The organism is Streptomyces sp. NPDC047981 (assembly GCF_040653315.1).
Classification (GTDB): domain Bacteria; phylum Actinomycetota; class Actinomycetes; order Streptomycetales; family Streptomycetaceae; genus Streptomyces.
Genome location: NZ_JBEZNQ010000061.1, coordinates 1 through 47,579, shown reverse-complemented (window position 1 = coordinate 47,579; position 47,579 = coordinate 1). Strand labels below are relative to the sequence as shown.

The window sequence follows — 47,579 nt, the reverse complement described above, 5'->3', positions numbered from 1 at the left end:
GGACGAACTCGAGCTCAAGACGCCCCTCGTGATCCCGGCCCGCCGCGGCTGATCTGCCGCTCGCCCGGCTCGCCGCCCGCTGGATCGAGGGCGCGGAGGTCGCGTGGGCCGACCGCTGGCTCGGCCACGAGCCGGGCCGGACACCCCTGCCCGGTGCGCCGTTCGGCGGCCGCCGGTACTGGTTCGACGACCGCGTCGGCCCGCGTGAGGAACGCGGGCCGCGGAAGAAGGAGGCGAAGGTGTCCCCGGAGACCTCGAACCCCCGGGACCGAGGTCCCGACCGGACCCGCGGGCGGGGCACGAAGATCACCCTGCCCCCACTCGGCACCCGCCCCACGCCACCCACGACGGCCGGTCATGTGCCGTCCACGACGGCTCGCCCCGCGCCGCCCACGACGGCAGCTCCCGCGCCGCCCGCACCCGCCCGCCCCGCGCCGCCCACGACGGCCGGTCAGGTGCCGGCACCGGCCGAGACACCGTTGCCCGACCCGACGCCGCCACCGCCCGCGCCGACCGTGCCCGTACGGGCCGAGCGGCCGTCGTCGGCGCCCACACCGCCGGCGTCCATGCCGATGTCGCCCGCCCCGACGTCGCCCGCGCCGTCGGCGCCCGCCTCGACGCCGACCGCGGCCTCCGCGCGGGTGGGCCTCGACACCGCGGCGGTCGCTCGGCAGATAGCCGATCAGGTCGCCGACATCCTCGGGTTGGAGCCGGGGGAGCTGTCGCCGCGACAGCCGTTCGGTGACCTGGGGCTGGACTCCATCTTCCGTATGGATCTCGCCCGGCGGCTGGCCGCCGTCTTCGCCGTGGAGCTGCAGGCGGCCGAACTGTACGAGCACGACAGTGTCGAACTCCTCGCCGCCCACCTCGCGGCCGGCACGGCAGCCCCCCGACCCGCCGACGACGGCGGGATCGATGAGCCGCTCGCCGCGCTCGTCGAGCTCGTCACCGGCCGGCCGCTCGACCGGCAGCGCTCCTTCACCGACAACGGGCTCACGTCCTTCGACATGCTGCGCACCGTCGGCGCGCTGGAGCGCCGGTTCGGCTCGCTGCGCAAGACCCTGCTGTTCGACCACCCGACGCTGCCCGGCCTCGCCACCCACCTCGCCGAGTCCTATGGTGCCGAGCGTGCCGCCCGCCTGCTCGGCGAAGCCCTGGCGCTCGGCGGCCCGACCGGGGACACGCGCCCGGTGGTCCTGGCCGAGCCCGTGGTGGAGGCACCGCGCCGGTCCTCGCCGGACCGGCCGTACAGGTCAGGGACGGACGGCCCGTTGATCGTGCGCAAGCGCGGGCTCGGGGAGCTCCCCGAGGTCGCCGAGCTGCTCGCCGGGATCGACCGGCGGCACGCGAAGGAGGGCGGCCTGGCCGGGCGGGACATCGCCCCGCTGGCCTTCGTCGGCACGACCCGCCGCGCCTACTTCAACTTCTCCCGTCGCGACGAGCACCTGTTCGCCTGGAGCTACGCGGGTGCGGAGGAGGACTTCGCCCCGCTGGCCGCGGAGTGGCTCGCGTACGCCGCCGAGCACGGCCTCCGGCCCAGTTTCCTCTCCCTGATCCCGCTCGCCCAGGCCGGCGGCACCGCGCTCACCGCCACCCCCTTCGGCGCGGTCCAACGGCTGGAGGACCTCGCCTCGTTCACGCTGTCCGGCGGCCGGATGAGCAGGCTGCGCAACCTGGTCGCCCGCTTCGAGCGCTCGGGCCGCGTCTCCACCGCGGAGTACGAGGTGGGCTCCGACCCCGCCACCGACCGCGAGATCACCGCGATGATCGACCGGTGGGGTGACCAGAAGCAGATGGTCAACCCGTATGTGGCCGTCGTCCGAAAGGAGTTGGAGCGCGGCCGGCTGGCGGACCGGCACCGGATGTTCCTCACCCGGGTGAACGGTGAGCCGGTCAGCGCGGTGATCGTCACCGAGATCCCGTCGGAGCCCGGCTACCTCCTCGACCTGGAGTTCTACCCGGCCGACGCCCCCAGGGGCGGGCTCGAGTACGCGATCGTCGAGATCCTGCGCCGGCTGCGCGAGGAGGGCTCGGAGCTGTTCAGCTTCGGGGCCAGCTTCGGGGTCAAGCTGGCGGACTCGCCGAACGCCGCGCCCGAGGTCGAGCAGGGGCTCGCGGAGCTGCGCTCGATCGGGGTGTTCGGCGAGGGCAACTTCCGGTTCAAGAACAAGTTCCGGCCCGTGAACCAGCCGATCTACCTGTGCCAGCCGACCGACCGGCCGCCCACGCCGGTGGCCGAGGTGATCCTCATGATCGCCGACCCGGACATCGAGGCCGACGTACCGGGGATGACCGGCAACAGCACCGGCACCGCAACACCCCCGCCCCGCACCACCGTTCCCACGCCCACCGTTCCCACGCCCACCGTTCTCACGCCCACCGTTCTCACGCCCACCGTGCCGTCGCACCCCGTTGCCGTCGCCCCCGTCGCCCCTGTCGCTGCGGGCGAGCCCGCGCGGGCCACGTGGGCCGCGCGGCTCGCCGAGACCGGGTACAACCCGCTGGCCCTGCGGTCGTCGGACGTCGCGTTCGACCTCGTCACCGACTCCTGGGCGGAGCTGGACGATCCGCGGGTCCTGGCCCGGGAGCGAAGGCTCCGGGAGCTGATCGAACGGGACCAGGCCCCCGTCGACTTCACCCCGCCGGGCTGGCTGCCCTTCCCGTACGCGCTGCCCACCGCATCCGGCCGGGCGGCCGAGGCGCTGCTGTGCCGCGGCTGGCCGGGACCGCGCGGCACGGTCGTCCACAACGGCCTGTTCCCCAGTTGGCTGCTGAACCTGACCGACGCGGGATTCACCCCGCTGCCCACCCCCCGCGCACCGCACGGCGCGGCCTTCGCGGGCGACCTCGACCTGGAGGGTCTGCGGGCGCGGCTCGCCGAGGCCGGCGAGGACGTCTCGTTCGTCGCCGTCGAACTGAGCGGCAACGCCGACGGCGGCCACCCGGTGTCGGTGGCCAACCTCCGTGGCGTACGAGCCGCGGCCGACGCCCACGGAGTACCCCTGGTTCTCGACGCCACCCGCGTCGTCGAGAACGCCGCGTTCGTGGTGGCCCACGAGGACGCCTGGCGGGGCGCGGACCTCTGGAAGGCGGTGGAGGCACTGCTCGCCACCGCGTCCGCGACGACGCTCAGTCTCTCCAAGGACTTCGGCGTCGCCTCCGGCGGCCTTCTGGCCACCGCCCTGCCCACGCTCGCCGACCGGGTGCGCGAGCACGTGGCCGCGCGCGGTGCCGAGGTCGGCCTGTCCGCTCGCAGGCTGCTGGCCCGTGCGCTGTCCGAGCAGGACGAGGTGACGTCCCTGGTCGAGGAACGCATGGCGTCCGTCCGGGTGTTGTGGAGCGGACTGGAGCGCGCGGGATGGCCGGTCGCCGCGCCCGCGGGCGGACATTGCGTCCTGCTCGACGTGGACCGGATGCCGCGCTTCGCGGGCACGGTACGGCCGGTCGAATCCGCCCTCGCCTGGATCTACCGGGAGACCGGTGTGCGCGCCGCGCCCCACCTGGCCGACCCCCGGCGCGTCCGGCTCGCGGTCCCCCTCGGCTTCGGCACCGCACGGGCCGCCGAGGCCGCGTCCCGGCTGGCCGCGCTGTGGCAGGACGAGGCACCGGCGCCCGACCTCCTGCCGGTCGGCGGTCCGAGGGAGGCCGGCACGCACGACCGGTTCCATCCGGCCGCGGCCCTCCCCGAGGACATCGAAGGGGCCATGCGCGAGGGCCACCGTGCCCGGGACGACAACGCCGCCGTCCTGGCCGAGTGCGCCCCCGCCGTCGAACGCCGGCTGATCGATCTGCCCGGGGGACAGGTCGAGGTCTTCATCGGAGGGACGGGCCCCGTCCTGCTCCTGATGACCCCCTTCAACGTGGGCGCCGGCGTCTTCGCCCGGCAGTACGCCCGGCTCGCCGAACGCTACCGGATGATCACCGTGCACCACCCCGGCGTCGGGGCCACCACCGTCTCCGCAGACCTCACCCTGGACGGCATCGCCGCCCTGTACCGGACCGTCCTCGACCGGCTCGGTGTCACCGGCCCTGTCCACGTCCTGGGCTCCTCCTTCGGCGGGCTCGTGGCGCAGAGCTTCGCGCTGCGGCACCCCGCCGACACCGCCTCGCTCACGCTCGTCGGCAGTTCGTACAAGGTCGGCAACCGCAACGGAGAGGTCAACCGGCTCTCGATCGTGGCCGCCGAGGACTTCGACCGGATGGAGGCCCACCGGGGGATCGCCCCGGACGACCGGGCCGCCCTGCAGGAACTGTTGCTGCGCTGCGAGAGCATGAGCCCGCAGACCGGGCTCAGTTATCTGGACGTGTTCGCCGCCCAGCCCACGCTCTTCGCCCGGCTGCCGGAGATCTCCGTCCCCACGCTCGTGCTGTGGGGACGGCACGACACCGTCATCCCGGTGAAGGCCGTCCATCTGCTGCACGGCGCCATCCCGGACTCCCACTTCACCGAACTCGCCGACGCCGGTCACTTCCCCTGTCTCACGCACCCGGACGACGTTCACCGGCTGCTGCTGCCCTTCCTCGCCGGCCACGAGCCCGGCCATCGGCCCGAGGACCAGCCGGCGGGCCACCAGCCCGGCCACGAGCCCGGCCATCGGCCCGAGGAGGACCGCGCATGACCACGATGCGACGCTCCGAACTCATCCGGCCCGGCATGTGCGGGCACAACTCCCTCTTCGCCGGCCAGATCGGCGACTGGACGTGGGACGCCGTCACCGCCGCCTGCGGTACCGACGTCCTGCGGGCCAGGGACGCCTCCGGCGCCCCCACCTACCTGTCCTTCTACTACTACCGGGTGCGCGGCAGCCGCCGGTTCCACCTGCGCAGCCCCTCCTTCGGCGACGAACTCCACATTGCCACCCGGCTGTTCGGGTTCGGCAGCGAGTCGGTGCTCACCCTGCACCGGATCACCCGCTCCGCGGAGAAGGCGGCACGACCCCTCGACCCCGAGGACTTCTACGCCTTCGACGACCCGGACTGCCTCTACGTCGAGAACTTCAACCGCTGGGTCGCCCGTGGCGCCGGCGGGACCAACGCCGGCCTGGTCCGCTCCTCACCGCCGGACTTCGCCCACGGCCATCTGCCGGTGCTGCCGGAGAAGTTCTCGCCCCGGCACGCCTACGGGCGGGCCCGCCGGGAGCTGACCTTCCTCGACCACGAGGACGACCGGCTCGAGACGGACCTGAGCGTCGACTACGAGGTGGATCCGTCCAGGGACCTCAACGGCGCCGGGCTGCTCTACTTCGCCGCCTACTTCTCGATCGTCGACCGGGCACTGCTCCATCTGTGGCGGCACCTGGGCCGCGACGACCGGTCCTTCCTGGCCCGCCTGGTGGTCGACCAACAGCTGTGCTACCTCGGCAACGCCGATGCCGGGCAACCGCTGACCGCGGCCCTGCGGCACTGGCGGCGACCCGACGGCAACGAAGCCGTCGACGTGGTGCTGAGCGACCGTGGCACCGGCCGTCTGCTGGCCGTGTGTTCACTCCGACTGGAGGGAGAGCGAGAGCAATGACCACGCCAACCGGTGCCCGGGAACGGATGACCGCGGTGGTCCAGGAGGTCGTCGGGCGGATCCTGCCGGACGTGCCCCGGGAGGAGATCATCGGCGGCAGGCACCTGCGGGACCTGGGGGCCGACTCGGTCGACCGGGTCGAGATCATCCTCGGGATCCTGGAACGGCTCGGACTGGACGAGAGCATGTCCAGTTTCAGCGAACTCCCCGACATCGACGCCCTGGTCGACTTCCTCGTCCTGACCGAGGAACGCTGACATGGGCTACGGCATCGAGGCGCTCGACGTGTACACGGGACTGGCGCAGATTCCCGTCCCCGAACTCTTCGCCGGCCGCGGCCTCGAGGAGGAGCGGCTGGCCAACCTCGCGATGACCCACCGCTCGATCGGCCTGCCCTTCGAGGACCCCGTGACCAACGCGGTCAACGCGGCGAAGTCCCTCGTGGACGCGCTCGACCCGGCCGAACGGGACGCCATCGAGGTCCTGGTCACCTCCACGGAGTCGGGCCTGGACCTGAGCAAGTCGGTCGCGTCCTACGTCCACGAGTACCTGGGCCTGAGCCGCACCTGCCGGCTCTTCGAGGCCAAACAGGCCTGCTACGCGGCGACCGGGGCGCTCCAGCTGGCCACCGGCTATCTCGCCTCGGGAGCCTCACCCGGTGCCAAGGCCCTGGTCGTCGCCACCGACGTGGCCCTCGTCGACGCCCGCGCGGGCTACGCGGAACCGGCAACCGGACACGGAGCGGCCGCCGTCCTGTTGAGCGACCGGCCCACCGTGCTGGAACTGGACCTCGGGGCGTTCGGGCTGCACAGCTACGAGACCCTGGACTCCGCCCGGCCCACTCCCGAGTTCGACATCGCCGACGTCGACCGCTCGCTCTTCGCCTACCTGGACTGCCTCACGCACAGCTTCGCCGACTACCGCACGCGAGTGGAGGGAGCCGACTTCCCGACCACCTTCGACCGGCTGGCGATGCACACGCCCTTCAGCGGGCTCGTCCGCGCGGCGCACCGCAAACTGATGCGCGAGGCGGGCGCCTCCGCACGGCAGGCCGAGGAGGATTTCGAGCGGCGGGTCGCCGCCTCGCTGGCGTACCCCGCGCAGGTCGGCAATCTCTGCTCCGGCTCCCTGTACCTGGCCCTGGCCAGCCTCCTGGCCACGGACCGCATCGACAGCGACCTGCGGATCGGCCTGTACTCGTACGGCTCCGGCTGCTCCGCCGAGTTCTTCAGCGGTGTCGCGGGCCCGGCCTCCGCCGACGCGGTCCGCGCGAAGGACATCGGGGGCCGGCTGGCCCGCCGCCGCCGGCTGACCTTCGAGGAGTACGCCGGGCTGCTGCCCGAGAACCTGCGCACCCTGGTGCCGGTCGAGAACCGGACCGTCGACACCGCCGCCTACGAGCAGTACCTGCCGGGGGACCGGCCGCTGCTCGTGCACACCAGAACCAAGGACTACCACCGGACGTACGAGTGGCGCTGAGCCGCCGGAACGGAGACACAACCATGGATGATGCGGTCCTGACGGCGATCCGCGGCAGCGTACTGGTGGTCCTGCCCGAGGTCGATCCCGAGCGGGTGACCGAGGACGTGTCCCTGACCGACCTCGGCGCGAACAGCATCGACCGGGTCGACGTCGTCACCATGACGATGGACGCGCTGGGCATCAGCCTGTCCGTCACCGACTTCGCGGACGTGTCCGACATCGGCTCGCTCGCCCGCCTTCTGCGCCGCCACACCCCGTGACGACGGTGATCACCGGGGCGGGTGTGCTCTGCGCGACAGCCCGGGACGTGGACACGTTCGCCGCCGCCCTGCGCGCCGGGACCTCCGGTATCGGCCGGCGCAGGGTCGAGGGCGACCACCCCGAACTGCGGCCCCTGCTCTCCTGCGATCTGGCCGGTTTCGACCTGCGGACCGCGATCGCCGACCGCACCGAACCCCTGCGTCGGGCCGCCGTCCGGCTCGCCGGCCGCTCGCCCATGACCGTGCAGGCGTCCGTGACGGTGGCCCTGGAGGGCTGGGAGCGGGCCGGTCTGCACCGCGCGGACGTTCCCGGCGAGCGGATCGGGCTGGTCGTGGCGGGGCACAACCTCGGCGGCCGGTACGCGGAGGAGGTGCGGCCCCGCTACACCAGCAGCCCCGTGCACCTGCCCGCCCGCTACCCCCTGCAGTTCATGGACACCGACCACGTCGGAACCGTGAGCGAGCTGCTCGGGGTGACCGGCGAGGGGTACACCGTCGGCGGGGCGTCGGCCAGCGGGAACGTCGCCCTCATCAACGCCACCCGGCTGGTCGGCTCCGGCGCGGTCGACGTCTGCCTGGTCCTCGGCGCGCTCACCGACCTCTCGGACATGGAACGGCAGGCGTTCTACAACCTCGGCGCGATGGCGGGCGGGCGGGACACCCCACCCGAGCAGTCGAGCCGCCCCTTCGACACGCGCCACGAGGGCTTCGTCCCCGGCCAGGGCGCCGCCTGCGTCGTCCTGGAGTCGGCGGCCTCCGCCGAGCGGCGCGGAGCGGCTCCCTGGGCCCGGGTGGACGGGTACGCCATGAAGCTGTCCGGCAACGGCCTCGCCGACCCGCGGACGACCGACGAGACCGAGGTGATGGCGCGCGCCCTGCGGCACGCGGGCCTGACCGCGGACCGGATCGACTACGTCAACGCGCACGGCACCGGCTCTCCCCTCGGGGACGAGGTGGAACTCACCGCGCTGCGGACCGTCTTCGGCTCCGGCTCGGGCCGTCCCTGGGTCAACTCCACCAAGGGCCTCGTGGGGCACTGTCTGTGCGCGGCGGGCGTCGTCGAGGCCGTGGCCACGCTGGTGCAGATGCGCCACGGCTTCGTGCACGCCAACGCCAACCTCGTCACCCCGATCGGCACGGGCGGCCGGCTCGTCGGCGCCCGCGCGCGCCCCGCCGTCATCGACCAGGCGATGTCCAACGGCTTCGGCTTCGGCGGGTTCAACACCAGCGTGATCCTCGGCCGGCAAGGGAAGTAGGGAGAACACATGCACGTGACGGTCGCGAACCGCTGGCTCGCCGGGGACGCGGGGGTGAGCACCGACTCCGCCGCCGTCCGCCTGTTCTGCTTCGCGCACGCGGGCGGCGGCTCGACCGCCTACCGTCCCTGGCGGCACTCCCTCGCCCCCGGGATCGACGTGCGCTCGATCGTCCTCCCCGGCCGGGAGGCGCGCGTACGCGAGCTGCCCTACCGGCGGGTGGAGCAGCTGCTCGAACCGCTGTGCGAGGCCCTGGAGCCGCATCTGGACCGCCCCTACGCCTTCTTCGGGCACAGCCTCGGCTCGATCCTCGCCTACGAGGTGGCCCGCCGTTTCTCCGCGGGGCCGAGGGGCGGACCCGGGCTTTTGATCGTGTCCGGCAGGCGCGGCCCCCGACTGCCCACCTCGCGCCGGGGGTTCTCCACGCTGCCCGACGCGGAGTTCCTCGCGGGCCTGAGCGTCCTCGGCGGCACGCCGCCCGAGGTGCTCGGCGAGGAGCAGCTGCTGCGGCTGCTGCTGCCGACGCTCCGGGCGGACTTCGAACTCAACGAGTCGTACCGGACCCTGCCCGGGCCCCGGCTGCGCTGCCCCGTCGCCGCGTACATGGGCACGGACGACACCGAGGTGGACCGGCCGGAGCTGCTCGCGTGGGGCGAGGAGACCTCGGGCGAGTTCGGCCTGCGGGTCTTCCCCGGTGGCCACTTCTATCTGAAGGACGAGGAGAACGACGTCCTCGGCGCGGTCCGCCAGGACCTCGCCCGGGCCCTGGGCTGCTCAATCTTGGGCGGTGCGGCGCCGCCCACCGTGTGAGTCTGCTGCGCGCAAGGGATCACGCCCAGAGAGGAACAGACGTGCGTTTGAAGACGCTCACCGCCGTGATGGTCGCCGGTACGGCGGCCCTTTCCACCACCTTCGCCATGGCAAGCTCCCCCGGGGAGGCCACCGCGAGCCGCGGGACGGTGACCGTGGCCCAGCGGCCGGCGCTGCCCCCGAGCCTCCCGCGCCTGAACGTGCAGCTTCCGGACATCCCGCCGGGGGAGACCTTCAGCGAGGAGGAGATGCTCGGCTGGTTCGAGTGCACCGGCAAGAACAAGTCCCCGGCCATCAAGTGGAGCGGCGCGCCCGCCGGCACCAAGAGCTACCTCATCTCGCTCTTCGACGTCGACTCCAAGACCTCGAGCGGATTCTGGCACTGGTCCACCTGGAACATCCCGGCGAGCACCACCTCGCTGCCCGCGGGCGCCGGTACGCCGGGTGACCCGGGCCTGCCCGCACCGGCGGTGCTCGGCCGGACGGACTTCGGCACCACCGGGTACGGCGGCGCCTGCCCGCCGGCCGGGGACCGCCCCCACCGCTATGTCTTCACCGTGGTGGCACTCGACACCGAGGACATCAAGGTCCCCAAGGACCTGCCCATGGCCGCGGTCAACGTCGTCATGCAGTCGCACGCGCTGGCCGCCGGGTACCGCACGGTCGTCTTCGGCCGCTGACCCCACCTCCTGTCGAAAGGCCGTACATGACCACCATCGCCAAGGGCACGCTGGACGTCTCCGACTGGGTCGAGGCGGTGACCGCCGAGGCCGAGGGGCAGTGCAAGCAGGCGAACGCCCATTGCCAGGCCGCCTTCGTCGGCGACCTGGAGGGCGGCGGGCGGGCGGACTGGCTCCTTGCCTACATCGGCGAGGCGGGGACTCGTTTCGTCGGCACCCAGCGCTTCGAGGGCAAGCTCGCCGGCCGGGCCGGCTCGTTCGTCCTGCAGATGCACGGCACCTACACGGAGACCAGTGTGGAGGTCGTCTGGGAGGTCGTACCGGGCTCAGGCTCGGGGGACCTGACCGGTCTGGCGGGCAAGGGCGGCTATCGGAACGCCGACTACACCCTGGAGTTCTCCCTTTCCTGACCGGGGAGACGGGCCGGGGGGCGACGCGCACGCGTCGCCCCCCGGCCCTTTCTCAGCCCCGCCGCGTACGGCAGACCGCGGACGTCAGCAGCAGGCCGCCCGTCAGCAGATAGCGTCCACGGATCGGTGGCACGCTCCGTCCCGGCGGGGGAGCGACCAGCATGCGCACGCCGAAGGCGCCCCGTTCCGGCTCGAAGCCCACCTCCGCGTGCTCGAACGAGATCTCCATGCCGGTCAGCGGATACCACGCCTTGTACAGGGCCTCCTTGGCGCTGAACAGCAGCCGGTCCCAGCACACCCCGGGCATCCGAGCCCCGAGCTCCCGCACCTGATCCGCCTCGTGCGGCAGCGCGACCATCGCCAGCACTCCGGCGCTGATCGCCTCGTTGGGTTCGGCGTCGATCCCCAGCGACAGCACGTCGCCACGCCGCACCACCGCGCACGCGCGGTAGCCGCTGCAGTGGGTGATGCTCCCGGCCACGCCGGGGGGCCAGCCGGGCGCCCCGCGGCCCTGCGGCAGCAGGGGCGCCGGAGCCACTCCGAGACGCCCCAACGCCCGCCGCGCGCAGACCCTCGCCGTCGTGAACTCACGGCGCCGCGACCCGACCGCGCCACGGATGAGGGCCTCCTCCTCGGGATAGAGCCCGCCTTCCTCGGTGTCGCCGAACATCTCGGCCCACTCCGCCTCGGGGGGAAGGATGCACCCGATCACGCCGGGCTCACCGGACGGTCTCCCAGGGCATGCGCCGCTCGGTCGCGAAGCCGGTGATCCGGTCGCGCACGGCGGGGGAGGACATCAGACGCGCGAACTCGGCGACGGCGACCTCCTCCAGCTCCTCCGGCGAGGTCCCCATGCGGGCGAAGTACCGCTTGCCGTCCGCGATGACGCTCGCGTCGATCTTCGTGATGCGGGACGCCAGCCGGCGCAGCGTCCGCTCCGCGTGGTCGGTGAGCTCGTCGACCAGACGCAGCTCGGCGGCTCGGGCGGCCGTGACGGGCAGGGTGCTCATCGTCATCGCGTAGGCGGGCTGGAAGCCGATCCGCCGGATCAGGAACGGCGTCACGCAGCACGGCAACAGCCCCCACAGCGCCTCCGGCAGAGCGAAGCTGCTGCGCTCGCTCGCGTACACGAAGTCGCTGGCGGCCACCAGCCCGACCCCGCCCCCCGTCACCCGGCCGTCCACCACGGACACGACGATCCGGGGGAGGGTGGTCAATCGCCTGAGCAGGCCGTAGAAGGCCCGGCCGCCCTCGGTCGGCAGGGTGCGGCCGCCTTCGGTGGTGGCGTCGCGGGCCGCGTCGGCGAAGTCCATCCCGGAGCAGAAGACGGGCCCGGAGCCCTCCAGCACGATCAGCCGCAGCGCGGGATCGGCCTCGGCGAGGTCGAGCGCGGAGTGCAGGTCCTCGATGAGGTCCCCGTTGATGCTGTTGTCCTGCCCGGGACGGTCGATGACGATCCGCAGCGCCTCGGGCTGCCGACGGACCTTGAGTGCCCGGTACTCCATGCTCAGCTCCATCGGTAGCGGCGGTGGAAGTCGACGACCTTGTCGAGAACGAGCAGCCCGCGGCCGGCGAAGCGGTCCTCGTAGACGTCGGCGTAGGGCGTGACGTCGTAGGCGTGGTCACGGACCCCGGCCATGCGGCGCACGGCGAGATCGCTGACGAGTTCGTACTCGGGGAGGGTCAGCGGTCTCCGGTCGGCGATGGCGTCGGCGATCCGCCGGCCGGCCACCCGGTCCCGGCCCGCCGGGGTGACGACGCCGCTGTAGAACTCGGAGGCGCAGCCCGAGCCGTACGAGAACATGCCCAGCCGCTTCGGCGCGGAGAGGTCCACGTGGTCGACGAGCGAGCACAACGCCAGGTACAGCGCGGCCGAGTAGACGTTGCCGACCTGGGCCGTGTACCGCAGGCACGGTTCGACCCGGTCGGCGAAGTCGGCGTCGATCTCGGCCGGCGGCGCGGGGCTCTCGGCCCGCCGCAGCCTGCGGTGGGCGCCCTTGACCATGCCCGCGAACGGGGTGTGGAAGACGAGGTGGTCGAAGCTGGTCATCAGGTCGGCGCCTGGCACGCGCTCCCGGTAGGCACGGAAGCTGTGGACGAGGCACTCCATGTACGCCATCAGCGACAGGTCGGAGTCACCCGCCTCCAGGTCGGGCCGGGGCCGCAGCGTGTCCATGACCTCGAAGCTGTGGTAGCCGTTGGCGCCGGGGTCCAGGGCGAGGACCTGAGGGTCGTCGCCGACCAGCATGGCCACGGCGCCGGCACCCTGCGAGGGCTCCCAGTACGTGTCGCGGGCGGCGACGCTCGACGCGTCGGCGGCGACCACCAGGGCCTTGGCGCCGGGAACCGGGCTGGTCGCGACGACCGCGGCCGCCGTCTGCAGGGCCGCGGTCCCGCCGTAGCACGCGTGCTTGACCTCGAACGAGCGGCAGCGCTTGCCGAGCCCCAGGAGGTCCTGCACGTAGGTGCTGATCGGCTTGCCGAAGTCCAGGCCCGACTCGGTGCCGACGACGACCAGTTCGATCCGGTCGCGCTGCTCCGCGGACAGCGCGTCCACCAGCGGCTTGGCGGCGTTCACCGCGTTGGTCACCGGATCCTCGCACGGCAGGTTGACGGACTTGCGCTCCATCATGAGGTTGTCCATGCGGCGGTCGTCGAGGCCGCGGGCCGCGAAGAGCTCCCGAACCCCGAACGAGGCGCGTCCCACGTAGGCGTTGACGGCCTCGATCCCCACGGTCGGCGGGAAGGCGTTCATGGTGTCTTCCTCTCGTCGGCCACGAGGGGCGATCCCGGCAGCGGGCGCCGCTCCCGGTCACTCCCGTCCGGCGCCGTCTCGGCCTCGCGCAGGAACTCCTCCGCGGTCTGTTCGATCCTGTTCATGGCCCAGCGCAGCAGGGGCGGCGCCATCATCGAGGTGGCGACGGCGATCAGCACCACGATGGTGTAGGTCGCCGTGGTGAGGATCCCGAGCCGCAGGCCGACCGTCGCGACGACGATCTCGACCGCCCCGCGGGCGTTGAGCCCCGCGCCGAGCGCCATCCCCTCCCAGTGGCCGAGTCGGCCGAGGCGCGCTCCGAGGTAGGCCCCGGCGAACTTGCCCAGGGTGGCCAGCGCGAGCACCGCGACACCGGCCAGCAGGACGGCCGGGTCCGCCAGGGCGGTGAGATCGACCCGAAGCCCCGCGGTGGCCAGGAAGAGCGGCGCGAGCACCGCGAGCGTCACGGTCCGCAGCGGCGCGAGCAGCCGCTGGTCGACCGTCGAGGAGATCAGGACGCCCGCCACGAACGCGCCGAACACCGCCTCCAGTTCGAGCGCCTGGCACGCGGCCGCGCTGAGCAGGATGACGATCGCGGCCGTCGCGGCCGCCGGACCGGCGTCGCCCGTCCGGTTCACCCGGCGCATCCCCGCTCGGACCAACGGGCCGCCCAGGAACGTCATGACGGCCACGAACCCGGCCAGGGAGAGCAGCGCGAGGCCGGCGTCGCCCGCCGTGAGGGCGCCGACCGCCATGGTCGAGACCAGGGAGAGCAGGAACCAGCCGACCGCGTCGCTGACGGCCGCCGAGGCCAGCGTGAGCTGCCCGACGTTGCGGTGCATCAGGCGCATGTCGGTGAGTGTCTTGGCGATCACCGGGATGGCGCTGACGCTCAGGGCGACCCCGAGGAACAGGGCGAAGACCGGACGTTGCGCCGAGTCGCCCATCAGGGCGCGGGGCACGAGGAAGCCGGCGCCGACGCCCAGCCCCAGCGGGATCAGCAGACTGCCCAGGCTCACCTTGGCCAGGACGCCCCGTCTGCGCCGCGCCATGCCCACGTCCATCTGGGCGCCGGCGACGCCGACGAACATCACCACGGCGAACTGGGCCACCGCGTCCAGGAGATGAGCGTGTTCGGGCCCCGAGGGCAGCAGCCGGTCCGCCAGTCCGGGGGCCGTCGCGCCGAGGACCGAGGGCCCCAGCAGGACCCCGGTGCTCAGCTCGCCGACGACGGCCGGCAGACCGCACCGGATGGCCAGCCGGCCCAGGCAGAACGCCAGGAGCAGCAGCACGCCGAGCTGGAGCAGCAGGAGTTGGACCTGGTGCGCGCCGAGCGGTGGTGCGGCGTCCGACGCGAGCACGCCGATGGTCATGCCGCCGTCCGCTGTCGCGGTAACGTCGAGGACAGCGGCTGCGCGGCGTAGCCCTGGGAGATGAAGCTCTGCAGCCGCGGCTCGTGGATCGCCATGAAGCAGCCCCGGCCCCGGTTGACCAGGCCCGCGTTGCGGAAGCGCTTGAGGAAGTACCCCACCCGTGAGCGGGTCGTGCCGACCATCGCCGACAGTTCCTCCTGGGTGATCTTCTCCTGTATCTGCAGGAGGTGCGCCTCTCGTCTGCCGAGCTTGCGGCCCAGGTGGAGCAGCACGGTCGCCAGGCGGTACTCGCTGTCCTCGGTGACCAGTCCGGCGATGAGCTGCTGGCGCTCGAAGAGCCGGCCCGCCATGTGGCGCACCATCTCGTCGCGCAGGTCCGCGTCACCCATCGCGGCGACCAGCTGGCCGGCGGGCATCCGCTTCAGGACGACCGGGGTCATCGCGGAGACCATCTCGGTCCGCGTGTCCCCCACGAGGCAGAGTTCGCCGAAGACGTCCCCGGCCGAGTAGATGTCGAGCAGACACTCCTTGCCCTCCCGGGAGGGCACGATGGCCTTCACCTGACCTCGTTCGATCAGGTAGATGCTGCGGTCGCGGTCCAGGCAGCCGTACACGACCTCGCGACGGGCGACCTCGACGGTGGTGGCGGTCAGGGCCTTGGAGTGGATCAGCTGCGCGAGCGTCTCGCCCAGTCGGGCCGAGGCAGGAGAGGAGATCACCGACACCAACACCCTTCGGTCATGTGGCTGGGATCGGCTTGTTCCATGCGATGGCGACAGCTGTTCACAGAACCGTTCATTTCCCCCTCTTTCGATCCCCGCCCGGGCCGGCAGGCCCTGGAACGCAGCAGCTGGAGTGTGCTGCTCTCGGTTCCGTGCGACCTCTGGGCGCAGTTGCGGTGTGGTGACTCGATCCCTCCGGTACAGGCGTCACGGCCTTTCCAGAAACGGATGGGATGTGCGCACTCGCGGTCCAGGCGGCATTGGCGCCTGTGCGCACTTTGTCTCACCAATTGGGCATCAATGGTGAAATTATGGCCAGAACTCGCCGATCGAACAAGAGTGAGGACATTAAAATCCTCGGGGATTTGGCCGGTTATTCTGGCTGGAAATCGCCCCTCTGGAATTGCTCGCCGAAGTGACTCGCGTGCGGGGACGAGAGGTGGTGGAAGCCCTGGAGCTCAGGGAAAAGGAAAGGCCGGGGTGATGGTCACCCCGGCCTTGGAATGTCAGACGGAATCGTTGATTTCGTATTCCAGGGTGTAGCTGTGCGTGCCTTCGGCGGGGACGACATTCAGCCTGCCGCTGATGGTGCTCAGCTCGCCCGTGCCCGAATCCGGCACGATGACGATGTTGAGGTCGCCCTCACCGCGGGTGGAGATGGCGCTGTGCTGGAGGATGAAGGTGCCCTTCCGGCCGTGCACCGTGCCGGTCAGGCGCTCGATGGCGACATAGCCGGCGGACGTCGGCTCGCTCGTCATCGCCTTGATCAGCTCGGTCACGCTGGTGCCCGTGATGTCCCCGGTGAAGGTCTTGGTCACGACGACCTTGGACAGCGTCGTGCCCTCGTCGGTGAGGTAGGGGGGCTGCTCGTCCCAGACCAGCTCGAAGGTCCCGGCGGCCGTGGTGCTCATCGTGTACTCCCTCGTCATTGAGTGACAGTGTTCCGTGGTGGCTGGGTCACTGCGGTGTCTGGGTGGCGTGCATGCCCCAGTGCTGCGGGGTGAGCGCCATGTCCTTGAGGGTGCTCTGGACGAACATCCTCTCCCAGCCGCCGCCGCCCTTCTCGTCCGATATCCACTGCTTCGTGAAGATCATCCGAGCGGCCTCGTCCACGCGGGCCCGCAGCCCCATGAGGTGGTAGTAGTCGGTGACGGAGCGCAGGTGGATGAACCAGTGAATGCGGTCGGACAGCCCGAACGCCTCCTCGTAGAGGTAGATCGTCGCGTGCCCGGCGAGGCTCTTGTTCCACCCCTCCGCGAGCGCCCGGGCGAACTGCCGCCCCTCGGCGCGGAACTCGTAGTTCAGCTCACCGGTCCGGTGCATGAGCAGACCGCAGTTGGCCGAATTCAGTACGTCCTCTTCGGCCTGGCTGCTCTGGTGGGCGGCGGTCGGCACGAGGAACCTCTCGACCTTCGCGCCGTCCACCTCGACGACGGTCTCCGGCTTCTTGTCGGCGGTGCCGTACATGCCGAAACTCGACGGGATCAGGACCGTCTCGTGCAGGCTGCCGTCGATGAACATGCGCTCCCAAGAACCTCCGCCCCGCTCCTCGGGGATGCGGTGACGCATGATGATGTCACGCCAGCCCTCGTCCTGACTGCCCATTCCGATCAGCTTCTCGTATGCGTCGAAAGACTCGAGGTGAATCAGCCAGTGCAGTCGGTCCTCGGTACCGAACGTCTCCTCGTAGAGGAATACGCCGGCGACGCCGACATAGCGGGTGTTGATGTACTCCGCGAGCTCCCTGGCGAACCGGCGTCCCTCGGAGCGGAACTCGGCGCGCAGCTGGCCCACCCGCTCCACCACCACACCCGCGTTGCCGGAGTGGAGCAGGTCGGGCAGCGGCACCGAGGTCTGGCGGTGCGCCACCGGCAGGGTGAACTGCGAGGAATCTTGGCTCATGACGGGGTTCCTGCCCTTCGGGGTTGGTGTCGGTCGGTGAGTACGGGCAGCCGCTCGCGCAGCCGGTGTTTGAGGACCTTGCCGGTCACACCGCGGGGGAGGGCGTCGACCACGTGGACGGCCGACGGGATCCGAGGGGGCTCCAGGCGCTCGCGCAGGAAGGCCGTCACCTCGGCCTCCGCCTCCGGGGACGGGTCGAGGACCAGCGCCGCCACGACGGCCGGGTCGCCGTCCGGACCGGGTACGCCGAACACGGCCGCCTCCCGTACCGCGGGGTGGTCGTACAACACCCCCTCCACCTCGAGGGTGGAGACGAGTCGGTCCCCGACCCGGACGGCGTCGGTCATCCGGTCGAAGAGGTACAGGTCGCCGTCCGCGCCGACCCGGCCCAGATCACGGGTGCGGATCCAGCCGTCTCCGTCTCGCAGAAGCGCGTTGAGGGACTCGTCGACGTAGCGACGGGTCGCGGCCGCCGAACGCAGCCAGATCTCGCCGATCTCGCCGTCGGGCACCGCCTCGCCCTCCGGGTCCGCGACCCGCAGCTCCGTGCCCGGCGCCGGACGACCGAGCGCCAGGGGGCGGTCCGGGTCGAACGAGCCGAGGATCACGGCCGGTACCGCCTCGCCCTGTGCGTACGCCGTGTTGATGGCGAGGCCCGGCATCATCTCCCGGAGGGCGCGCGCGGTGGACGCGGGCAGCGCCGCCGAGGCGATCGCCACCGTCGTCACACTGCTCAGGTCGTACCGCTCCGCCAGCCGCTCGGCGACCATCCGCTGGGCGATCCAGGGCGTCGCGAGCACCGTGGCGACCCCGTACCGGGCGATCAGCCGGCCCATGCTCTCGATGTCGTCGGGGTGGCAGAGGACCACTGTGGACGGTGAGTTCAGCGGCATGAGCGAGGCGCTCATGGCGCTCGACGGGGTGCCCATCGGCATCGGCGCGAGGAGCGGTGCCGAGCCGTCGAGCCGCTTGAGCCCGGCGGGACGGCGCCCGTGCATCAACGTGCTGTGCGGGTTGGTGTAGGCCTTGGCGGGACCCGTGGTGCCCGAGGTGTAGAGGATGTCGGCCAGATCGTCCGGTCCGGTGGGCACCTGCACCGGAGCGGTGTCGCCGACGAGTTCCGCGGCAGGCACCACCCAGCCGTCGAAGCCGGCCGGAGCCGTCAGGCCGGTGCTGTGCACCAGACCTTCCGCACCGGTCTCGGCCCAACGCCTGCGGAGCTCGTCCGCGGTGACGTCGGCGCTCAGGTGGACGGCGGTTCCGCCGGCCTTGAGGACGCCGAGATAGGCCACGGCGTAATCGATCCAGTCCTGGTCGGAGAAGAGCAGTGCGACGCGGCTGCCGGGTCGGACCCGGCGGGCCAGCAGCGCTCGCGCCGCCGCGTTGGACCGCTCCTCCCACCGGCGGAACGTGAGCGTCTCACCGCCGGCGATGTCGAGGGCGATCCGGTCGGGCTCCTGCCCGGCCCGCCGACGGAGGAAGGCGTGCACCGTCTCGACGTGGTCGGGTTCGGCAGCCCCTTCAGCAGGGGGCAGGGATGACATGCCCAGAAGCTAGGCCGACGCCTCGCGGCCCTTCAGCTCACAACTGAGCACTTCCGTCGACCGAGCCGTAACCCCCCGTCCACCTGGGATCTTGCCCAACAGTGAGCAGACCGGGGCCCGTCGGGGGCGCGAGCATGGCAGGCCCACTCCTGGAAGGGACGTACGAGATGGCAGACCAGCTGCAGCCGATGGTGACCGACTGGACCCGTGCCCTCGCGGTGGTCGCGCACCCCGACGATGTGGAGTTCGGCGCGGCAGGGGCGATCGCCGCCTGGACGGCCGAGGGCAAGGAGGTGTCCTATCTGCTGCTGACCCGCGGCGAGGCGGGCATCGACGGCCTCCCGCCGGAGCGGGCGGCCGAGGTGCGCGAGGCCGAACAGCGCGCCAGCGCGAAGATCGTGGGGGTCTCGGAGGTCGAGTTCCTCGACCACCGGGACGGCGTCATCGAGTACGGCGTGGACCTGCGCCGCGACATCGCCCACGCGATCCGTCGGCACCGACCCGAGCTGATCGTGGGCTTCAACCACCACGACACGTTCCCCGGAGGCAAGCGGAACTCCCCCGACCACCGCCACACCGGGCTCGCGCTCTTCGACGCGGTGGGCGACGCGGGGAACCGCTGGATCTTCCCGCACCCGGAACTCGAACCATGGGGCGGTGTCAAGCACATCGCGATCGCGCAGTCCCCGCACCCGACCCACGCGGTGGACATCACCGACACCCTCGACCTGGCCATCGCCTCCATCGAGGCGCACGCGGCCTACCTGGAGGGCATCGGGATCAAGGACATCCGGGGGCCCTTCACCGCCATCGCCGGCGACATGGGCCGGCGCTTCGGCAACCGGCCCGCGATCACCCTGGAAGTCATCACCCGCTAGCCCGCCGTGACGGTACGGCCCGGGCCCGGTGAAGCGACCGCCTCACCGGGCCCGGGCCGTACGTACGCACCGACGTCAGTCCCGGTGTCGCGGCGCCAGCAGCGTCTCCGTCATGGAGCCGTCGACGAACAACCGCTCCCAGGTGCCGCCGCCCTTGAATCCGGGGATCCACTGGCGGGACAGCAACTCCCGCATGGCCGGGTCCCGTTCCACCAGCTCGGCGAGGTGGAGGTACGCCTCCATCGAGGACAGGTGGATCATGGTGTGCAGCCGGTCCTGGCGGCCCCACATCTCCTCGAACAGGAACGCCGTCGCGAGACCGGGAAGCGCGTCGTTGACCGCGTTCCCCCACTCGTAGAGGAACGCCCGCGCCTCGTCACGCACCGCGTACCGCGCCTGGACGACCCGGTGCACCGTCAGCGCCGAATTGGCCGAGTGCAGCAACTGCTCCGCCGGCAGCTTCGTCTGGAACCGGGCCGCGGGCTGGAAGGTGTCGCCCTCCCCGTGATCGCCGTGGCCGACACCGTGCTGCGGGCAGATCACCGTCTCCTGGATGCTGCCCTCGACGAAGATCCGCTCCCAGCCGCCCCCGCCCTTCGTGGGGAGCCGGTCGAGGTCGGTGATCTCGCGCCACTTCTTGTCGTGGTCGACCTTGTCGAGCAGCCGGGCGTAGTCGTTGGGCTGCTTGAGGTGCAGGATCCAGTGGAGCCTGTTGTGCACGCCGAAGAGTTCCTCGTAGAGGAAGACCGAGACGTGGCCGACGTCCCCCGGGTTGATCAGCTCGACCAGTTCGGAGGCGAACTGCAGCCCTTCCGCCCGGTGTTCGTAGGTGATCAGACCGCTGCGGTGCACGAGGAACCCGGCGTTGGCGGAGTGCAGGACCTTGTCCAGCGGCACGCTGCTCTGCTCGTGCGCGGGGCGGAGCGGGCGCAGCGGTGTCCGGGCGGCCTGGGGGGTCATGTCGTCTGTTCCCTTCACTGGGCGATCACGATGTCGGGGTGCGCGGCGCGCAGTCGCGCGGCGAGACGGAGAGGGGTCGGGTGTTTGAAGAGGTCGACGAGCCGCAGCTCGCGGCCCGTGGTCTCCTCCACCCGCGCGAGCAGGGTGACGCCCAGCAGCGAGTGGCCCCCCTCCACGAAGAAGTTCGACTCGGGGGCGATCTCCGGGAGGCCGGTTCCCTCGGGGTCGAGGAGCTCTCGCCAGAGTCCGACGAGATACCCGGTCAGCTCGTCGGGCCCTGCGGTGTCGGGGTGGTCCACGTCAGCTCTCCTTGTTCTCGGCCCAGCGTGTCCTCGCTGAGCAGGTCGTCGACGAGGCGCGCGGTCTCGGGGCTGCGCATGAGGTCGGTGTGCGACACGTCGAGGTGGAAGGTCCGCTCGACCAGGCCGACCCGTTCGGCCGGGGAGAAGGAGTCCAGGCCCATGCCGGGCGTCGCTCCGTTCACCGCCGTGGCCGAGGCCCACGGGCCGCGCATGGCGCAGGCGTCGGCGGCGCCCAGCCAGTACAGATAGGACAGGGACAGGCCGGTGAACTCGGCGACGCGGCCCGCGGGAAGCCCCAGCCGCGCGAAGGCGGACTCCACCACGCCGCTCAGCAGCGCGCCGAACCGGTGCGCGAGTTCCGCCGGGCCGTACGCGCCGGAGAGCCGGCGACCCTCGCGCAGCGCCTCCTCCGCCTCGGCCGGGGACAGCACCGACGCGAAACGCTCGCCGACCAGTGACTCGTAGAAGCCGAGCATGGCCTGCGTCCGGGTGGGCTCGGGATCCAGCAGGATCAGCCTCGGCCGCCGTCGGCCGCCGGCGATCTCCTCCGCCAGGGCGCCCGCGTACAGGGCCCCGGTGCAGAACCCCAGGACCGCGCGTACGGGGACCCCCGCGGCGCGGACGTCGGCCGCCCAGCGCGCCACCTGGTCCGCACCGGTCATCCGGGCGGCCTCCTGCGGAGGCGGTGGGGCCGTCTCCCACAGGGCGCACTCGGTCGTCAGCAGCCCGGCGAGATCCGCGAAACTCGCGATGGGCCGGCCGGCCGCGGAGAAGTCGCAGGCCAGGACCAGTTCGGAACGGTCCGCTGCGCGCAGCACGTTCCATGCGGCGGGTGTCGCCATCCTCGTCTCCTCGTGCTGTCGCGGCCGTGGTGCCCGCGGGCAGATTCCCGGCTCGACGGCCCCGCGGTCTGCTCGGTTGTGAGCGTCTTCGCGGCCGAGCGGAATCGCGCGAGGGCGAGGGCGAGGGCGAGGACTCGGGCCAGGGCGAGGGCGTCGACGGCTCGGCGGACTCGGGCTGTTCGCTCAATCGTGGGCATCGCGCGGGTCGTGCGGTTCGTATCGTCGGCGACGGCCGGGTATCGCCCCCCGGAGCCACGACCGTCAGTTCGCCGGCGACTGTTCGCCGGTGCGGACAGGGAGCCCCCATGACCGAGCGCGCCCACATGCCGGAGATCACCACCAGCTTCACGGTGCACGACCTGCTGCGACGACGTGCGGAACTCCAGCCCGACCGGATCGCCCTGAACGTCGACGACGGCCCGACCATCGGATACGGGGAGTGGGACCGGCGTTCCAACGCGGTCGCCCGGGGTCTGGTGGCCGCCGGGGTACGGCACGGCCAGGTCATCGGCCTCGTCTTCGACGGTCTCGACTGGATCGACTACGCCGTCGCCTACATGGGGGTGCTGAAGGCCGGGGCCACCGCCACCCATCTGAACCAGGACGTCGGTGCCGAGGAGATCGTCCGCCGGATGGAGTTCTGTTCCGCGGTCGGCATCCTGCACGGTGAGGACATCCGCCCGCCCGCCGCGTTCACCGGTTTCACGGGCACCGTCACCTCCCTGGCGAGCGAGGACACGAGCGATCCACGGATCGAGGTCGCGGTCACCGACATCTCCGACATCCTCTTCACCTCCGGCACCACGGGACCGGCGAAGGGATCCGCGTCACCGCACGGCAACCTCACCTACGGCCGCGGGCCGGAGGGCTTCCACCTGTTCGGCGACCCCGAGCCCCTGCTGACACCGATGCCGCTCGGCACCACGGCGAGCGCCACCACGATCAACTTCTCCATCCACACGCCGTCGACGCTGGTCATCTGCCCCATCGACGCACCCGAGCGGATGGCGCAGCTGATCGAGAAGTTCAGCATCGGCTCCATCATGATCACTCCCTGGCTGGCCATGCAGCTGGTGCACAGCGGCGCGACCGAACGCCACGACCTCAGCTGCGTGGAGACCATCGCGAACGCCTCGACGGCGCTGCCGCCCGCGATCGCCCGGCGGCTGCTCGAAGCGATGCCGAACGCGCGGCTCAACATGTCGTACGCGGCCTCCGAGGCCGTACCCGCGTCGATCGGCCACACCTTCGACCCCGCCGTGCCCATGGCCACCGGACGCCCGCTGCGCGGCACGGAACTGCGCATCGCCGACGAGCACGGCGAGGAGGTGCCGGCCGGCGAGCTGGGCGAGATCTGGCTGCGCAGCCCGGCGCCCAAGCGCTACTACTTCGGCAACCCCGAGCTCAACGCCAAGGTCCACGCCGACCGCTGGACCCGCACCGGCGACCTCGGCAGGGTCGACGCGGACGGCCTCCTCCACTTCTTCGACCGGCGCAACGTGGCCATCCGCACCCGCGGCACGCTCGTCTCCACCATCGAGGTCGAGGCCGCGCTCTACGAGCACCCGTCCGTGCGGGCGGCGGCCGTCTTCGGGATGCCCGGCGAGGACGGGGACCAGGACGTGACGGCCGCCGTCGCGCTGGCCGACCCCGCCGCCCTCGACGAACTGCCCGCGTTCCTGGCCGCCCACCTGGCACCCGAGCAGATCCCCAGTCGCTTCCACCAGGTCGACGTGATGCCGCGCAGCGCGAACGGCAAGGTGCTCAAGCACGTGCTCAGGGACCGGCTCACCGGCCTGGCCGGGTGAGCGGCGTGGCTGAAGCAGCCGACGAGGCCGCCGGCCGGACCCCCTCGCCGCACCTGACGCTGCTCAACGAGGGCTCCGCGGCGCTCCGCGACGCGGACCCGGACCTGGCCGCCCTGCTCGACGCCGAACTCGACCAGCAGCGCTCCACCCTCGCGATGGTGGCCTCGTCCAGCGTCGCCGACCCGTCGGTGCTGGCAGCGGCGGGCGCCGTCCTGTCCAACGTCACGGCCGAGGGCTACCCCGGGGCCCGCTACCATCCCGGCTCCCGGTACTTCGACGAGGTCGAACGCCTCGCGGAGGCACGCGCTCGGGCGGCCTTCGGCGCTCGGTACGCCAACGTCCAGCCGCACTCGTGCTCGAGCGCCAACCTCAGCGTCCTCATGAGCCTGCTGCCGCCCGGCGGCGTCCTGCTCGGCCTGGGTCTGGACTCGGGCGGCCATCTGACGCACGGCTCGACCGCCTCCGTCACCGGCCGCCACTTCCTCGCCGTGTCCTACGGACTCGACCGGCACGGCCGGATCGACCACGACGAGGTACGGCGACTCGCGCACGCGCACCGCCCCGGGGTCGTCCTCGCCGGCGCCAGTGCCTACCCGCGCCGGATCGACTTCGCCCGGTTCAGGGCCGTCGCCGACGAGGTGGGGGCCTACCTCGTCGCGGACATCTCGCACATCGCGGGACTCGTCGCCGCGGGCGAGCACCCCAGCCCCATCGACCTCGCCCACGTCACCACCACCAGCACCTACAAGCAGCTGGGCGGCCCCAGGGGCGGTCTCATCCTCATCGGCGCCGAGCACCGGACCCCCGGCCCGGACGGTCGCACCCCCCTCTCCGACCTGATGAACCGCGCCGTCTTCCCGCGCTCCCAGGGCACCCCGAGCCCCGCGTCGATCGCCGCCAAGGCCCGGGCCCTCGGCCTGCTGCGGGCGGAGTCCGCCCGGTGGACCGCGCGGCTGATCGTGGAGAACGCGCGTGCGCTCGCCGAGGGGCTGTCCCGCCGCGGACACCGGCTGCTGACCGGCGGAACCGACAACCACATGGTCGTCCTCGACCTCCGTCCGTCCGGCATCAGCGGCCTGGTCGCCGAGCGCGCGCTCGAAGGCTGCGGCATCCTCGCCAACCGCAACAGCATCCCGGGCGACACCCGGTCCGCCCAGGTCACCAGCGGACTGCGGCTCGGGACGAACATCCTCGCCCAACGGGGCATGGGCCCCTCCGAGATGGCCCGGTGCGTCGAGCTGATCGACGCGGTGCTGACGGCCGTGATCAGCGTCGACGACACCACCCACACCCTCGACCCCGGCGTGCAGCGTGCGGTGCGGGCCGAGGTCCGGGAACTCTGCGCCCGGTTCCCGCTGCCCGGATACCCCCCGTCGAAGCTGCCCACCGGCTCGGAGGTCACCCTGTGAGCACCCCGTCCGACCCCGCGTCCTCGACGGCCTCCGCGCCGGGCCTCGTCCGGCTGCCCGCCGACCGGCGCCGCCCGCCCGGGTCCGCCCGCCGCCCCCTTGGGGAGCGCACCGCAGACCCGGAGGAGCCCGCGAAGATCGGCGCGATGGTCCGGGCCGAGGCGGAGCGGGCGGGGACCGGAACCGACGCCGTGCTGCTCGCCGCGTACGCGGCTCTGCTCGCTCGCTGGACCGCCCAGTCCCGGGTCGCCTTCGGGTTCACCGCGGCCGGCCGGCCGCCCCGGCTCCTCGTCCTCGACACGGCTTCCGGCACCTCGTTCGCGCAGCTGGTACGGCAGGTCGCCGAGCGCCTCCGGAGGGCGCCCGACCCGGCCACGGGCCCGGACCACGCTGCCTCGGTCGGGTTCGCACGGGGCGGGCCGGCCGACGCCGCGCTCCCTCCGTACGGCGAGCTGTGGCTGCGTGTCGCCGACGCCGACGCCGACGCCGCCGACGGCGAGCTGCTCGGGGCGCTCGATGTCGCCTACGACGGTGCTCTCTTCGACGAGGAGACCGCGCGGCGATTCCTGGGGCACTACCGCACGCTCCTGGCGGGCGCGGTGGCCGACCCCGGCCTCGCCCTGGCCCGGCTGCCCCTGCTGACCGAGGCGGAGACCCACCGCATGCTCGTGGAGTGGAACGACACCCGCACCGAACTCCCGCTGCACGACGGCACCCTGCACGGCGCCTTCGCCCGGCACGTCGAGCGGCGGCCCGACGCGGTCGCGGTCGTCGACGGGGAGCGCCGGGTCACGTACGCCGAGGCCGACGCCGCCGCCAACCGCCTCGCCCGGCACCTCCGGGCGCTCGGCGTGGCGCGCGAGACCCCGGTCGGGCTCTCCCTCCCCAGGTCGGCCGAGTTCCTCGTCGCCGCCCTCGCCGTGCTGAAGGCGGGCGGTGCCTACGTCCCGCTCGACCCCGCGTACCCCCGGGCCCGACTGCGGACGATGCTCGCCGACGCACGGTGCCCCCTCGTCGTCACCCTCGGAGAGACGGCCGGACGGTTCGGCCTGCCCCCCGAGCGCACGGTCCGCCTCGACACGGACGCCGCCGCGATCGCCGCCCACCCGGACACCGCACCGGACGCGGCCGTCGCACCGGACGACCTCTGCTACATCATCTTCACCTCCGGCTCGACGGGCCGGCCCAAGGGCATCGCCCTGCGCCACGCGGGTGTCCTCAACAACCTGCTCGACATCGACACCCGCTACGAGGTGGGCCCGGGCGACGCGGTCCTCGCCGTGTCCTCGCCCAGCTTCGACATGTCGGTGTACGAGTTCCTCGGCATGGCCGTGTCCGGGGCCACCGTCGTCGTACCCGACCGGGGGCGCGAGAAGGACCCCGCCCACTGGGCCGAACTGATCCGCACACACCGGATCACCCTCTGGAACTCGGCGCCCTCCCTGTACGAACTGCTCGTCACGCACGCCGAGCGGGCCGGCGACGCCGATCTGACGTCGCTGCGCCTGTCCCTCTGCGGCGGGGACTGGATCCCGGTCGCTCTGCCGGAGCGGATCCGGGCCCACGCGCCCGGGCTGCGCTTCATCGCCCTGGGCGGTGCGACCGAGGCCTCGATCCACTCCACCGTCCACGAGGTCGTGCGGACCGACCCCGACCGGGTGAGCATCCCGTACGGCCGGCCGATGGCCAACCAGCGGACGTACGTCCTGGACGCCGCAGGCCGGCCCGTCCCGGTCGGGGTGCCCGGCGAGCTGTACCTCGCCGGCGACGGCCTGGCCCGCGGGTATCTCGGCGAACAGGCCGTCACCGACGCCCGGTTCGGCACCTGGTCCCACGGACCCGTGACCGACGAGCGCCTCTACCGCACCGGGGACCTGGCCCGGTACGACGCGGACGGCCTGCTCGAACTGCTCGGCCGCATCGACTTCCAGGTCAAGATCCGCGGCGTGCGCGTCGAGACCGGCGAGGTGGAGGCCGCCGTGACGGAGCACCCGGCGGTCAAGGCCTGCGTCGTCACCGCGCAGGGCGCAGGGGACCACGACAGGCGTCTGATCGCCCACGCCGTCCCGCACCCCGGCAGGCAGGTCACCGGCGAGGAACTGCGGTTCCACGCCGCCTCGTTGCTGCCGCACGCCATGGTCCCCGCGGCCGTCGTGCTCCTCGACGCGTTCCCCCTCACCCCGAACGGGAAGGTGGACCGCACGGCGCTGCCCTCCCCCCGCGGCGCGAGCGGGGAGACGAGCGGCGGGGAGACGGGCGGTGGGGTTCCCGCGCCCCCACTCGACGCGTGGGAACGGAGGGTCGCCGACGCCTGGTGTGAGATCCTCGGCATCGAGGACGTCGGCCCGGACGGCGACTTCTTCGCCACGGGCGGGGATTCCCTGGCCGCGATCCGCGTCGTCCAGCTGATCGACCCGCACCTTCCGGTGGCCGAACTGTTCGACCACCCCACGGTCCGGACACTCGCCGCGCGGCTGCGCGCCCTGGAGGAGGAACGATGACCGCCCACCGGATCGAGACGACCACCGTCCCGCACCACGTCCGTGTGGAGATCGACGGCCGGATCGTCGCCGAGTCCCGGAACCCGGTCCTCCTGAAGGAGACCGGTCTGCCCGACCGCTACTACCTGCCGCCGGGCGACGTCCGCTTCGATCTTCTGGAGCCGTTCGCCCTGCACACCACGTGCCCGGTCAAAGGAGTCGCCTCCTACTGGACCCTGCGCGCCGGCACCGGCGAGCACCCCGTGGCCTGGGCCTACCCCGAACCCGTCCCGGGCGCCGCGGCGATCGCCGGACACCTGGCGTTCCACCCGGAGTCCGCGGACGTGACCGTCGTGGCGAAGGACGCCTGAGCGACGCCCTCACGAGGACAGCGTCAGGCGTACCTCCGCCGCGCCGCGCGCCGAGGCCACGAGTTCGGCCTCGGCCTCCACGGCCCCGCGCACGGACGCGGGCAGCGGCTCGAAGGGAGTGACCGTCACGTCGAGCCGGCGTCCGGCGGCCTTCGCCCGCCACACGCCGGCGATCTCGGAGCCGATCAGCAGGGCGCCCGGTGCGTTGATCGCCTTCCAGACCTCCTTCTCCCGGACCTTGTCCGGCAGGAGCAGCGCGCGGTCGCGCGCCTGAAGGTACGGGTCGCCCGGAGGGAGCAGCCGGACGAGATCCCCGCCCTTCGCCGAGAGGAGCGCGTCCACGTCCGCCGCGGGCAGCCAGGCCTTCCGCCCGTCCACCGCGACCTCGACCAGTTCCTCGGGCCACACCGCCTTGACGACAGCGGGTTTGGTGCCCAGGTACTTCGCCACCTCGGCCGGTGTGGCGGGACCGAGGAAACGCAGATAGGCGCGGACCAGTTCGACCGTCCCCGAGGCGGCCGCCGGTACGGCGAATCGCCGCTCCAGCGGAGCGATCACCGTCCGGCCCCGTTCCGCGCCGACCCCGACCGAGCCGAACAGCCCGGCCTGCTGGAACAGCAGGCCCGAGATGTGCCGCGCACCACAGGGATCGCACCAGTACGTCAGCGACTCCGGCACGGCCGCGCTCACGGCGGTGCTGACCTCCCCCTTGGCCATCGGCGCGGTCACCCGCTCGCGGAACGCCCCGGCGGCGGCGCGGAAGGCCTCGATCCCCAGCCGCGCCCCCTCCTTGATGACCGTGGTGCTGATCCGCGCCGTGGCGTCGGCGTCGTTCACCGGCCAGAGGGCCGCCGCGAGCGCCGGGAGCTCGTCGCGCCGGTGCAGATGGGGCGCGCCGCGGAACGACCACACCAGCTCCAGGTCGTCGGCGGACGCGCCCCGGGCGGCCAGTGCCACGCGTGCAGAGCCGGCCGGCGTGTCCTGCACGCCCAGGACGAGCACGTCCGGTGCGGCGGAGGAACGGTCGAGGCCGTGCGCCGCCACTCGATGGGCCAGCGCCTGCTCACGGCCCACGTCGATCCGGTGCGTCGTGCTCAAGGCCGCCCCCTTTCCTCGGTGTTGTCCGTACTCTAGGCCTCCCGCGCCCGTGGGCGGGCCGGTCAGCCCGGCCGGAGCGCCGACGTGTCGCTGCCGAAGCGCTCCCTCAGCTCCCGCTTCAGGACCTTGCCCATGGGCCCGCGGGGCAGCTCTTCGACCACGTGGACCACGCGGGGCACCTGGTGCTGCGCGAGGCGCTCGGCGGCGAACCCCCGCAGCAGTTCGCCGTCGACCCCGGGATCGGAGGTGCACACCACGGCGACGACCACCTGAGCCGGCCCGTCGCCGGGCACGGCGACAGCCGCGGCCTCGCGGACCGCCGGGTGGTCGTACAGCACGTTCTCCACCTGGACCGAGGAGACGAGTCCGGCGGCGGTCCTGATGACGTCGTTGCCGCGGTCGAAGAAGTACAGCTCCTTCTTGGGGCCGTAGTACGCCAGATCCCCGGTGCGGGTCCACCCGTCCACGTGCGTGGCCGCGTTGAGCTCCGGGTCCAGGTGCAGCCGCTTGGGGGCCCGGGTGCGCAGCCACACCTCGCCGACCTCGCCCCTCGGCACGGGCGTGCCCGCCTCGTCCAGGAGCCGCAGCAGCGTGCCCGGCCTCGGCTTGCCGACGCGCGTCGGCCGCTTCCAGTCGTAATCGGTGCCGATACTCGCCGGCACCGCCTCCGAACCGCCGCCGTACGCGGTCATGATCTCCGCCTCGGGCATCATCTCGAGCAGCTTCTCGGCGTAGCTCCCCGGCAGTTGGGCCGAGGCGATGCCGATGGTGGTCACGCTGCCCAGGTCGTACCGGTCACCGACCCGGGTGTCGACCATGCGCATCGCGTTCCACGGGGTGAGCATCACCGAGCCCACCCCGTGCCGCTCGACGAGCTCCGCCATGAGTTCCACGTCGTCGGCCGGGCAGACCAGGATCGGCGCCGTCGTGGTCAGCGCGAAGATGCCGACGGTGCCCGCGCTGAACACCGTGCCGAGCGGCATGGGCGTGAGGATCGGGGCCGAACTGGTGAAGGTCTCCTGCAGCACCGCGCCCGGGCCCCGGCCGTAACTGAGGTTGCCGTGCGGGTTGGTGAGCGGCTTGGCCGGGCCCGTCGTCCCCGAGGTGTACAGGATGTCGGCGATGTCCTCCGACGCGATCGTCACGTCCACCGGGGTGTGGTCGCCGCCGTCCAGCTCGGGGACCGTGGCCAGCCACCGCCGAGCGCTGCCCGCGGGCAGCGCGGGCGCCACCGCCAGGTCGGCGCTGTGGATCACGCCGACCGCCTCGGCGTGGCCGAGGCGGCGCTCCAGCTCCGCCGCGGACAGCGTGCCGTTCAGGTGGGTGGCCGCGGCTCCCGCCTTGAGCACCCCGAAGTAGGCGATCGCGTAGCCGGACCAGTCGACGCCCTCGAAGAACAGGGCGACCCGGTCGCCCTTCCGCACGCCCTTGGCGATCAGGCCGTGGGCGACGGCATTGGACCGGCGGTCCCACTCCGCGTAGCTGACGAACGTGCCGCCGTCCTGCATGATCGGCACCCGGTCGGGCTGCCGCTCGGCGAGGATGCGCAGGATCTCGGGTGCGAAGCGCTGCTTGGGCGTGACGGGCCGTACGAACAGGGCGGCGACGAGCAGGGCTGCCGCGCCCAGCACGGCGCCCGCGGTGAACGCGGTGTCGATCCCGTCGGTCAGGTCCGCCGCGGTGCCCGCCCCGGCATGAGCGCCGCTGGCGCCGAACACGGCGACGAGGACGGCGAGTCCGGCCGAGCCGCCGATCTGCGTCATGGCGTCGAACAGGCTGGAGGCCGACCCCGCCTCGTGGTCCTCGACCCCGGAGACGGCGATCATGGTCATGGGGACGAACATCAGGCCGTTGCCGATGCCGAAGAGCACCAGCGGACCGAGGAGCCCGCCCAGGTACGTGCTGTCGGCGGACAGCTGCGCCAGCCAGAGCAGGGCCGCGGTGTTGAGCGCGATCCCCGCGACCAACGGCTTCTTCTTGCCGAACCTGGCCAGCAGGACCTGCGCCGTGACCCTGGCGCTGATCAGGATGCAGACCATGACCGGCAGGAACGCCAGCCCCGCGCGCAACGGGGTGTAGTCGAGGACGACCTGCAGGAAGAGGGTGAGGAAGAAGAACATCCCCATGAACGCGCCGGTGAGCGCGAACGCCACGAAGTAGACCCCGCAGCGGTTGCGGTCGGCGAACATGCGCAGGGGCACGATCGGCTGCTCCGCCCGCCTCTCCACGAGGACGAACACCGAGAGCAGGACCACGGCGGCGGCGAAGCCCGCCAGGGTCTCCGGAGCGCTCCAGCCGTCCCGGTGGCCGTTGCTGAGTCCGTACACGAGACCGCCCATGCCCAGCGCCGACAGGACCGCGCCCGGCAGGTCGAACCGGCCGTGGCGGCGCGGGGTCTCCTTGACGGAGAGCACGGCGAGCACGGCCAGCCCGATCCCGACCGGCACGTTGACGGCCAGCACCCAGCGCCACGAGAGCCACTCGGTGAGCACACCGCCCGCCAGCAGGCCGACGATGGCGCCCGCCGACGACATGCCGCTGAACACGCCGAAGGCACGGTTGCGGCGGCTGCCCTGGCGGAAGTTGGTGGTGATGAGGGCGAGCACGGTCGGCGCGATGATCGCGGCACCGACGCCCTGCAGCGCCCGTGCGGCGAGCAGCATCCCGGAGGAGACCGCCAGGGCACCCGCGAGCGACGCGGCGGTGAACAGCCCGACGCCCGCCAGGAACACCCTGCGTCGCCCCAGCAGGTCACCGGCACGGCCGCCCAGGAGCAGGAAGCCGCCGAACGCCAGCACATAGGCGTTGACCACCCAGGACAGCGCACCGGTCGATATGTCGAGTTCTCGCTGCATGCTGGGCAGAGCGACGTCGACGATGGTGGCGTCCAGCACCACCATCAACTGCGAGACGGCGATGACCGTCAGCGCGAGTCCTGTGCGCCGTCCGGCCCGGGCGGGCCGGGCCGCCCGGGATTGCTTCAGTGCCATGTGGCTGTCACCCTCCGGGTGGAGTCGATTCCGTGCGGCTCCAGCTTCTCCGGTGCCCGATCGCGGGGCCGCTCACTCGTGAGCAGAACACACCACGGAACACCTCTAGCGTCGTTTCCCGACTTGTGGCGCAGAGACGTTGGGGTGACGGCATGTATGACGTGATCGTGGTGGGAGCGCGCTGCGCGGGGGCGCCCGCGGCCATGCAGTTCGCACGGGCCGGCTACCGGGTGCTGCTCGTCGACCGGTCGGCGTTTCCGGCGGACAAGCTGTCGACCCTCTACATCCAGCAGACCGGTGTGCTGCAACTGCAGCGCTGGGGCCTGCTCGACGCGGTGAAGGCGTCCGGGTGCCCGGCGCTGGACCACGTCGTCTACGAACTCGGCGACGACATCCGGGTGGAGGGGTGCGCCGAGCCGGTGGACGGCGTCACCGCCGCGTACGCGCCGCGCCGTGCCATCCTCGACAAGATCCTGGTCGACGCCGCGGTCGCCGCGGGCGTGGAGTTCCGTGACGACTGCGCGGTGACGGGTCTCGTCGAGGAGGACGGCCGGGTCCGCGGCGTCCGTCTCGTCACGGGCGACAGCGGGGCCGAGACCACCGAGCGGGCGCGGCTCGTGGTGGGGGCCGACGGGATGCGCTCCACCGTGGCCGGTCTTGTGGGCGCCCCCAAGACCGTCGAGCACCCGAAACTGACGTGCGCCTACTACACCTTCTGGAAGGGCCCCCGGACCCACTTCGAACTCTACGAGGGCCCCACGGGCTGGGTGTCGGCGGTGCCCACCAACGACGCGGTGCTGATCTCCGCGTACTACCCGCAGCACCGGTTCGCGGAGGTCAAGGCCCGGGCCCAGGAGGCGTACCTGGAGAACATCCGGGACAACGCACCCCGGCTCTACGCCCAGTTGGAGGGCGCCGAGCAGGTGGAGCGGCTGTACGGCACCGGCGACCAGCAGAACTTCTTCCGCCAGGCGTCGGGCCCCGGGTGGGCGCTCATCGGCGACGCGGGCCACCACAAGGACTCGCTCACGGCCCGCGGCATCAGCGACGCCTTCGCCCAGGCCCAGATGCTCGTCGACCGCGTGGGCACGACGCTCGACTCGGAGGAGGCCCTCGACCTGGCCCTGAAGAGCTTCGCCGAGGAGCGGGACCGGACGTTCACGGAGAACTACCAGGCGACCCTGCTGGTGGCCGAGGCCTCGGCGCGCGACAAGCGCCGGATGCTGCTGAAGGCCGTGGCCTCCGACCCCGACCACATCCGCCGGTACTTCAACACCGTGGCCGGCCTCCGACCGGTCTCGGAGCTGTACACCCCCGAGCTTCTGGCCCTGCTGACCCCCGCCTGACCCGGCGGCGACGGGCGGCCGCGACCCGTCAGAGGGCACGAGCGGGCAGGTCAGGAGACCCGCGCTGACCTGCGGTGATGGGCTGACGAGGGACGTAAGGGCCCCGGGGGCGTGACCGACGTCTCTACCCCGGGGCCGCCCCCGGCTGGCACTGTGGTCGGCATGACCGCCACCACCCACTCCGCCGCCCGCTCCCGTGCCCGCACCGGGGGCCCCAAGGACGACGGTCCGAAGATCCTCGAACACGTCCTCGGCTGGACCCTCGTCGTCGTCCTCGCCATGTTCGTCACGCAGGCCGGCCTGATGTGAACCCGTCCCGGCGTCCCGGGTGACCGGACGCCGCCGAACGGGCATACTCCCCGCGCCACGGGCGTCGGGCGACCCCCGCCGTGAACCGCCGGGGGCAGCATCGGCGCAGCAGTGACCACCGGTGGCGCCGCGCGCAGGTGCGGCGCCCGACGGGGAGGAGTGCGCCGTATGCCCGACCGCGTCCCGCAGGGAGTGGACCGCCGGCTGCCGACCGAGGAGGCCGGGGAGCTGCTCGCCCTGGTCCGGGAGATCGCCGAGCGGGAGATCGCCCCCCGCGCCGCCGAGGAGGAGGCCGCCGGCCGCTTCCCGCGCGAGCTGTTCTCGCTGCTCTCCTCCTCCGGCCTGCTCGGCCTCCCGTACGACTCCGCCTACGGCGGCGGGGACCAGCCCTACGAGGTGTACCTCCAGGTCCTCGAAGAGCTGGCCGCCGCCCGCCTCACCGTCGGGCTCGGGGTCAGCGTGCACTCGCTCTCCTGCCACGCGCTGGCGAACTTCGGTACGGACGAACAGCGGGCCGCCCACCTCCCGGCGATGCTCGGCGGCGGCCTCCTCGGCGCGTACTGCCTCTCCGAACCGGCCTCCGGTTCCGACGCGGCCTCGCTGCGGACGAAGGCGGAGCGGGACGGCGAGGACTGGGTGCTCACCGGCACCAAGGCGTGGATCACGCACGGCCCGATCGCCGACTTCCTCACGGTCATGGCCCGCACGGGCGGGGAGGGCGCCAAGGGGATCACCGCCTTCCTCGTCCCGGGGGACGCCGAGGGGCTCGGCGCGGCCCCGCCCGAGCGGAAGATGGGGATGAAGGGCTCGCCCACCGCCCAGCTCCACCTCGACGGGGTGCGCGTCCCCGACGCGCGGCGGATCGGCGAGGAGGGGCAGGGGTTCGCCATCGCGCTCTCCGCCCTGGACTCGGGGCGCCTCGGGATCGCGGCGTGCGCGGTGGGCGTCGCCCAGGCGGCGCTGGACGTCGCGGTGGCGTACGCCCGCGAGCGGCGGCAGTTCGGCCGGCCGATCGCCGACTTCCAGGGGCTCCGCTTCCTGCTCGCCGACATGGCGACCCGGATCGAGGCGGGTCGTGCCCTCTACCTGGAGGCGGCGCGGCTGCGCGACGAGGGGCGCCCCTTCGGGCGCGCGGCGGCCATGGCGAAGCTCTTCTGCTCGGACGCGGCGATGCAGGTCACGACGGACGCGGTGCAGGTCCTCGGCGGCTACGGCTACACGGCGGACTTCCCGGCGGAGCGGTACATGCGCGAGGCGAAGGTGCTGCAGATCGTCGAGGGGACCAATCAGATTCAGCGGATGGTCATCGCGCGCCACCTGGTCGGCCCGGAGTCCCGCTGACCAGGGTCCCGCTGACCCCGCTCACGCGCACGGTCCGGTCCGCCCACACCGGGGCGGCGGTCAGCCGGTTCCACTCCTGGTCGGCCCGGCCCGGCAGGGTCCGGCCGTTGCTCGCCCACTGGTGGAGCATCGCCCGGTAGATGGGCGGGTCCGCGAGGTGCGGGGGCGCCGGTGCCGGCACGGGCGGCCGGGGAACCGATTCTTCAAAGCGCGGCTCGGCGAGTCTCCGCCGCCCGGTGCCGATGGGGGCCGTGTACAGCGTGGTCATGCCGTGCCCAACGCGCCCCGCCCGGCGCGGGTCACCGGCGGGCCGATTCGAGGAGTCGTTCGACGGCTACCCGGCGGCCCGGCCCGCGCGGGGCGGGCGCGGGGCGCGGCCGATCGGGTCCCGCACGGCTCTGGCTTCCGACCGGGATTCTGACTTACCGTCAGATCCCGCTGTCGACCAGGAGGTCACACGTGTCAGACGACCGGCCCGTACCGCTCGACGAGTACCCCGTGCACCAGGCCCCGCTCTCGATGAAGCACCACGTCAGCGGCGACCGCAACGTCTACGACCGGTGCATCTTCCACGTCTTCGACCACGAGGGCCGCGCCCTGCTCATCGCCGGACTCGGCGTCTACCCCAACACCGGGGTCGTGGACGCCTACGCGACCCTGCGCACCGGCGACCGCCTGCACGCCGTCCGCGCCTCCGACGCCCTCGGCGACGACCGGATGAACCTCGCCGTCGGCCCGCTGCGCATCACGGTCGACGAACCCCTGAAGACGCTGAGCCTGCGCTGCGAGCCCGACCCGGCCGACCCCGACGCGCTCTCCTTCGACCTCACCTGGACCGGCGACTTCCCCCCGGTCTGGGAGCCGCACCACACCCAGCGCCGCGGCGACCGGCTCACCCTCGAGGGCCGCCGCTTCGTCCAGGCCGGTCACTGCACCGGCACCGTCCGGGCGGGCGGCGAGGAGTTCGCCGTCACGGCGGGGGAGTGGACCGGCACCCGCGACCGCAGCTGGGGCGTACGGCCCATCCCCGGTGAGGAGCCCGGCCGCGCCGACGAGTTCCGGCCCGAGGGCTTCCACTGGCTCTGGATACCCATGCGCTTCGAGGACCGCTTCCTCATGGTCATCGCCCAGGAGGACGCCGACGGCTACCGCACCCTCAACGAGGCCCTGCTGGTGCGGAACGGGCAGCGCGACGCCCAGCTCGGCTGGCCCCGTACCGACATCACGTACCGCCCCGGCACGCGTACCCCCGAACGGGCCGTCGTCCATCTCGCCGACCCGTCCGGGAAGCCCCTGGAGGTCGACGTCGAGATCCTCGCCTCCTCCCCGCTCGCCGTCGGCGCGGGCTACCCGCCCGCCACGGACTGGCAGCACGGCACCTGGCAGGGCCGCGCGTGGACCGACCGCCGGGTCTACGACCTCTCCGACCCCGCCGCACACCCCATGGCGGCCTTCGGCGTCACCGACCACGCGGCCCGCTTCACCCTCGAAGGCCGCACCGGCTACGGGATCTTCGAGCACGGCTCCTTCGGCCGCCACGACCCGAGCGGCTTCGCGGACTACACCTCCACGGCCGACTGAACCGGCTCCACGCCGACGGGCCCCTACCGCCGTCGATACCTGACCGCGCGCCCGCGCCCGTACCGCCGTCGAGCCGAACGCGCGCCCGCGCCCGTTCCGCCGTCGACCGCGACGCGCGCCCGCGCCGCCCGCCCCGCGCCCCATCACCGACGACCGCCGAGGAGCGTCCATGGCCACCGCCCCCCGCCCGCGCACCAGCACCCGCGACCCCGAGGAGCTGGGCCGCCGGCTCACCGACTGGCTCGAACCCCGGCTCCCGGGAGCCCGCGTCACCGGGCTCGCCGTGCCCGGGTCCAACGGCATGTCCAGCGAGACCCTGCTCTTCGACATCGACCACCCCGACGCCCCCGTACGCGGCTGCGCCCTGCGGCTCGCCGCCGACCCCGCCGCGTACACGATCTTTCCGGTCTACGACATGGAACGGCAGCACCGGGTCATGCGCCTGGTCGGGGAGCACACCGACATCCCCGTCCCGCGCGTCCTCTGGCTGGAGAGCGACCCGGAGCCGCTCGGCGCCCCGTTCTTCGTGATGGCCCGCGCCGAGGGGCGCGTACCGCCGGACGTCATGCCCTACACGTACGAGGGGAACTGGCTGCACGCCGCCACCGACGCCGAACGCGCCCTCCTGGAGGCCGAGTCCGTCTCCGTCCTCGCCCGGCTGCACGACCAGTTCCCCACCGAGGAGGCCGAGTTCCTGCTGCCCGACGGCACCGGCAGCCCGCTGCGACGCCATGTCGACGCCCAACGCGCCTACTACGCCTGGGTGGTGAAGGGCCTCGCGCCGTCCCCGCTCATCGAGTCGGCCTTCGACTGGCTGGAGGCGCACTGGCCCGCCGACGAGGGGCCCGCCGTCCTCAACTGGGGCGACGCGCGCATCGGGAACATCGTCTACGACGGCTTCCGGCCCGCCGCCGTCCTCGACTGGGAGATGGCCGGCTGTGCCCCGCGCGAGGTCGACCTCGGCTGGACCGTCTATCTCCACCGCTTCTTCCAGGACCTGACCGTCAGTTTCGGCCAGCCGGGCCTTCCGGGCTTCCTGCGGCGCGAGGCGATCGAGCGGCGGTACGCCTCGCTCACCGGACACACACCGCGCGCCATGGAGTTCCACACCCTCTACGCGGCGCTGCGGCACGCGATCGTGATGCTCAGGGTCGCGTACCGCCAGGCGCACTTCGGAGAGGTCCAGGTGCCGGAGAATCCGGACAGCCTGATCCTGCACCACGCCACGCTCGCGGCGATGGTGCGGGGCGACTACTGGTAGGCGTCGTTACGCCGCGCGCCGCATCTGCGGCACCTTGATCGGACGCGAGCCCGGACCGCCGACGTGCGAGAAGGGCTGCGTGCGCCAGTCGAGCCCCTGGGGGAGCGTCAGCAGCAGCGCGGTGTCCTGCTCCTGGACGTCCAGCGTCTCGTCGGCGGGGCGCGCCTCCGACGCGGCCAGGCCGGTGCCGGAGCAGACCGTCAGCACGAACGGGTTCCAGGGCGTCGGGCACAGCGCGTGCTCCGGCAGCGTGTCCTCGTCCGCGAGCAGCGCGATCGGCTGGACACAGTCCGGGCAGATCACCCGGTACATCTCGAACGTGTCGTACGCGTCGAGCTCGTCGGTCGTCTCGACCGAATCAACAGGCTCCTGCATGGAGAATCTCCCCCTCGGGTGGGTCGACCGAAGTACGTATGGCCTCGACCACAGCAAGCAATTCCCATACGGCCAGGTGCATAACCGTGAGGTCTCGATCCAGCCGCCGACAAACCTGTGGCGTTCGTCACATGCCGCTCGCAGGTGCCCCGAGGATGCCACCCCCACTGTGCCGAAGGACCCCCGGGGCAATAGGTTGACCGCATGGAGGAGCTGGATCGTCAGATCGTCGAATTGCTCGTCAGGGACGGGCGCATGAGCTACACCGACCTGGGCAAGGCCACCGGCCTGTCCACCTCGGCCGTACATCAGCGCGTCCGCCGACTGGAGCAGCGCGGTGTCATCCGCGGCTATGCCGCCGTCGTCGACCCGGAGGCCGTCGGCCTGCCGCTGACCGCTTTCATCTCCGTCAAACCCTTCGACCCCAGTGCCCCGGACGACACCCCCGACCGGCTCGCCGACATCCCGGAGATCGAGGCCTGCCACAGCGTCGCGGGCGAGGAGAACTACATCCTGAAGGTGCGCGTCGCGACCCCGCTCGAACTGGAGCACCTGCTCACCCGGATCCGCTCCCAGGCGGGCGTCTCCAGCCGCACGACGGTCGTCCTGTCCACCCCGTACGAAGCCAGGCCGCCGCGCGTCTGACGCTCCCCGGCCTGGTGCCCGGCCCCGGCGTGCGGCCGGGCACCGCCGCGGCCCTAGCCTGGTCACCATGAGCGAGACCCGCATCGACACCGAGCACCGCACCGTCCTGCTGCGCGGCGGAGACGTCCACAGCCCCGCCGACCCCTTCGCCACCGCCATGGTGGTGGAGCGGGGGCACGTCGCCTGGGTGGGCTCGGAGGGGGCCGCCGACGCCTTCGCCTCCGGCGTGGACGAGGTCGTCGACCTCGAAGGCGCGCTCGTCACCCCCGCGTTCGTCGACGCCCATGTGCACACCACGGCCACCGGTCTCGCGCTCACCGGCCTCGACCTGTCCGCCGCCGCCTCGCTCGCCGAGGCCGCCGAGCTGATCCGCTCGTACGCCCGCTCCCGTCCCGCCGACCGGATCCTCATCGGTCACGGCTGGGACGCGGCGCGCTGGCCCGAGCGGCGCGCGCCGCGCCGCGACGAGCTGGACGAACTCACCGGCGGCCGGCCGCTCTACCTCACCCGGATCGACGTCCACTCGGCCGTCGTCACCACCGCCCTGCTCGACCTCGTCCCGGGCGTCCGCGACCGCGTCGGCTTCCGCGACGGCGAACCGCTGACCGGCGACGCCCACCACGCCGTCCGCGCCGCCGCCTACACGGCCCTCTCGCCCGCGCAGCGCACCGAGGCCCAGCGCGCGGCCCGCCGGCACGCCGCCTCGCTCGGCATCGGCACCCTCCACGAGTGCGGCGGCCCCGAGATCTCCTCCGAGGACGACTTCACCGGCCTCCTCGACCTCGCCCGCACCGAGTCCGGCCCCCGCGTCGTCGGCTACTGGGCCGACCTCGACGTCGAGCGGGCCCGCTCGCTCGGCGCCGTCGGCGCGGCGGGCGACCTCTTCGCCGACGGCTCGCTCGGCTCCCACACCGCCTGCCTGCACGACGCGTACGCCGACCACGCGGGCCACACCGGTGTCGCCCACCTCGACGCGGCAACCGTCGCGGCCCATGTCGTGGCCGCCACCGAGGCGGGGCTCCAGGCCGGCTTCCACGCCATCGGCGACGCCGCCGTCTCCGCCGTCGTCGACGGGGTCCGGGCCGCCGCCGAGAAGCTCGGCCTCGCCCGGATCCGGGCCGCCCGCCACCGCGTCGAGCACGCCGAGATGCTCACCCCCGAGACGATCGCGGCCTTCGCCGAACTCGGCCTGACCGCCTCCGTGCAGCCGGCCTTCGACGCGGCCTGGGGCGGCGAGGACGGCATGTACGCCGAGCGTCTCGGCGCCGAGCGGGCCCGCACCCTCAACCCGTACGCGGCCCTGCTGCGGGCCGGTGTGCCGCTGGCCTTCGGCTCGGACGGCCCGGTCACCCCCCTGGACCCCTGGGGCACCGTCCGGGCCGCCGCCTTCCACCGCACCCCCGAGCACCGGATCTCCGTCCGGGCCGCCTTCACCGCCCACACGCGGGGCGGCTGGAGGGCGATCGGGCGGGACGACGCCGGCACCCTCGTCCCGGGCGCCCCGGCCGACTACGCGATCTGGCGCGCCGACGAACTCGTGGTGCAGGCGCCGGACGACCGGGTGGCCCGCTGGTCGACCGATCCGCGCTCCGGGACGCCCGGTCTGCCCGATCTGACCCCCGGCGGCGAGCTGCCCGTCTGTCTGCGCACCGTGATCTTCGGACAAACGGTCTACGTACGGCCGAACGAGTGACGTCAGGACATTTCGTACCGCCGATCGATGATCAACCGGCCGGTCGACGACCTGCGGATCTTCCCCGCTGACCTGGCAGTATCAGTCATCTGTGCAGGTCAAGCGAGTGTTGACAGTGTCCGGCGGGGGGCGGGTAGGTTCTCCCGCGTCCACCAAGGGACGTCCGACCGGTTTCAAACCTCAGGTCCAGCACCCGCGCCTCGGGGGCGAGGGAAGGTTTTTTCCGGCGGAGGGTGCGACCCGGGTGGGGCCCGGACGTCCAGTAGACAACGGCTCTCGGTCGACCCGCAGCCAGCGGGTTCCAGGTCGGCCCGAAGGGCGCCGGGCCCCGATCCGCACGCCACGCGTGCCGCCGTCCGCGCCGCCCCGCAGAGCCGCCCCGCCGCGGCCCCGGAGGGTGCCCCGACGCGCGACCAGCCCCGCCGCGACCGACCCGCGAGACGGGCTCGCTATGGTGGGGGTTCGCGTATGTATCCGAAGGGGCAGTAGTGAACGACGGTGGCCAGAGGCGTTACGGCCCGCTCGGCAGAGCCTTGGTGATCATTCCGACCTACAACGAGGCGGAGAACATCAAGCCGATCGTCTCGCGCGTACGGGAAGCCGTACCGGAGGCGCACATCCTCGTCGCCGACGACAACAGCCCCGACGGCACGGGCAAGTTCGCCGACGAGATCGCCGCCGAGGACGACCACGTCCACGTGCTGCACCGCAAGGGCAAGGAAGGGCTCGGCGCCGCCTACCTGGCCGGCTTCCGCTGGGGCATCGAGCACGGCTACGGCGTCCTCGTCGAGATGGACGCCGACGGCTCGCACCAGCCCGAGGAGCTGCCCCGGCTGCTCACCGCCCTCAAGGGCGCCGACCTCGTGCTCGGCTCCCGCTGGGTCCCGGGCGGTCGCATCGTGAACTGGCCCAAGTCCCGCGAGTTCATCTCCCGCGGCGGCAGCCTCTACTCGCGCGTCATGCTCGACGTGCCGATCCGCGACGTCACCGGCGGCTACCGGGCCTTCCGCAAGGAGACCCTGGAGGGTCTGGGGCTCGAGGACGTGGCCTCGGCCGGCTACTGCTTCCAGGTCGACCTGGCCCGCCGCGCCGTCGCCGCCGGCTTCCACGTCGTGGAGGTCCCGATCACGTTCGTGGAGCGCGAGATCGGCGACTCCAAGATGAGCCGCAACATCGTCGTCGAGGCGCTGTGGCGGGTCACCGGCTGGGGTCTGACGGCCCGTGCGAACAAGGTCGGCAAGATGCTCGGACGGAAGTCCGGGAGCTGAACCAGGCCCTCCGGTCCCGCTGATCCGTTCTTTACGACGTTCCGGCGGGGCGCCAGGCACACTGGGGGGCATGACGACCGGCGCACCGCCTCCCCTCGCCCCCAAGCGCTCACGCGCGCGTACGTTCCTCCCGGCGGCCCTGGCCGTCTGGACGGTCCTGGAGATCTGGCTGCTCATCGTGGTGGCGGGCAAGGTCGGCGGGCTGACCGTGTTCGCCCTGCTGGTCGGCGGCGCCGTCCTCGGCGCCGTGGTCATCAAGCGGGCGGGCCGCCGCGCCTTCAAGAACCTCACCGAGACCTTCCAGCAGGCCCAGGCGGCGGCGCAGAACGGAGCCCCGCCGCCGGCCGCGGAGCGGACGGGCGCCCGCGACCGCAACGGCTTCCTGATGCTCGGCGGTCTGCTGCTCATGATCCCCGGCCTGATCTCCGACGCGGCCGGTCTGCTGCTGCTCCTCCCGCCCGTCCGCTCGGTCCTCGGTCGGTACGCGGACAAGGTCGCCGAGCGCCGGATGGCCGCGGCGCCGCCCGGCAGCCTCCAGGACGCCTTCCAGCAGGCGCGTATCCACCGCCCGGACGGCAAGGTCGTCCAGGGTGAGGTCATCCGCGAGGAGGCCCCTCAGGGCCCGGGACCGCGGCAGTCCCAGGACCCCCGCCCGCCGCTGACGCCGTAGCGGCCGAGCCGTGGGCGAAGCCCCCTGACGAGAAACGCCGAAGAGCAACGCCGAGGGGCCCGGTACACATGATGTGTACCGGGCCCCTCGGCGTTGCTCGGGCCGTGCCGTCCGTCCGTCAGGCGGACTTGCGGCTGTCGCGCGGATGCACGGCGATGTTCATGGCGCCGGAACGAAGGACCGCCAGCCTCTCGGCCAGCACCTCCTCCAGCTCCTCACGGGTGCGCCGCTCCATCAGCATGTCCCAGTGCGTACGCGCCGGCTTGCCCTTCTTCTCCTCGGGGCCGTCCCCGTCCACCAGGAGTGCCTGGCTGCCGCAGACCTTGCACTCCCACTCCGGCGGAATTTCCGCTTCCACAGAGAAGGGCATCTCAAAACGATGGCCCTTCTCGCATGCGTACTCCACGGCCTGGCGCGGGGCCAGATCGATGCCGCGGTCGGTCTCGTAGCTGGTCACCACGAGGCGCGTGCCGCGAAGAGCTCGCTCACTCATGAATCGTGCCTCCCGGGCTTGTCGCCCACAGGACAGGTGTCGCTGTCGTCGTCATCCGGTCAACGTCCGGTCGGCGGTAAAGATTCCCGTTCCGGGTCATGCGTCGCCCGTCGTGCCGCCCCTTGTTCTACCCACCAGTGCCCGGTTTGTCACATCTGGCAGCAGATGTCACCCAGCGTCTTCACCAAAGCAGCACGCAGTAACGGTCCGCCTGGCAGGCCAAAGGCGTACACTACCGGCCTTTCACTTCCGCGTCTAAATCCGCTCCGGAACCGGGTTGCCCGCGGCGGCCACGGCACGCCGTACCGGTACCCGCGCGAGCAGCAGAAAACCGGCCGCGAAGAAGATCACCAGGGAAATGATGGCATCCCGATAGCTGCCGGTCAGCTGATACGCGAGACCGAACACCAGCGGGCCCAGCCAACTCAGGCCCCGGTCGCTCATCTCGTAGGCCGAGAAGTACTCCGCCTCCTTGCCGCGCGGCACCAGATGTGAGAACAGCGAGCGCGACAGCGCCTGGCTGCCGCCGAGCACCAGACCGATCGCCGCCGCCAGACAGAAGAACGCCACCGGCGCGCCGGCGGGCAGGAAGTACCCGGCGGCCAGGATCAGCGTCCAGATCGCCAGCGACCCCAGGATCGTGCGCTTGGCGCCGTACGTCCGCGCGAGCCGGCCCATGCCGAGCGCACCGGCCACCGCGAGGACCTGGACGAGGAGCACCGCGGTGATCAGCGTCGTCTGGTCGAGGCCCAGCTCCTTGGAACCGTAGATCGACGCCTGCGAGATCACCGTCTGCACACCGTCGTTGTAGACGAGGTACGCGAGCAGGAAGGAGAGCGTCAGCGGGTGCCGGCGCATGTCCCGCAGCGTCGCCATCAGCTGCCGCCAGCCGCCGCCCACCGCGCCCTCGCCCTGCGGCTGCACCCGCCGGTCGCGCAGCCGCCGCAGCGGTACGAGGGTGAAGGCGCCCCACCACAGGCCCGCCGAGGCCAGGCAGATCCGCACCGCCTCGCCCTCGGTGAGCCCGAAGGACTCGTGCCCCGAGTACAGGACCAGGTTCAGGACGAGGACCAGGGCGCCCGAGGTGTAGCCGAAGGCCCAGCCCCGCGAGGAGACCGCGTCCCGTTCGTCCGGCTCGGCGATCTGCGGCAGATAGGCGTTGTAGAGCACCATCGAGACCGCGAGCGAGGCGTTCGCCACGATGAGCAGGAACGCGCCCAGCAGATACCGGTCACCGCTCAGGAAGAACATCGCCCCGGTCGCCGCCGCACCCGTGTAGGCCGCGGCGGCGAGCAGCGGCTTCTTGCGGCCGGTACGGTCCGCCACCGCGCCCACCAGCGGCATCACGAGCACGGCGACGATGATCGACGCGGAGACGGCGTACGCGAAGAGCGAGCCCGCCCGCACCGGCACGCCCAGGGGATGGACGAAGCCCTCCGCGTCGGCCGCCGCCTCGGCGACCGACGTCAGATACGGGCCGAGGAAGACCGTGACCACGCTCGTCGAGTAGACGGAGCAGGCGAAGTCGTAGAAGTACCAGCCGCGCTGTTCGCGTCTGCGGTCGGCAGGATCGGCCGGACCGGCGGCGGACCGGTCCGGTTCGGTGGTGTCGGCAGTCAAGACCGCGGCCCCCTCGTTCGTCCCCGTGGCGGGACGCGCGCTCAGACCCACACGCCCCGCTCGGTCAGGACTGTGCGCAGCGTCTCCAGATGATCGGTCATGATGCCATCGACTCCGAGATCCAGGAGAGCGTTCATCCGCTCCGGATCGTTGACCGTCCAGACGTGCACCTGGAGCCCCCGGGCGTGGGCCTCGCGGACGAAGCGGCGGTCCACGACCGGGATGCCGCCCTGGCTCTCCGGGACCTGTGCCGCGACGGCGCCCGCGCGGATCGCCGCCGGGATCCCGAGCGAGCGCAGCCGCAGCCCGAGGACGCCCTTGACGCCGTACGAGGTGGCGAGCCGCGGGCCCGCGAGGCGCTGCGCGCGGGCCACCCGGCTCTCGGTGAAGGAGCCGACGCAGACCCGGTCCCAGGCCCCGGTCCTGCGGATCAGGTCGACCAGCGGGGCCAGCGAGGACTCCGCTTTGAGGTCCACGTTCCAGCGGGCCTCGGGGAACTCCTCGAGCAGCTCCTCGAAGAGCGCCAGCGGCTCCTTGCCCGCCACGCGCGCCTCGCGGACCGCGTCCCAGGGAAGGTCGCGGATCCGGCCGGTGGTGTCGGTCACCCGGTCCAGCGTGGAGTCGTGGAAGGCGACCAGGGCGCCGTCCGCGGTGGTGTGCACATCGGTCTCGAAGTACCGGTAACCGGCCTCCGCGGCCCGCCGGAAGGCGGCCGCGGTGTTCTCCAGGCCGTCCGCCGTGCCGCCGCGGTGGGCGAACGGGATGGGGGACGGGTGGTCGAGGTAGGGGTGGCGTACGCGAGTCACGGCCGCAGTATCGCCTGTTCCGGTGTCCCGGAGGCGACGACGGCGCTGCTCGTGTCCTGCTCGGGGATGGCGAACCGGCGCAGGAAGAACTGCGCGAGAGGGCCGATGGACAGCGCGTACAGGACCGTGCCGACGCCGACGGAGCCGCCGAGCAGGAAGCCGGTGGCGACCACGGCCACCTCGATCGCCGTGCGCACGAGCCGGATCGAGCGGCCGGTGAGCCGGTGAAGGCCGGTCATCAGGCCGTCCCGGGGGCCGGGGCCGAAGCGGGCGGCGATGTAGAGGCCGGTCGCCACGCCGTTGAGGACGATGCCGAGGGCCAGGAGCGGGATCCGTACGGCGAAGGCCTGGACCTCGGGGACCAGGGCGAGGGTCCCGTCCATGGCCACCCCGATGACGAAGACGTTCGAGACCGTGCCCAGACCGGGCTTCTGGCGGATGGGGATCCACAGCAGCAGCACGGCCGCCCCGACGATGATCGAGACGACGCCGATGGTCAGCCCCGTCCGCTCGGCGAGACCCTGGTGGAGAACGCCCCACGGCTCCAGGCCGAGCCCGCCGCGCACGAGGAGCGCCGAGCTGATCCCGTACAGCGCGAGTCCGACGTACAGCTGCGTGAGCCGGCGGGGCAGATGGCGGGCGGCGAGCCGGCCGCGGAGGCCGGTGGCGATGGACAAGGTGGTGCCCCCTGTGCGGTGGTGGTGGACTGAGTCATGACACTCTGTGGGGAGCGATCGGATGCCAACCATGGCCAATTCGAGGAAGGTGGACTGATTCCATGGCTCAGTGGACCTCGGCCGTCGGGCCGGCTCAGCTCGCCCGGCAGCTCCAGGCGCAGCAGCCCCGCCCCGCCGGGCCGGGCACGCGCAAGCCGCCCGCCTACCGCGCCCTCGCCGACGGCATCCGCCTGCTCGTCCTGGAGGGCCGGGTGCCGGTCGCGGCCCGGCTGCCCGCCGAGCGCGAGCTCGCGGTCGCGCTGACGGTGAGCCGGACGACGGTGGCCGCCGCGTACGAGGCGCTGCGCGCCGAAGGGTTCCTGGAGTCGCGGCGCGGGGCCGGCAGCTGGACCGCCGTACCGGCCGGGAACCCGCTGCCCGCGCGCGGCCTCGAACCGCTGCCCCCGGAGTCGCTCGGCTCGATGATCGACCTCGGCTGCGCGGCGCTGCCCGCCCCCGAGCCGTGGCTGACCCGGAGCGTCCAGGGCGCCCTGGAGGAACTGCCGCCGTACGCCCACACCCACGGCGACTACCCGGCGGGGCTGCCCGCGCTGCGCCAGATGCTCGCCGACCGCTACACCGAGCGGGGCATCCCCACGATGCCCGAGCAGATCATGGTCACCACCGGTGCCATGGGCGCGATGGACGCGATCTGCCATCTGTTCGCGGGGCGCGGCGAGCGGATCGCCGTTGAGTCGCCCTCGTACGCCAACATCCTCCAGCTCATGCGCGCGGCGGGCGCCCGTCTGGTGTCCGTCGCCATGGCCGAGGGGCTGGCCGGCTGGGACCTGAACCGCTGGCGTCAGGTCCTTCGGGACGCGGCGCCCCGCCTGGCGTACGTCGTCGCGGACTTCCACAACCCGACCGGCGCCCTGGCCGACGAGGACCAGCGACGGCAGCTGGTGGACGCGGCCCGCTCGGCGGGCACGGTGCTCGTCGTCGACGAGACCATGTCCGAGCTGCACCTGGACGAGGGCCTGACGATGCCGCCGCCGGTCTGCTCCTTCGACCCGTCGGGTGCCACGGTGCTCACGGTCGGTTCGGCGAGCAAGGCCTTCTGGGCGGGCATGCGGATCGGCTGGGTCAGGGCCGCGCCCGACGTGATCCGTTCGCTGGTGGCCGCCCGGGCCTACGCGGACCTCGGGACCCCGGTCCTGGAACAGCTCGGCGTCAACTGGCTGATGCGGACCGGCGGCTGGGAGAAGGCCGTCTCGATCCGCCGTGCCCAGGCGCGCGAGAACCGCGACGCGCTGGTGGCGGCGGTGCGGGCGGAGCTGCCCGAGTGGGAGTTCCATGTCCCGGCCGGCGGCCTCACCCTCTGGGTCCGCACGGGCGGGCTCTCCGGCTCGCGGATCGCGGAGGTCGGCGAGCGGGTCGGGGTCCGGGTGCCCTCGGGGCCGCGCTTCGGCGTCGACGGTGCCTTCGAGGGGTACGTGCGCCTGCCGTTCACCGTCGGCGGCCCGGTCGCGGAGGAGGCCGCGGCCCGGCTGGCGGCGGCGGCCCGACTGGTGGAGTCGGGGGCGGGCACGGGCAACGAGCAGCCACGGGCGTTCGTGGCGTAGTGCGTGGAGACGGCGAAGGGCGCCCCCCCTCGGGGGCGCCCGTAGC

44 protein-coding genes are annotated in these 47,579 nt (G+C 72.5%); 24 read left to right on the top strand and 20 right to left on the bottom strand.

Going from position 1 to position 47,579, the window contains the following annotated elements; translation table 11 throughout:
- Positions 1 to 451 precede the first annotated feature (451 nt).
- Positions 452 to 655: a hypothetical protein gene (locus AB0E14_RS29065; protein WP_362424518.1), complete on the bottom strand. Its 204-nt coding sequence runs from the start codon at positions 653 to 655 to the stop codon at positions 452 to 454.
- Here AB0E14_RS29065 and AB0E14_RS29060 point away from each other — a divergent pair.
- From AB0E14_RS29060 to AB0E14_RS29020, 9 genes are read left to right on the top strand one after another with little or no spacing between them, the layout of a single operon-like run.
- Positions 642 to 4,619 carry an alpha/beta fold hydrolase gene (locus AB0E14_RS29060; protein WP_362424515.1) on the top strand — a complete coding sequence of 1,326 codons (3,978 nt, stop codon included), beginning with the start codon at positions 642 to 644 and terminating at the stop codon, positions 4,617 to 4,619. The two genes, AB0E14_RS29065 and AB0E14_RS29060, sit on opposite strands and share 14 nt — an antisense overlap.
- Complete coding sequence (locus tag AB0E14_RS29055; protein ID WP_362424511.1) at positions 4,616 to 5,515, top strand: LnmK family bifunctional acyltransferase/decarboxylase; 900 nt, start codon at positions 4,616 to 4,618, stop codon at positions 5,513 to 5,515. The genes AB0E14_RS29060 and AB0E14_RS29055 overlap by 4 nt, the downstream gene beginning before the upstream one ends.
- The gene (locus tag AB0E14_RS29050; RefSeq protein WP_362424508.1) at positions 5,512 to 5,772 is read left to right on the top strand and encodes a phosphopantetheine-binding protein; all 261 of its coding nucleotides are present in this window, start codon (positions 5,512 to 5,514) and stop codon (positions 5,770 to 5,772) included. The genes AB0E14_RS29055 and AB0E14_RS29050 overlap by 4 nt, the downstream gene beginning before the upstream one ends.
- Before the next feature lies 1 nt (position 5,773).
- Positions 5,774 to 6,994, top strand: coding sequence for a hydroxymethylglutaryl-CoA synthase (locus AB0E14_RS29045; protein WP_362424504.1), 1,221 nt, complete (start codon positions 5,774 to 5,776; stop codon positions 6,992 to 6,994).
- A 23-nt stretch (positions 6,995 to 7,017) separates the two neighbouring features.
- The gene (locus AB0E14_RS29040) at positions 7,018 to 7,257 is read left to right on the top strand and encodes a phosphopantetheine-binding protein (protein ID WP_362424501.1); all 240 of its coding nucleotides are present in this window, start codon (positions 7,018 to 7,020) and stop codon (positions 7,255 to 7,257) included.
- Complete coding sequence (locus AB0E14_RS29035; protein ID WP_362424498.1) at positions 7,254 to 8,513, top strand: beta-ketoacyl synthase N-terminal-like domain-containing protein; 1,260 nt, start codon at positions 7,254 to 7,256, stop codon at positions 8,511 to 8,513. Before AB0E14_RS29040 ends, AB0E14_RS29035 begins: the two co-directional genes overlap by 4 nt.
- Positions 8,514 to 8,522: 9 nt before the next feature.
- Entirely contained in the window at positions 8,523 to 9,323 is an 801-nt protein-coding gene (locus AB0E14_RS29030; RefSeq protein ID WP_362424495.1) for an alpha/beta fold hydrolase, read from the top strand.
- A gap of 41 nt (positions 9,324 to 9,364) precedes the next feature.
- Positions 9,365 to 10,003, top strand: a complete 639-nt coding sequence (locus AB0E14_RS29025) for a YbhB/YbcL family Raf kinase inhibitor-like protein (protein ID WP_362424492.1) — start codon at positions 9,365 to 9,367, stop codon at positions 10,001 to 10,003.
- 26 nt (positions 10,004 to 10,029) lie between these two features.
- Positions 10,030 to 10,413, top strand: a complete 384-nt coding sequence (locus AB0E14_RS29020; protein ID WP_362424489.1) for a DUF3224 domain-containing protein — start codon at positions 10,030 to 10,032, stop codon at positions 10,411 to 10,413.
- A 52-nt stretch (positions 10,414 to 10,465) separates the two neighbouring features.
- Here AB0E14_RS29020 and AB0E14_RS29015 read toward each other — a convergent pair whose 3' ends face one another.
- The 8 genes from AB0E14_RS29015 to AB0E14_RS28980 all read right to left on the bottom strand — a co-directional run bounded on the left by AB0E14_RS29015 (position 10,466) and on the right by AB0E14_RS28980 (position 18,709).
- Complete coding sequence (locus tag AB0E14_RS29015) at positions 10,466 to 11,125, bottom strand: 4'-phosphopantetheinyl transferase superfamily protein (RefSeq protein WP_362424486.1); 660 nt, start codon at positions 11,123 to 11,125, stop codon at positions 10,466 to 10,468.
- Between the two features lie 7 nt (positions 11,126 to 11,132).
- Entirely contained in the window at positions 11,133 to 11,918 is a 786-nt protein-coding gene (locus tag AB0E14_RS29010; protein ID WP_362424483.1) for an enoyl-CoA hydratase-related protein, read from the bottom strand.
- Between the two features lie 2 nt (positions 11,919 to 11,920).
- Entirely contained in the window at positions 11,921 to 13,168 is a 1,248-nt protein-coding gene (locus AB0E14_RS29005; protein WP_362424480.1) for a hydroxymethylglutaryl-CoA synthase, read from the bottom strand.
- Complete coding sequence (locus AB0E14_RS29000) at positions 13,165 to 14,541, bottom strand: cation:proton antiporter (RefSeq protein WP_362424477.1); 1,377 nt, start codon at positions 14,539 to 14,541, stop codon at positions 13,165 to 13,167. Before AB0E14_RS29000 ends, AB0E14_RS29005 begins: the two co-directional genes overlap by 4 nt.
- Positions 14,538 to 15,260 (bottom strand): Crp/Fnr family transcriptional regulator, encoded by a 723-nt coding sequence (locus tag AB0E14_RS28995; RefSeq protein ID WP_362424474.1) that lies wholly within the window; start codon positions 15,258 to 15,260, stop codon positions 14,538 to 14,540. The genes AB0E14_RS29000 and AB0E14_RS28995 overlap by 4 nt, the downstream gene beginning before the upstream one ends.
- 509 nt (positions 15,261 to 15,769) lie before the next feature.
- Positions 15,770 to 16,174, bottom strand: a complete 405-nt coding sequence (locus AB0E14_RS28990) for a DUF3224 domain-containing protein (protein WP_362424471.1) — start codon at positions 16,172 to 16,174, stop codon at positions 15,770 to 15,772.
- Positions 16,175 to 16,220: 46 nt separating this feature from the next.
- Positions 16,221 to 17,165 carry a DUF6039 family protein gene (locus AB0E14_RS28985; RefSeq protein WP_362424468.1) on the bottom strand — a complete coding sequence of 315 codons (945 nt, stop codon included), beginning with the start codon at positions 17,163 to 17,165 and terminating at the stop codon, positions 16,221 to 16,223.
- Positions 17,162 to 18,709: a class I adenylate-forming enzyme family protein gene (locus AB0E14_RS28980; RefSeq protein WP_362424465.1), complete on the bottom strand. Its 1,548-nt coding sequence runs from the start codon at positions 18,707 to 18,709 to the stop codon at positions 17,162 to 17,164. The genes AB0E14_RS28985 and AB0E14_RS28980 overlap by 4 nt, the downstream gene beginning before the upstream one ends.
- A 167-nt stretch (positions 18,710 to 18,876) precedes the next feature.
- Here AB0E14_RS28980 and AB0E14_RS28975 point away from each other — a divergent pair, with 167 nt between their 5' ends.
- Positions 18,877 to 19,587, top strand: coding sequence for a PIG-L deacetylase family protein (locus AB0E14_RS28975; protein ID WP_362424462.1), 711 nt, complete (start codon positions 18,877 to 18,879; stop codon positions 19,585 to 19,587).
- A gap of 75 nt (positions 19,588 to 19,662) precedes the next feature.
- Here AB0E14_RS28975 and AB0E14_RS28970 read toward each other — a convergent pair whose 3' ends face one another.
- Genes AB0E14_RS28970 through AB0E14_RS28960 form a run of 3 tightly spaced genes read right to left on the bottom strand, consistent with a single transcriptional unit; the run spans position 19,663 to position 21,691 of the window.
- Complete coding sequence (locus tag AB0E14_RS28970) at positions 19,663 to 20,547, bottom strand: DUF6039 family protein (RefSeq protein ID WP_362424459.1); 885 nt, start codon at positions 20,545 to 20,547, stop codon at positions 19,663 to 19,665.
- 14 nt (positions 20,548 to 20,561) lie between these two features.
- On the bottom strand, positions 20,562 to 20,846 hold the full coding sequence (locus AB0E14_RS28965) for an acyl carrier protein (protein WP_362424456.1): 285 nt from the start codon (positions 20,844 to 20,846) through the stop codon (positions 20,562 to 20,564).
- The gene (locus tag AB0E14_RS28960; RefSeq protein WP_362424453.1) at positions 20,810 to 21,691 is read right to left on the bottom strand and encodes a hypothetical protein; all 882 of its coding nucleotides are present in this window, start codon (positions 21,689 to 21,691) and stop codon (positions 20,810 to 20,812) included. The genes AB0E14_RS28965 and AB0E14_RS28960 overlap by 37 nt, the downstream gene beginning before the upstream one ends.
- Before the next feature lie 305 nt (positions 21,692 to 21,996).
- On the opposite strand from AB0E14_RS28960, the gene AB0E14_RS28955 reads away from it, so the two are divergent.
- Genes AB0E14_RS28955 through AB0E14_RS28940 form a run of 4 tightly spaced genes read left to right on the top strand, consistent with a single transcriptional unit; the run spans position 21,997 to position 27,759 of the window.
- Positions 21,997 to 23,499: a class I adenylate-forming enzyme family protein gene (locus AB0E14_RS28955; RefSeq protein ID WP_362424450.1), complete on the top strand. Its 1,503-nt coding sequence runs from the start codon at positions 21,997 to 21,999 to the stop codon at positions 23,497 to 23,499.
- A 5-nt stretch (positions 23,500 to 23,504) separates the two neighbouring features.
- On the top strand, positions 23,505 to 24,908 hold the full coding sequence (locus AB0E14_RS28950; protein ID WP_362424447.1) for a serine hydroxymethyltransferase: 1,404 nt from the start codon (positions 23,505 to 23,507) through the stop codon (positions 24,906 to 24,908).
- Positions 24,905 to 27,409: a non-ribosomal peptide synthetase gene (locus AB0E14_RS28945; RefSeq protein ID WP_362424444.1), complete on the top strand. Its 2,505-nt coding sequence runs from the start codon at positions 24,905 to 24,907 to the stop codon at positions 27,407 to 27,409. Before AB0E14_RS28950 ends, AB0E14_RS28945 begins: the two co-directional genes overlap by 4 nt.
- Positions 27,406 to 27,759 (top strand): DUF427 domain-containing protein, encoded by a 354-nt coding sequence (locus tag AB0E14_RS28940; protein ID WP_362424441.1) that lies wholly within the window; start codon positions 27,406 to 27,408, stop codon positions 27,757 to 27,759. Before AB0E14_RS28945 ends, AB0E14_RS28940 begins: the two co-directional genes overlap by 4 nt.
- Positions 27,760 to 27,768: 9 nt before the next feature.
- Here AB0E14_RS28940 and AB0E14_RS28935 read toward each other — a convergent pair whose 3' ends face one another.
- On the bottom strand, positions 27,769 to 28,857 hold the full coding sequence (locus AB0E14_RS28935) for a winged helix DNA-binding domain-containing protein (RefSeq protein ID WP_362424438.1): 1,089 nt from the start codon (positions 28,855 to 28,857) through the stop codon (positions 27,769 to 27,771).
- A gap of 62 nt (positions 28,858 to 28,919) precedes the next feature.
- Positions 28,920 to 31,847, bottom strand: coding sequence for a DHA2 family efflux MFS transporter permease subunit (locus tag AB0E14_RS28930; protein WP_362424435.1), 2,928 nt, complete (start codon positions 31,845 to 31,847; stop codon positions 28,920 to 28,922).
- 152 nt (positions 31,848 to 31,999) lie between these two features.
- On the opposite strand from AB0E14_RS28930, the gene AB0E14_RS28925 reads away from it, so the two are divergent.
- The 3 genes from AB0E14_RS28925 (at position 32,000) to AB0E14_RS28915 (ending at position 34,843) form a co-directional block, all read left to right on the top strand.
- Entirely contained in the window at positions 32,000 to 33,193 is a 1,194-nt protein-coding gene (locus AB0E14_RS28925; protein WP_362424432.1) for an NAD(P)/FAD-dependent oxidoreductase, read from the top strand.
- 162 nt (positions 33,194 to 33,355) lie between these two features.
- On the top strand, positions 33,356 to 33,502 hold the full coding sequence (locus AB0E14_RS28920; protein ID WP_329122953.1) for an SCO1431 family membrane protein: 147 nt from the start codon (positions 33,356 to 33,358) through the stop codon (positions 33,500 to 33,502).
- Between the two features lie 168 nt (positions 33,503 to 33,670).
- Positions 33,671 to 34,843, top strand: a complete 1,173-nt coding sequence (locus tag AB0E14_RS28915) for an acyl-CoA dehydrogenase family protein (RefSeq protein WP_362424429.1) — start codon at positions 33,671 to 33,673, stop codon at positions 34,841 to 34,843.
- Here AB0E14_RS28915 and AB0E14_RS28910 read toward each other — a convergent pair.
- Complete coding sequence (locus tag AB0E14_RS28910) at positions 34,806 to 35,111, bottom strand: hypothetical protein (RefSeq protein WP_362424426.1); 306 nt, start codon at positions 35,109 to 35,111, stop codon at positions 34,806 to 34,808. The two genes, AB0E14_RS28915 and AB0E14_RS28910, sit on opposite strands and share 38 nt — an antisense overlap.
- A 191-nt stretch (positions 35,112 to 35,302) precedes the next feature.
- On the opposite strand from AB0E14_RS28910, the gene AB0E14_RS28905 reads away from it, so the two are divergent.
- Both AB0E14_RS28905 and AB0E14_RS28900 read left to right on the top strand, forming a co-directional pair.
- The gene (locus tag AB0E14_RS28905) at positions 35,303 to 36,424 is read left to right on the top strand and encodes a hypothetical protein (RefSeq protein WP_362424423.1); all 1,122 of its coding nucleotides are present in this window, start codon (positions 35,303 to 35,305) and stop codon (positions 36,422 to 36,424) included.
- A gap of 169 nt (positions 36,425 to 36,593) precedes the next feature.
- Complete coding sequence (locus tag AB0E14_RS28900; protein ID WP_362424420.1) at positions 36,594 to 37,685, top strand: phosphotransferase family protein; 1,092 nt, start codon at positions 36,594 to 36,596, stop codon at positions 37,683 to 37,685.
- A 6-nt stretch (positions 37,686 to 37,691) separates the two neighbouring features.
- On the opposite strand, the gene AB0E14_RS28895 is transcribed toward AB0E14_RS28900, so the two are convergent.
- Complete coding sequence (locus tag AB0E14_RS28895; protein ID WP_362424417.1) at positions 37,692 to 38,060, bottom strand: hypothetical protein; 369 nt, start codon at positions 38,058 to 38,060, stop codon at positions 37,692 to 37,694.
- Positions 38,061 to 38,264: 204 nt separating this feature from the next.
- On the opposite strand from AB0E14_RS28895, the gene AB0E14_RS28890 reads away from it, so the two are divergent.
- The 4 genes from AB0E14_RS28890 (at position 38,265) to fxsA (ending at position 42,336) form a co-directional block, all read left to right on the top strand.
- Positions 38,265 to 38,705: an Lrp/AsnC family transcriptional regulator gene (locus tag AB0E14_RS28890; RefSeq protein ID WP_361968103.1), complete on the top strand. Its 441-nt coding sequence runs from the start codon at positions 38,265 to 38,267 to the stop codon at positions 38,703 to 38,705.
- A 67-nt stretch (positions 38,706 to 38,772) separates the two neighbouring features.
- Positions 38,773 to 40,398 carry an amidohydrolase gene (locus AB0E14_RS28885; protein ID WP_362424414.1) on the top strand — a complete coding sequence of 542 codons (1,626 nt, stop codon included), beginning with the start codon at positions 38,773 to 38,775 and terminating at the stop codon, positions 40,396 to 40,398.
- 488 nt (positions 40,399 to 40,886) lie between these two features.
- Positions 40,887 to 41,666 (top strand): polyprenol monophosphomannose synthase, encoded by a 780-nt coding sequence (locus AB0E14_RS28880; protein WP_362424410.1) that lies wholly within the window; start codon positions 40,887 to 40,889, stop codon positions 41,664 to 41,666.
- A gap of 70 nt (positions 41,667 to 41,736) precedes the next feature.
- A complete protein-coding gene (gene fxsA, locus AB0E14_RS28875) occupies positions 41,737 to 42,336 on the top strand; it encodes an FxsA family membrane protein (protein ID WP_362424407.1) in 600 nt (199 codons plus the stop codon).
- 118 nt (positions 42,337 to 42,454) lie between these two features.
- Here fxsA and AB0E14_RS28870 read toward each other — a convergent pair whose 3' ends face one another.
- The 4 genes from AB0E14_RS28870 to AB0E14_RS28855 all read right to left on the bottom strand — a co-directional run bounded on the left by AB0E14_RS28870 (position 42,455) and on the right by AB0E14_RS28855 (position 45,932).
- Positions 42,455 to 42,829 (bottom strand): RNA polymerase-binding protein RbpA, encoded by a 375-nt coding sequence (locus AB0E14_RS28870; RefSeq protein ID WP_026278069.1) that lies wholly within the window; start codon positions 42,827 to 42,829, stop codon positions 42,455 to 42,457.
- A gap of 255 nt (positions 42,830 to 43,084) precedes the next feature.
- Positions 43,085 to 44,449 carry an MFS transporter gene (locus AB0E14_RS28865; RefSeq protein ID WP_362424404.1) on the bottom strand — a complete coding sequence of 455 codons (1,365 nt, stop codon included), beginning with the start codon at positions 44,447 to 44,449 and terminating at the stop codon, positions 43,085 to 43,087.
- A 41-nt stretch (positions 44,450 to 44,490) separates the two neighbouring features.
- Positions 44,491 to 45,255: a glycerophosphodiester phosphodiesterase family protein gene (locus tag AB0E14_RS28860; RefSeq protein ID WP_362424401.1), complete on the bottom strand. Its 765-nt coding sequence runs from the start codon at positions 45,253 to 45,255 to the stop codon at positions 44,491 to 44,493.
- Positions 45,252 to 45,932, bottom strand: a complete 681-nt coding sequence (locus AB0E14_RS28855; RefSeq protein ID WP_362424398.1) for a hypothetical protein — start codon at positions 45,930 to 45,932, stop codon at positions 45,252 to 45,254. Before AB0E14_RS28855 ends, AB0E14_RS28860 begins: the two co-directional genes overlap by 4 nt.
- A gap of 101 nt (positions 45,933 to 46,033) precedes the next feature.
- Here AB0E14_RS28855 and AB0E14_RS28850 point away from each other — a divergent pair, with 101 nt between their 5' ends.
- The gene (locus AB0E14_RS28850; RefSeq protein ID WP_362424395.1) at positions 46,034 to 47,533 is read left to right on the top strand and encodes a PLP-dependent aminotransferase family protein; all 1,500 of its coding nucleotides are present in this window, start codon (positions 46,034 to 46,036) and stop codon (positions 47,531 to 47,533) included.
- The last annotated feature ends 46 nt before the right edge of the window (positions 47,534 to 47,579 follow it).

What these genes read in the sequence shown, in the direction of transcription:
- fxsA (WP_362424407.1), top strand. Translation starts at nt 41,737, where the DNA reads ATGACGACCGGCGCACCGCCTCCCCTCGCCCCCAAGCGCTCACGCGCG.
- AB0E14_RS28900 (WP_362424420.1), top strand. Translation starts at nt 36,594, where the DNA reads ATGGCCACCGCCCCCCGCCCGCGCACCAGCACCCGCGACCCCGAGGAG.
- AB0E14_RS29055 (WP_362424511.1), top strand. Translation starts at nt 4,616, where the DNA reads ATGACCACGATGCGACGCTCCGAACTCATCCGGCCCGGCATGTGCGGG.
- AB0E14_RS28975 (WP_362424462.1), top strand. Translation starts at nt 18,877, where the DNA reads ATGGCAGACCAGCTGCAGCCGATGGTGACCGACTGGACCCGTGCCCTC.
- AB0E14_RS28960 (WP_362424453.1), bottom strand. Translation starts at nt 21,691, where the DNA reads ATGGCGACACCCGCCGCATGGAACGTGCTGCGCGCAGCGGACCGTTCC.
- AB0E14_RS29010 (WP_362424483.1), bottom strand. Translation starts at nt 11,918, where the DNA reads ATGGAGTACCGGGCACTCAAGGTCCGTCGGCAGCCCGAGGCGCTGCGG.
- AB0E14_RS28940 (WP_362424441.1), top strand. Translation starts at nt 27,406, where the DNA reads ATGACCGCCCACCGGATCGAGACGACCACCGTCCCGCACCACGTCCGT.
- AB0E14_RS28920 (WP_329122953.1), top strand. Translation starts at nt 33,356, where the DNA reads ATGACCGCCACCACCCACTCCGCCGCCCGCTCCCGTGCCCGCACCGGG.
- AB0E14_RS28925 (WP_362424432.1), top strand. Translation starts at nt 32,000, where the DNA reads ATGTATGACGTGATCGTGGTGGGAGCGCGCTGCGCGGGGGCGCCCGCG.
- AB0E14_RS28890 (WP_361968103.1), top strand. Translation starts at nt 38,265, where the DNA reads ATGGAGGAGCTGGATCGTCAGATCGTCGAATTGCTCGTCAGGGACGGG.
- AB0E14_RS28915 (WP_362424429.1), top strand. Translation starts at nt 33,671, where the DNA reads ATGCCCGACCGCGTCCCGCAGGGAGTGGACCGCCGGCTGCCGACCGAG.
- AB0E14_RS29005 (WP_362424480.1), bottom strand. Translation starts at nt 13,168, where the DNA reads ATGAACGCCTTCCCGCCGACCGTGGGGATCGAGGCCGTCAACGCCTAC.
- AB0E14_RS29020 (WP_362424489.1), top strand. Translation starts at nt 10,030, where the DNA reads ATGACCACCATCGCCAAGGGCACGCTGGACGTCTCCGACTGGGTCGAG.
- AB0E14_RS29045 (WP_362424504.1), top strand. Translation starts at nt 5,774, where the DNA reads ATGGGCTACGGCATCGAGGCGCTCGACGTGTACACGGGACTGGCGCAG.
- AB0E14_RS28870 (WP_026278069.1), bottom strand. Translation starts at nt 42,829, where the DNA reads ATGAGTGAGCGAGCTCTTCGCGGCACGCGCCTCGTGGTGACCAGCTAC.
- AB0E14_RS28970 (WP_362424459.1), bottom strand. Translation starts at nt 20,547, where the DNA reads ATGACCCCCCAGGCCGCCCGGACACCGCTGCGCCCGCTCCGCCCCGCG.
- AB0E14_RS28985 (WP_362424468.1), bottom strand. Translation starts at nt 17,165, where the DNA reads ATGAGCCAAGATTCCTCGCAGTTCACCCTGCCGGTGGCGCACCGCCAG.
- AB0E14_RS29030 (WP_362424495.1), top strand. Translation starts at nt 8,523, where the DNA reads ATGCACGTGACGGTCGCGAACCGCTGGCTCGCCGGGGACGCGGGGGTG.
- AB0E14_RS28885 (WP_362424414.1), top strand. Translation starts at nt 38,773, where the DNA reads ATGAGCGAGACCCGCATCGACACCGAGCACCGCACCGTCCTGCTGCGC.
- AB0E14_RS28955 (WP_362424450.1), top strand. Translation starts at nt 21,997, where the DNA reads ATGACCGAGCGCGCCCACATGCCGGAGATCACCACCAGCTTCACGGTG.
- AB0E14_RS28895 (WP_362424417.1), bottom strand. Translation starts at nt 38,060, where the DNA reads ATGCAGGAGCCTGTTGATTCGGTCGAGACGACCGACGAGCTCGACGCG.
- AB0E14_RS29050 (WP_362424508.1), top strand. Translation starts at nt 5,512, where the DNA reads ATGACCACGCCAACCGGTGCCCGGGAACGGATGACCGCGGTGGTCCAG.
- AB0E14_RS29000 (WP_362424477.1), bottom strand. Translation starts at nt 14,541, where the DNA reads ATGACCATCGGCGTGCTCGCGTCGGACGCCGCACCACCGCTCGGCGCG.
- AB0E14_RS28990 (WP_362424471.1), bottom strand. Translation starts at nt 16,174, where the DNA reads ATGAGCACCACGGCCGCCGGGACCTTCGAGCTGGTCTGGGACGAGCAG.
- AB0E14_RS28910 (WP_362424426.1), bottom strand. Translation starts at nt 35,111, where the DNA reads ATGACCACGCTGTACACGGCCCCCATCGGCACCGGGCGGCGGAGACTC.
- AB0E14_RS28850 (WP_362424395.1), top strand. Translation starts at nt 46,034, where the DNA reads ATGGCTCAGTGGACCTCGGCCGTCGGGCCGGCTCAGCTCGCCCGGCAG.
- AB0E14_RS29040 (WP_362424501.1), top strand. Translation starts at nt 7,018, where the DNA reads ATGGATGATGCGGTCCTGACGGCGATCCGCGGCAGCGTACTGGTGGTC.
- AB0E14_RS28980 (WP_362424465.1), bottom strand. Translation starts at nt 18,709, where the DNA reads ATGTCATCCCTGCCCCCTGCTGAAGGGGCTGCCGAACCCGACCACGTC.
- AB0E14_RS28930 (WP_362424435.1), bottom strand. Translation starts at nt 31,847, where the DNA reads ATGGCACTGAAGCAATCCCGGGCGGCCCGGCCCGCCCGGGCCGGACGG.